Annotated in this window: 55 protein-coding genes and 2 pseudogenes (2 of these 57 running past the window's edge); 29 read left to right on the top strand and 28 right to left on the bottom strand. The window is 72.8% G+C overall.

Annotated elements, in window-relative coordinates:
* Together J0911_RS01190 and J0911_RS01185 are read left to right on the top strand one after the other, a co-directional pair.
* Positions 1-115, top strand: the final stretch of a protein-coding gene (locus J0911_RS01190; RefSeq protein ID WP_207273563.1) for a hypothetical protein. The gene continues 308 nt to the left of window position 1, outside the view; the window shows 115 of its 423 coding nt (coding positions 309-423); the start codon falls outside the window, past its left edge; it ends in the stop codon at positions 113-115.
* Positions 112-483 (top strand): helix-turn-helix domain-containing protein, encoded by a 372-nt coding sequence (locus tag J0911_RS01185; RefSeq protein WP_207273562.1) that lies wholly within the window; start codon positions 112-114, stop codon positions 481-483. The genes J0911_RS01190 and J0911_RS01185 overlap by 4 nt, the downstream gene beginning before the upstream one ends.
* Positions 484-713: 230 nt before the next feature.
* Here the strand turns inward: J0911_RS01185 and mutM are convergent, their stop codons facing one another.
* From mutM to J0911_RS01140, 9 genes and pseudogenes are all read right to left on the bottom strand, one after another.
* Entirely contained in the window at positions 714-1,652 is a 939-nt protein-coding gene (gene mutM / locus J0911_RS01180; protein WP_207273561.1) for a bifunctional DNA-formamidopyrimidine glycosylase/DNA-(apurinic or apyrimidinic site) lyase, read from the bottom strand.
* Positions 1,645-2,412 carry a ribonuclease III gene (gene rnc / locus J0911_RS01175; protein ID WP_207273560.1) on the bottom strand — a complete coding sequence of 256 codons (768 nt, stop codon included), beginning with the start codon at positions 2,410-2,412 and terminating at the stop codon, positions 1,645-1,647. The genes mutM and rnc overlap by 8 nt, the downstream gene beginning before the upstream one ends.
* A complete protein-coding gene (gene rpmF / locus J0911_RS01170) occupies positions 2,412-2,606 on the bottom strand; it encodes a 50S ribosomal protein L32 (protein WP_123813628.1) in 195 nt (64 codons plus the stop codon). Before rpmF ends, rnc begins: the two co-directional genes overlap by 1 nt.
* 2 nt (positions 2,607-2,608) lie before the next feature.
* Positions 2,609-3,163: a YceD family protein gene (locus J0911_RS01165; RefSeq protein ID WP_207273608.1), complete on the bottom strand. Its 555-nt coding sequence runs from the start codon at positions 3,161-3,163 to the stop codon at positions 2,609-2,611.
* 113 nt (positions 3,164-3,276) lie between these two features.
* A complete protein-coding gene (gene coaD, locus J0911_RS01160) occupies positions 3,277-3,813 on the bottom strand; it encodes a pantetheine-phosphate adenylyltransferase (RefSeq protein ID WP_207273559.1) in 537 nt (178 codons plus the stop codon).
* 10 nt (positions 3,814-3,823) lie between these two features.
* A pseudogene (rsmD, locus tag J0911_RS01155) lies at positions 3,824-4,414 on the bottom strand (16S rRNA (guanine(966)-N(2))-methyltransferase RsmD); the annotation flags it as partial.
* Positions 4,415-4,432: 18 nt separating this feature from the next.
* Positions 4,433-5,431: an endonuclease/exonuclease/phosphatase family protein gene (locus J0911_RS20950; protein WP_207273557.1), complete on the bottom strand. Its 999-nt coding sequence runs from the start codon at positions 5,429-5,431 to the stop codon at positions 4,433-4,435.
* 35 nt (positions 5,432-5,466) lie between these two features.
* Positions 5,467-7,758: an ATP-dependent DNA helicase RecG gene (locus tag J0911_RS01145; protein WP_207273556.1), complete on the bottom strand. Its 2,292-nt coding sequence runs from the start codon at positions 7,756-7,758 to the stop codon at positions 5,467-5,469.
* Positions 7,755-9,338, bottom strand: a complete 1,584-nt coding sequence (locus J0911_RS01140) for a DAK2 domain-containing protein (RefSeq protein ID WP_307864852.1) — start codon at positions 9,336-9,338, stop codon at positions 7,755-7,757. The genes J0911_RS01145 and J0911_RS01140 overlap by 4 nt, the downstream gene beginning before the upstream one ends.
* Positions 9,339-9,735: 397 nt before the next feature.
* On the opposite strand from J0911_RS01140, the gene rpmB reads away from it, so the two are divergent.
* Together rpmB and J0911_RS01130 are read left to right on the top strand one after the other, a co-directional pair.
* A complete protein-coding gene (gene rpmB / locus J0911_RS01135) occupies positions 9,736-9,933 on the top strand; it encodes a 50S ribosomal protein L28 (RefSeq protein WP_192864674.1) in 198 nt (65 codons plus the stop codon).
* 258 nt (positions 9,934-10,191) lie between these two features.
* Entirely contained in the window at positions 10,192-10,704 is a 513-nt protein-coding gene (locus tag J0911_RS01130) for a GNAT family N-acetyltransferase (RefSeq protein ID WP_207273554.1), read from the top strand.
* A gap of 11 nt (positions 10,705-10,715) precedes the next feature.
* Here J0911_RS01130 and J0911_RS01125 read toward each other — a convergent pair whose 3' ends face one another.
* Together J0911_RS01125 and J0911_RS01120 are read right to left on the bottom strand one after the other, a co-directional pair.
* Positions 10,716-11,486 carry a TetR/AcrR family transcriptional regulator gene (locus J0911_RS01125; protein WP_207273553.1) on the bottom strand — a complete coding sequence of 257 codons (771 nt, stop codon included), beginning with the start codon at positions 11,484-11,486 and terminating at the stop codon, positions 10,716-10,718.
* Positions 11,483-11,965 (bottom strand): DUF3515 domain-containing protein, encoded by a 483-nt coding sequence (locus J0911_RS01120; RefSeq protein WP_307864851.1) that lies wholly within the window; start codon positions 11,963-11,965, stop codon positions 11,483-11,485. Before J0911_RS01120 ends, J0911_RS01125 begins: the two co-directional genes overlap by 4 nt.
* Positions 11,966-12,108: 143 nt before the next feature.
* On the opposite strand from J0911_RS01120, the gene J0911_RS01115 reads away from it, so the two are divergent.
* A complete protein-coding gene (locus tag J0911_RS01115; RefSeq protein WP_307864850.1) occupies positions 12,109-13,149 on the top strand; it encodes a thiamine-phosphate kinase in 1,041 nt (346 codons plus the stop codon).
* A gap of 17 nt (positions 13,150-13,166) precedes the next feature.
* Here the strand turns inward: J0911_RS01115 and J0911_RS01110 are convergent, their stop codons facing one another.
* The 3 genes from J0911_RS01110 to J0911_RS01100 form a co-directional block, all read right to left on the bottom strand.
* Positions 13,167-13,706, bottom strand: coding sequence for a DUF6232 family protein (locus J0911_RS01110; protein WP_207273551.1), 540 nt, complete (start codon positions 13,704-13,706; stop codon positions 13,167-13,169).
* The gene (locus J0911_RS01105) at positions 13,676-14,497 is read right to left on the bottom strand and encodes an MBL fold metallo-hydrolase (RefSeq protein WP_207273550.1); all 822 of its coding nucleotides are present in this window, start codon (positions 14,495-14,497) and stop codon (positions 13,676-13,678) included. Before J0911_RS01105 ends, J0911_RS01110 begins: the two co-directional genes overlap by 31 nt.
* Before the next feature lie 100 nt (positions 14,498-14,597).
* Complete coding sequence (locus J0911_RS01100; RefSeq protein WP_207273549.1) at positions 14,598-15,770, bottom strand: D-alanine--D-alanine ligase family protein; 1,173 nt, start codon at positions 15,768-15,770, stop codon at positions 14,598-14,600.
* Positions 15,771-15,957: 187 nt separating this feature from the next.
* Between J0911_RS01100 and J0911_RS01095 the strand changes: the two genes are divergently transcribed.
* The 3 genes from J0911_RS01095 to J0911_RS01085 all read left to right on the top strand — a co-directional run bounded on the left by J0911_RS01095 (position 15,958) and on the right by J0911_RS01085 (position 19,651).
* On the top strand, positions 15,958-17,658 hold the full coding sequence (locus J0911_RS01095; RefSeq protein ID WP_207273548.1) for an aldehyde dehydrogenase family protein: 1,701 nt from the start codon (positions 15,958-15,960) through the stop codon (positions 17,656-17,658).
* Between the two features lie 89 nt (positions 17,659-17,747).
* Entirely contained in the window at positions 17,748-18,917 is a 1,170-nt protein-coding gene (locus J0911_RS01090; RefSeq protein ID WP_207273547.1) for a trans-sulfuration enzyme family protein, read from the top strand.
* Positions 18,914-19,651 carry an AMIN-like domain-containing (lipo)protein gene (locus tag J0911_RS01085; RefSeq protein WP_207273546.1) on the top strand — a complete coding sequence of 246 codons (738 nt, stop codon included), beginning with the start codon at positions 18,914-18,916 and terminating at the stop codon, positions 19,649-19,651. Before J0911_RS01090 ends, J0911_RS01085 begins: the two co-directional genes overlap by 4 nt.
* Positions 19,652-19,847: 196 nt before the next feature.
* Here the strand turns inward: J0911_RS01085 and J0911_RS01080 are convergent, their stop codons facing one another.
* The 3 genes from J0911_RS01080 to murA all read right to left on the bottom strand — a co-directional run bounded on the left by J0911_RS01080 (position 19,848) and on the right by murA (position 23,082).
* Positions 19,848-20,858: an NAD(P)H-dependent glycerol-3-phosphate dehydrogenase gene (locus tag J0911_RS01080; RefSeq protein WP_207273545.1), complete on the bottom strand. Its 1,011-nt coding sequence runs from the start codon at positions 20,856-20,858 to the stop codon at positions 19,848-19,850.
* The gene (locus tag J0911_RS01075; RefSeq protein WP_207273544.1) at positions 20,855-21,622 is read right to left on the bottom strand and encodes a lysophospholipid acyltransferase family protein; all 768 of its coding nucleotides are present in this window, start codon (positions 21,620-21,622) and stop codon (positions 20,855-20,857) included. The genes J0911_RS01080 and J0911_RS01075 overlap by 4 nt, the downstream gene beginning before the upstream one ends.
* Positions 21,623-21,765: 143 nt before the next feature.
* Complete coding sequence (gene murA / locus J0911_RS01070; protein WP_207273543.1) at positions 21,766-23,082, bottom strand: UDP-N-acetylglucosamine 1-carboxyvinyltransferase; 1,317 nt, start codon at positions 23,080-23,082, stop codon at positions 21,766-21,768.
* Positions 23,083-23,640: 558 nt separating this feature from the next.
* Between murA and J0911_RS01065 the strand changes: the two genes are divergently transcribed.
* Positions 23,641-25,080: an alanine/glycine:cation symporter family protein gene (locus tag J0911_RS01065; protein WP_207273542.1), complete on the top strand. Its 1,440-nt coding sequence runs from the start codon at positions 23,641-23,643 to the stop codon at positions 25,078-25,080.
* 96 nt (positions 25,081-25,176) lie between these two features.
* Here the strand turns inward: J0911_RS01065 and J0911_RS01060 are convergent, their stop codons facing one another.
* Positions 25,177-26,208 carry a LacI family DNA-binding transcriptional regulator gene (locus tag J0911_RS01060; RefSeq protein ID WP_207273541.1) on the bottom strand — a complete coding sequence of 344 codons (1,032 nt, stop codon included), beginning with the start codon at positions 26,206-26,208 and terminating at the stop codon, positions 25,177-25,179.
* Between the two features lie 211 nt (positions 26,209-26,419).
* On the opposite strand from J0911_RS01060, the gene J0911_RS01055 reads away from it, so the two are divergent.
* From J0911_RS01055 to J0911_RS01025, 7 genes are all read left to right on the top strand, one after another.
* Positions 26,420-27,940, top strand: coding sequence for an alpha-N-arabinofuranosidase (locus J0911_RS01055; protein ID WP_207273540.1), 1,521 nt, complete (start codon positions 26,420-26,422; stop codon positions 27,938-27,940).
* A 156-nt stretch (positions 27,941-28,096) separates the two neighbouring features.
* On the top strand, positions 28,097-29,416 hold the full coding sequence (locus J0911_RS01050) for an ABC transporter substrate-binding protein (RefSeq protein WP_207273539.1): 1,320 nt from the start codon (positions 28,097-28,099) through the stop codon (positions 29,414-29,416).
* 10 nt (positions 29,417-29,426) lie between these two features.
* The gene (locus tag J0911_RS01045; protein WP_207273538.1) at positions 29,427-30,464 is read left to right on the top strand and encodes a carbohydrate ABC transporter permease; all 1,038 of its coding nucleotides are present in this window, start codon (positions 29,427-29,429) and stop codon (positions 30,462-30,464) included.
* Positions 30,461-31,327, top strand: a complete 867-nt coding sequence (locus tag J0911_RS01040; RefSeq protein ID WP_207273537.1) for a carbohydrate ABC transporter permease — start codon at positions 30,461-30,463, stop codon at positions 31,325-31,327. The genes J0911_RS01045 and J0911_RS01040 overlap by 4 nt, the downstream gene beginning before the upstream one ends.
* 2 nt (positions 31,328-31,329) lie before the next feature.
* The gene (locus J0911_RS01035; protein WP_207273536.1) at positions 31,330-33,003 is read left to right on the top strand and encodes a GH39 family glycosyl hydrolase; all 1,674 of its coding nucleotides are present in this window, start codon (positions 31,330-31,332) and stop codon (positions 33,001-33,003) included.
* Between the two features lie 248 nt (positions 33,004-33,251).
* Complete coding sequence (locus tag J0911_RS01030) at positions 33,252-33,611, top strand: CU044_2847 family protein (RefSeq protein WP_207273535.1); 360 nt, start codon at positions 33,252-33,254, stop codon at positions 33,609-33,611.
* Entirely contained in the window at positions 33,593-35,296 is a 1,704-nt protein-coding gene (locus J0911_RS01025; protein WP_207273534.1) for an STING domain-containing protein, read from the top strand. The genes J0911_RS01030 and J0911_RS01025 overlap by 19 nt, the downstream gene beginning before the upstream one ends.
* A gap of 42 nt (positions 35,297-35,338) precedes the next feature.
* Here the strand turns inward: J0911_RS01025 and J0911_RS01020 are convergent, their stop codons facing one another.
* The 3 genes from J0911_RS01020 to J0911_RS01010 all read right to left on the bottom strand — a co-directional run bounded on the left by J0911_RS01020 (position 35,339) and on the right by J0911_RS01010 (position 37,675).
* The gene (locus J0911_RS01020; RefSeq protein ID WP_207273533.1) at positions 35,339-36,340 is read right to left on the bottom strand and encodes a diacylglycerol/lipid kinase family protein; all 1,002 of its coding nucleotides are present in this window, start codon (positions 36,338-36,340) and stop codon (positions 35,339-35,341) included.
* Between the two features lie 35 nt (positions 36,341-36,375).
* Positions 36,376-36,537, bottom strand: a complete 162-nt coding sequence (locus tag J0911_RS01015; protein WP_207273532.1) for a hypothetical protein — start codon at positions 36,535-36,537, stop codon at positions 36,376-36,378.
* Positions 36,538-36,643: 106 nt separating this feature from the next.
* A complete protein-coding gene (locus J0911_RS01010) occupies positions 36,644-37,675 on the bottom strand; it encodes an AraC family transcriptional regulator (RefSeq protein WP_207273531.1) in 1,032 nt (343 codons plus the stop codon).
* Between the two features lie 112 nt (positions 37,676-37,787).
* Here J0911_RS01010 and J0911_RS01005 point away from each other — a divergent pair, with 112 nt between their 5' ends.
* From J0911_RS01005 to J0911_RS00965, 9 genes are all read left to right on the top strand, one after another.
* Positions 37,788-38,618, top strand: a complete 831-nt coding sequence (locus J0911_RS01005) for a Rossmann-fold NAD(P)-binding domain-containing protein (protein WP_207273530.1) — start codon at positions 37,788-37,790, stop codon at positions 38,616-38,618.
* A complete protein-coding gene (locus tag J0911_RS01000; RefSeq protein ID WP_207273529.1) occupies positions 38,615-39,058 on the top strand; it encodes a DUF4345 family protein in 444 nt (147 codons plus the stop codon). The genes J0911_RS01005 and J0911_RS01000 overlap by 4 nt, the downstream gene beginning before the upstream one ends.
* 152 nt (positions 39,059-39,210) lie before the next feature.
* Positions 39,211-39,762, top strand: coding sequence for an alternate-type signal peptide domain-containing protein (locus J0911_RS00995; RefSeq protein ID WP_207273528.1), 552 nt, complete (start codon positions 39,211-39,213; stop codon positions 39,760-39,762).
* Positions 39,763-39,772: 10 nt separating this feature from the next.
* On the top strand, positions 39,773-40,948 hold the full coding sequence (locus J0911_RS00990) for a signal peptidase I (protein ID WP_207273527.1): 1,176 nt from the start codon (positions 39,773-39,775) through the stop codon (positions 40,946-40,948).
* Positions 40,941-41,543, top strand: a complete 603-nt coding sequence (locus J0911_RS00985; RefSeq protein WP_207273526.1) for a hypothetical protein — start codon at positions 40,941-40,943, stop codon at positions 41,541-41,543. The genes J0911_RS00990 and J0911_RS00985 overlap by 8 nt, the downstream gene beginning before the upstream one ends.
* Positions 41,540-41,959, top strand: coding sequence for a hypothetical protein (locus J0911_RS00980; protein ID WP_207273525.1), 420 nt, complete (start codon positions 41,540-41,542; stop codon positions 41,957-41,959). The genes J0911_RS00985 and J0911_RS00980 overlap by 4 nt, the downstream gene beginning before the upstream one ends.
* A gap of 112 nt (positions 41,960-42,071) precedes the next feature.
* Positions 42,072-43,187 (top strand): alcohol dehydrogenase catalytic domain-containing protein, encoded by a 1,116-nt coding sequence (locus tag J0911_RS00975; protein ID WP_207273524.1) that lies wholly within the window; start codon positions 42,072-42,074, stop codon positions 43,185-43,187.
* Positions 43,184-43,945: a 3-oxoacyl-ACP reductase FabG gene (gene fabG, locus J0911_RS00970; protein ID WP_207273523.1), complete on the top strand. Its 762-nt coding sequence runs from the start codon at positions 43,184-43,186 to the stop codon at positions 43,943-43,945. The genes J0911_RS00975 and fabG overlap by 4 nt, the downstream gene beginning before the upstream one ends.
* A complete protein-coding gene (locus J0911_RS00965; protein WP_207273522.1) occupies positions 43,942-44,397 on the top strand; it encodes a MaoC family dehydratase in 456 nt (151 codons plus the stop codon). Before fabG ends, J0911_RS00965 begins: the two co-directional genes overlap by 4 nt.
* 78 nt (positions 44,398-44,475) lie before the next feature.
* Here the strand turns inward: J0911_RS00965 and J0911_RS00960 are convergent, their stop codons facing one another.
* Positions 44,476-45,699: an acetyl-CoA C-acetyltransferase gene (locus J0911_RS00960; RefSeq protein ID WP_207273521.1), complete on the bottom strand. Its 1,224-nt coding sequence runs from the start codon at positions 45,697-45,699 to the stop codon at positions 44,476-44,478.
* Positions 45,700-45,753: 54 nt separating this feature from the next.
* Entirely contained in the window at positions 45,754-46,965 is a 1,212-nt protein-coding gene (locus J0911_RS00955) for an acyl-CoA dehydrogenase family protein (RefSeq protein WP_207273520.1), read from the bottom strand.
* A gap of 172 nt (positions 46,966-47,137) precedes the next feature.
* Here J0911_RS00955 and J0911_RS00950 point away from each other — a divergent pair, with 172 nt between their 5' ends.
* The 4 genes from J0911_RS00950 to J0911_RS00935 all read left to right on the top strand — a co-directional run bounded on the left by J0911_RS00950 (position 47,138) and on the right by J0911_RS00935 (position 51,746).
* Positions 47,138-47,572 carry an acyl-CoA thioesterase gene (locus J0911_RS00950; RefSeq protein ID WP_207273519.1) on the top strand — a complete coding sequence of 145 codons (435 nt, stop codon included), beginning with the start codon at positions 47,138-47,140 and terminating at the stop codon, positions 47,570-47,572.
* Between the two features lie 204 nt (positions 47,573-47,776).
* Positions 47,777-48,838, top strand: a complete 1,062-nt coding sequence (locus J0911_RS00945; protein ID WP_207273518.1) for a phosphotransferase family protein — start codon at positions 47,777-47,779, stop codon at positions 48,836-48,838.
* A gap of 2 nt (positions 48,839-48,840) precedes the next feature.
* The gene (locus tag J0911_RS00940) at positions 48,841-50,076 is read left to right on the top strand and encodes an acyl-CoA dehydrogenase family protein (protein ID WP_207273517.1); all 1,236 of its coding nucleotides are present in this window, start codon (positions 48,841-48,843) and stop codon (positions 50,074-50,076) included.
* Between the two features lie 83 nt (positions 50,077-50,159).
* On the top strand, positions 50,160-51,746 hold the full coding sequence (locus J0911_RS00935; protein ID WP_207273516.1) for a long-chain-fatty-acid--CoA ligase: 1,587 nt from the start codon (positions 50,160-50,162) through the stop codon (positions 51,744-51,746).
* 149 nt (positions 51,747-51,895) lie between these two features.
* Here the strand turns inward: J0911_RS00935 and J0911_RS00930 are convergent, their stop codons facing one another.
* The 5 genes and pseudogenes from J0911_RS00930 to J0911_RS00910 all read right to left on the bottom strand — a co-directional run.
* A complete protein-coding gene (locus tag J0911_RS00930; RefSeq protein ID WP_207273515.1) occupies positions 51,896-53,167 on the bottom strand; it encodes an ABC transporter substrate-binding protein in 1,272 nt (423 codons plus the stop codon).
* A gap of 5 nt (positions 53,168-53,172) precedes the next feature.
* Positions 53,173-54,216, bottom strand: a complete 1,044-nt coding sequence (locus J0911_RS00925) for a branched-chain amino acid ABC transporter permease (protein ID WP_207273514.1) — start codon at positions 54,214-54,216, stop codon at positions 53,173-53,175.
* Positions 54,213-55,091: a branched-chain amino acid ABC transporter permease gene (locus tag J0911_RS00920; protein ID WP_207273513.1), complete on the bottom strand. Its 879-nt coding sequence runs from the start codon at positions 55,089-55,091 to the stop codon at positions 54,213-54,215. The genes J0911_RS00925 and J0911_RS00920 overlap by 4 nt, the downstream gene beginning before the upstream one ends.
* Before the next feature lie 233 nt (positions 55,092-55,324).
* A pseudogene (locus J0911_RS00915) lies at positions 55,325-55,819 on the bottom strand (ABC transporter ATP-binding protein); the annotation flags it as partial.
* Positions 55,816-55,918, bottom strand: partial view of an ABC transporter ATP-binding protein gene (locus J0911_RS00910; protein ID WP_207273511.1) — the end only. 614 nt of this gene lie beyond the right edge of the window; only the last 103 of its 717 coding nucleotides appear in the window; its start codon lies beyond the right edge, outside the window; it ends in the stop codon at positions 55,816-55,818. The gene J0911_RS00910 and the pseudogene J0911_RS00915, both read right to left, overlap by 4 nt.

Raw genomic sequence — 55,918 nt, 5'->3', positions numbered from 1 at the left:
GGGCGACATCTTCTACGCGTCGGTCGGCTCGCGCGCCGACCAGGCCATCGAGAACTACCTACGCCGCATCCGCTCCGACCCACCCCAGGACGACCAGGAAGGAGACGCTTCATGAGCATCAAGGACGCCCCCGGTTTCACCCCCCGCAACGAGCGCATCAGCCGGCCCATGGACCCCGAGACCGAGGCCCTGGTCACCCAGGTGACCGCCGAGGCCGAGGCCGAGGAACGCGCCTACCGGATGAGCCTGGCTGCGGTACGCAGCGCGGCCGTGCTTACCCAGGAAGAGATCGCCCGCAGGCTCGGAGTCAAGCAGGCTGCGGTCTCTCGCATGGAGAGCCGCGACAACCTGCTGTACAAGACGCTCGTCGCCTATCTGCACGCCGCAGGTGCCGATGACGTCAAGCTCACCGCCACCCTCGCCGGCCGCCGAGTCGAGATCGACCTCGACACCGCCGCCGGCACCCCATCCGAAGCAGCCTGACCGAACACCCTTCCCCGGCACAGGGGGAGCCTCACATCCGTGATGGTGGTCATGCCCGTTCGTGATCGTACAAGGAGCCACCTACAGCACCGGGGATCGGACAGTCCCGTTCTTCCGTGATGCACTACTTTCCTACCAGCGATGAACGTTGACGTTCCATGGCCGTCCAACCGTGTCCACCCGCCAGCGCAGAACCGGGCGGGTCCCACCACGGGCTACAGCCCTCGAAATCAGCGAAAACGCTGGCAGCGGGGGCAAAAGTACGACGATCGGTTCATGAACTGCTCCCGCCGGATCGCCGTCCCGCAGCGGCGACAGGGCTCCCCCGCACGGCCGTAGACGTCAAGGTTTCTGGCGAAGTAGCCCGACTCGCCGTTGACGTTCACGTACAGCGCGTCGAACGAGGTGCCGCCCCGTACCAGGGCCTCGCCCATCACCTCCGCGGCGGCGTCCAGCACGCGCAGCACGTCACCCTGCCGCATCCGGTCGACGGGACGGCGGCCGTGGACCTCGGCACGCCACAGCGCCTCGTCCGCGTAGATGTTCCCGACGCCGGAGACGACCGTCTGGTCCAGCAGCGCGCGCTTGATCTGTGTCCGGCGGCGGCGCACCGCGCGTGCCACGGCCACCCGCTCCGCGTGCGGGTCGAGCAGGTCGCGCGCGATGTGCTCGACGGGCACCGGCAGGAGGGGCAGGTCGCTGCCGTGTCCTGCCGCAAGACCCGCCGCGTCGGGGACCAGGTCCTGCACGCTCAGATGACCGAAGGTTCGCTGGTCGACGAAGTCGAGGTAACGGGCGGGGGCGCCGTGGTCACCGGGTGCGCCCTCCAGGTGCAGACGGACACGCAGGTGTGGGTGCTGCCACTCGTCCGCGCTCGTGCCGCCGCGAACCAGGAGCTGGCCGGACATGCCCAGGTGGGCGAGCAGCGCCTCGTCCGGAGGAGCCGCCGGCCCGCCGCCCTCCTCCACGAGGGGCAACCAGAGGAACTTGCCGCGCCGGACCGCGGCGGCGAGGCGCCGGCCCGTGAGACGGCCCGCGAAGTCCGGCGCGCCGCCCTCGTGCCGCCGGACGCTGTAGTCCCGCAGCACCTCTACCCGCCGCACGACGGCGCCCACGACGAACCGGTCGAGACCGTCCCGGACGGTCTCGACCTCGGGCAGCTCAGGCACTCGGCACGTGCCGCGCGGTGTCGGCGGACCCCTCGTCGGCGCCGGCCGCGAGGGGGTACGCGGTGATCAGCGCCTTGTACGCCTCCTCGGCGGCCTCCTGCTCGGCGTGCTTCTTCGCGGAGCCGGAGCCCTGCCCGTAGGCGACGCCGTCGATCACGACCTCGGAATGGAAGATCCGGGCATGCTCGGGCCCCTCGAAGGTCGCCACGTAGTCCGGGGCTCCGAGGCCCCGCTCGGCGGCCGCCTCCTGCAACGACGTCTTCCAGTCCAGGCCCGCTCCCAGCCCCGCCGCGACGTCGAGCTGGGCGTCGACGAGGCGGTGCACCAGCTCCCGGGACACCTCCAGGCCGTGCGACACGTAGGTGGCGCCGATCAGGGCCTCGACCGTGTCCGACAGGATCGAGTCCTTGTCGAAGCCGCGGGTCCGGATCTCGCCCTTGCCGAGGAGCACGTACCGTCCCAGGCCGAGCGTCCGCGCGATCTTCGCCAGGGACCGCTGCGACACCGTCGCGGCCCGCATCCGCGCGAGGTCGCCCTCGCTGGTGTCCGGATGGCGCCGGTACAGCGCCTCGGTCACCACGAGCCCGAGGACCGTGTCGCCCAGGAACTCCAGGCGCTCGTTCGTCGGGATGCCACCCGCCTCATGGGCGAACGAGCGATGCGTCAGGGCGAGCACGAGAAGCTCGGGGTCGAGAACGACCCCGAGCTTCTCCAGCAGCTCGCCCGGCTCCGAGGGGGTCGGAGCGCCGCGGCGGGCCATCAACCCGCGTTGACGGTCTTCAGGGCGTCGCGGTAGGTACGGCCCTTGTACGCCCCGCACGTCGGGCACGCGGTGTGCTGCAGCTTGTCAGCCTGGCACGACGGGCAGGTGGTGAGGGTCGCCGCGGTGGTCTTCCACTGCGAACGACGCGCACGGGTGTTGCTGCGCGACATCTTGCGCTTCGGAACAGCCACGGTCAGCTCTCTTTCGTCTCGTCGGACACGCTCGTGGATTCGAGCATGCTCTGCAGCGCCGACCAGCGAGGGTCGACCTGATCATGATGGTGGCCGGGGTCGTCGGCCAGGCGTGCACCGCACTCGGAGCACAGGCCCGGGCAGTCCGGACGACACAGCGGTTGAAATGGTAGTGCAGTGACCACCGAATCTCGCAATGCGGGCTCGATGTCGGCGAGGTCGTTCTCCAGGACGGACTCCTCGTCCTCGACCTCGTCGTCGCCGGCGGCGGCCCCCGCCTCGGCGCGCTCGGGATAGGCGAAGAGCTCCTGCACCGGCGCGTCGACGTCGATCCGGACCTCGTCGAGGCAGCGGACGCACTCGCCGACCGCCTCGCCACGGACCGCGCCGGAGATCAGCACACCCTCCATGACGGCCTCGAGCCGCAGATCCAGCTCCAGGTCGGCGCCCTCGGGCACGGCCACCACGGGGGTACCCACGGCAGACGGCACCTGCACCGTGGCGCTGTGCGTGCGCATGGTGCCGGGACGCCGGGAGAGCTCGTGCGTGTCGAGCACGAACGGCGAGCGCGGGTCGAGAGTGATGACAGGCTCCGGAGACACGATGGGATGCGGGATGGAATGCGGGATCGGTTGCAGGATGGCGATCCATGCAGGACCAGCCTGCAATCTTACGGCATCGGCCCGGTTCCTGTCCGCCCGGCCCGGGTGTGATCCGACACGCCTCGGCCGACGGCCGCGCGGACGGCGTCGGCGACTCCGGGCGGCACGAGGTCGCCGATCTCGCCGCCGTTCCGCGCGATGTCCTTCACCAGCGACGACGCGATGTGCGCGTACGCCTGGTCGGCGACGACGAACACGGTCTCGACGCCCGACAGGTGCCGGTTCATCAACGCCATCGGCAGCTCCGCGTCGAAGTCCGCGCCTCCGCGCAGCCCCTTCACGACCGCGGTCGCCCCCACCTCCCGGCAGAAGTCGACGAGCAGGCCGTCGGCCACACCCACCTCGACGTCCGCGGTGACCGGGTCGGCGGCGACGGCCGTGCGGGCCAGGGCCGCGCGGGCGTCCAGGTCGAGGAGTCCCGACTTGCCGGGGTTCCTGGCCACGGCGACGATCACACGGTCGAACAGCGTCCGTGCCCTGCGCACCACGTCGAGGTGGCCGAGGGTGATCGGGTCGAAGGAGCCCGGGCACACAGCGATGGTCATGGCGCTCACCCTACGGCGTCGGGTCCGCGGGCTCCGCGTAGTGCACCACGGTCTCGCCGTAGGGCTTCCTGCCGAACGGCGCCAGGCCGTCCGGCCAGGCCGGTTCGGGGCTCCTGGCCGACCGTTCGACGACGACGACGGCGCCGGGGGCCAGCACCCCCGGCGCGGCGAGATCACGCAGCACCCGGGCGAGACCGTCGTCGGACAGGTCGTAGGGCGGGTCGAGGAACACCAGGTCGAGGCGGTCACCGGACGGGTGCGGGGCGTCCGCGAGCGCGCCAGTGTACCGCTCCGCGGGGCCGGCCACGACCCGCACACGCGGCGCGAGGCCGAGGTCGGCGACGTTCTTGCGTGCCGCGGCCACGGCTGCGCGCGCGGAGTCCACGAGGGTCACGTGCCGGGCACCGCGGCTGGCGGCCTCGAGGCCGAGCGCGCCGGACCCGGCGTAGAGGTCGAGCACGCGCGCGCCGTCGAGCACGTCGAGGTGGTCGAGGCGGGAGAAGATCGCCTCGCGCACGCGATCGCTGGTGGGTCTGGTGCCCTTCGGTGGCACGACGAGCGTGCGTCCGCCCAGGCTTCCCGCGACGATCCTCACGGGCGAGAGTTTACGGTGGCGGCGCTACGACCACGGCAGGTCCACGGACGCGGCCACGGGCAGGTGGTCGCTGCCGGTCCGGTCCAGGACGCGGACCTCGGTGACCCGGGCGCCGCGAGCGAGCACGTGGTCGATCGAGACCGCCGGGAGCCGTGCCGGGAAGGTGAACCCGAAGCCGTGCCGCGGTTCGGACACCAGGGCGGTGACCGGGGCGAGCGCCGGGTCGTCGGGGGTCGCGTTCAGGTCGCCGGCCACGACGACGGCGTCGGACCCGTCGGCGGCCAGGGCGTCCGCGAGCAGTCCGATGCTCTGGTCACGGGCCGCGACGTCGAGTCCGGCAGGGCTGAGTCTCATGGACGGCAGGTGCACCGCGTAGACGGTGACCCCGGGCGTGTCCCCGGCGGGGAGCACGGTGACGCGCATCCCCCGGTTCCAGCCCGGGCCGGCGCCGTCGGGCCGCAGATCCACGGCTTCCGCGTCCCGGAGGGGGTGGACGGACCAGACGCCGACCGTGCCGTGGACCTCCCGGTGGGGAAGGGCGTCGCCGAACGCTCGCGTGTACTGCTCGACGAGCGGGGGCGTGACCTCTTCCAGGACGACGACGTCAGGGCCGGCGCCGAGCAGGACGCCCACCGTTCCGGCGATGTCCCGGTTCTCGTCGCTGACGTTGTGCTGGACCACCGTGAGATCGTCGCTCGGGACGGGTTCGGCGGCCAGGCGGGGCCAGAGGACCCAGCCCCAGGCAGCGGCCGGCAGGAGGAAGGCGAGCGTCGCGGTGGCCGACCGGCGCGCGAGGCCCAGGACGAGCAGCAGTGCGGCGAACGCGCCGAGCCACGGCAGGACCGAGGCGACGAGGCTCGCCAGGCCGAGGGAGCCGGGGAGCTGGTCGTGGAACAGGAGTGCCACGGCCAGGAGGAGCTGCAGCACGGCGAGCACGATCCCGCGTGACCACGCAGTCCCGCGCGGACGCGGCTCGCGACGGTGCCGTCGCCGGCGGGGGCGGGCGTGCTGGTGGTCGCTCACGGGCGCGGACTCTACTCGGGTCGGATCGACCGGGGCTACGCCCGCTCCAGGAACTCCTCCTGCTCGGCGTCGAGGTGCTCGGCGATGGCGGCCGCGAGCTCGGGGGCGTAGTGCAGGTCCGGGTCGGCCGTGACGACGCCGACCGCCTCGGTGCGCGCCTGCTCGATGAGCTTCGCGTCCTTGACCACGCGCAGCAGGCGCAGGGAGCTCGACCGACCGGACTGGGCGGCGCCGAGGACGTCCCCCTCGTCGCGCAGTTCCAGATCGGTGTTCGCGAGCTCGAAGCCGTCGGTGGTGCGCACCATCGCCTCGAGGCGCGTCCCCGCGGTGGAGTCCGGCGGCGCGTCGGAGACGAGCAGGCACAGGCCCGGGGCGGCGCCTCGCCCGACACGGCCGCGCAGCTGGTGGAGCTGGGACAGGCCGAACCGGTCGGCGTCGAGGATCACCATGACGGTCGCCTCGGGGACGTCGACGCCGACCTCGACCACGGTGGTCGACACGAGCACCGGCGTCTCGCCCGACGCGAACCGCGCCATGGCGTCGTCCTTGTCGGCGGGCGGGAGCTGCCCGTGGAGGACGCCGATCTCGACGCCCGCGAGCTGTTCGCGGCCGCGCAGCTCCTCGACGACCTCCAGCACGGCTCGCAGCGGCGCGGCGGCGGGTGGCGCGCCGGGGTCGAGGAGGGGCCCGGGCCCGCTGTCGTCGTCCCCGCCCGGCCCGGAGGCGGGAGGCGGCACCGCCTCCATCCCGTCCTCGCCGCCGCCGTCGTCGTCCGGGTGGATCCTCGGGCACACGACGTAGGCGCGACCGCCCCGGTCGACCTCCTCGCGGACCCGTGCCCACGTGCGGTCCATCCACCGTGCGTTGCCCGCCGGGACGACGTGCGTGGTCACTCCCGCACGGCCGGCGGGCACCTCGGTGAGGGACGACGTGGCCAGGTCGCCGAACACGGTCATCGCGACGGTGCGCGGGATCGGGGTGGCGGTCATGACCAGCAGGTGCGGGGCCGCACTCGCCTTGTCCCGCAACCGGTCACGCTGCTCGACCCCGAACCGGTGCTGCTCGTCCACCACGACCAGTCCGAGGTCGGCGAACCGTACGTGCTCCGACAGCAGCGCGTGGGTGCCCACGACGATCCCCGCCTCGCCGCTCGCTGCGGCGAGCAGGGCCTCCTTCTTCGCCTTCGCCCCGAGGGAGCCGGTCAGGAGAGCGACACGGGTGGCGTTCGCCGCCCCGCCCAGCATCCCGCCCTCGGCCAGCGGCCCGAGCAGGGTGCGCAGCGTGCGGGCGTGCTGGGCGGCGAGCACCTCGGTGGGCGCGAGCAGGGCCGCCTGGCCCCCGGCGTCGACCACCTGCAGCATGGCGCGCAGCGCGACCACCGTCTTGCCGGAGCCGACCTCACCCTGCAGGAGGCGTTGCATCGGCCGAGCGGTGGCGAGCTCCGCGCTGATCTCGTCGCCCACCTCCCGCTGCCCGGCCGTGAGCTCGAAGGGCAGCCGGGCGTCGAGGTCGGCGAGCAGGCTCCCCCGGGTGGCGCCGGGACCGGCGGGCGGGCGCGGCGTCGCGGGCCGCCCCGTCGCGAGCGCGCGCCGCTTGGCGAGGGCTGCCTGCAGCACGAACGCCTCCTCGAACCGCAGCCGGTGCTGTCCCGCACGGACGTCGGCCATGGTGTCGGGCCGGTGCACCCTGCGCAGCGCGGCGAGGCGTTCGGGCAGCCCTGCCCGTGCGCGCACCTCGAGCGGCACGGGATCGGGGACGTCGGCATCCGTCAGGGTGTCCAGGACGGTGCGCACGGCCTTGGCGATCTTCCAGCTGGGCACGGTGGCGGTGGCCGGGTAGATCGGGATGGGGCGGGCCGCCTCGGCGAGCATGTCCTCGTCCGAGGCCAGGTCCTCCTCGCCCATCATGAGGAACGCCGGATGCGTGAGCTGCCGCTCGCCGCGGTACAGCCCGACGGTACCGGTGAACAGGCCGGTGCTGCCCGGCACGAGCCGCTGCTCGTGCGCGTAGAGGGAGCCTCGGTGCTTGCCGAAGAACGTCAGGGAGAGCCGGTGCCTGCCGTCGGTGATGACGGCCTCCAGCAGCGCGCCCCTGCGGTTCCGCATCGACCGGACGGTGGCCTGCACGACGCGCGCCATCACGGTGACGTGCTCGCCGGCGCGCAGCAGGCTGATGTCGGTCAGACGGCCCGGATCGTCGTAACGCCGCGGGTAGTGGCCGATCAGGTCGCCCACCGTCTCCAGCCCGAGCTTCGACAGCGGGTTCTTGCCGCGCGCCTGGCCGAGAGCACGCGACAGCGGCTCGTCCAGCCGGGCCCGGGACGTCACACGCCCTCCCGGGGCGCGGTCTCGACGCCCAGGTGCACCGTCCTGCCCGGACGGCCCGTGGGCAGGGCGACCAGTTCCGCGGCGGGAGCCACCCGGGTGACCGCCGCCGCCAGTTCGTCCGCCACCGGTGCGGCGTCGTCGTCCAGGAGCGCCGTGACCACCTCCGGCCGGCGGGCGGCGTCGGCCGGGCCCACCAGCCGGGCGAGCGCCTGCCCGGCCTCACCGGCGTCCACCGGGCGGGCGACACGCAGCCCGGCCAGTGCCGATTCGGCCGCCTCCCGCGGCGTGACGCCGCCCGGAGCCGTGCCGAGGGCCGCGAGCGCCACGACGACGTGCACGTCGGTCGGTGCGTCCAGGACGATGATCTCGTCCAGGTCGCCGCCGCCACGCCCGGGGCCGGGGTCGCCGTCGAGGGACGCTCCCGCGGTGTCGCCGAGCAGGAGGGCGCGCCGGGCGCCGGTGGAGGCCGCGGCGCGCTGCACGTCGTCCGGGGTGACGGTGTCGACCGTGGCGCCGAAGCCGCCCGTGAGCAGCACGACCGCGCCGGCATGGGCGAGGTCGGCGGCCAGCGCCGGGGCGCCGGTGAGGGCGACGACGCCCCACTCGTGCGGGTCGGCCGCCTCGAGGTGCCGCACGTGGACCTGCGCGAGCGTGCCGGTGCCCGCGATCCCGGCGGCGACGTCGAGGGCGTCCGGCAGCCGGTCGGTATGGACGTGCGCCTGCCAGACCGCCGTCTCGGCCCCCGTGTCGCCGCCCACCACGACGACGGAGTCGCCGATCTCCTCGAGCCGGGAGCGCAGGCGGGGCGCGACGTGTTCGGCGCCCGCGGCACCCCGGGTCAGGACGAACATCAGTTCGAGGCCGCCCGGTCCGGTGAGGGCGGAGGCGTCCGGGGACACGGGTTCGGGCGGGACGTAGGCCGCGCCGCGGCCCGGCCGGACGATCAGGTCGAGACTCACGCGTTCCATCGTGCCCGGGCTGTCTGACACCGCCGCCGCGACGAACGCGCCGAGCACGAGGACGAGTCCGCAGGCGCCGGCATCGAGGACCCCGGCCGCGGCCAGGACCGGGTGCTCCGTCATGCTGGTGCGGGCGGCCTCGCGCGCGGCGCCGACGGCGGCACGTGCGACCGCGCCCGGGCCTCCCCCGGCGTCCTCGGCGGCCCGGCCGGCGGTCGCGGCGGCGTCGGCGGCGGTGAGGATCGTCCCGTCGGCGGGGCTGGCGACGGCCGCGCGCGCCGACCGCGCCGCCTCCTCGAGGATCGTGGCGGCGGTGGCGCCCCGGCGGGCCTCCAGCGCCGTGCCCCGCAGCCACTCGGAGAGGATGACGCCCGAGTTGCCGCGCGCTCCGAGCAGCGCGGCACGCGCCGCGGCGGCGAGCAGCTCGACACCGGTCGCGTCGTCGGGCGCCGCGCGGACGGCGTGCTCACCCTCACGCAGCGTGAGGTACAGGTTGGTGCCCGTATCGGCATCGGCCACGGGGAACACGTTGACCCGGTCGAGGGCGGCCCGTTCCCGGCGCAGCGCGTCCGTCGCACCACGGACCCATCTGCGCACGAGACCCGCGTCGATCTCCGTCACCCCTGCCCTCCGTCGGTTCGGTCCGCTGCGCCCATCCGGCATCTCCTCACGTCCCGCTCCGGCCCGCGCTCCGCTCCCCGGCCACGCCGCGTGGCCGGTCCGCGGTGGCGCGGCGTGCCCGGTCCGCGGGCGCGCCGGCATCCACCGTACCGGCGCGGGTGGTCGCGGCGCGGAGCGACCCACGGCCGGAGCACGCGGTCCGGTGTGACGCATTCCCGCTCGCGGGACACCGGTACGGTTTGAGCGCCGAAGTACGGATCGGGTACGCTCTTGTGATTGTCCGACGGCGTCCGCGGGTCCGGAGTACCGGATCGGTGGCCGGAGGGCAGATCCCTTCAACGACCACTCACCACGTCCTGCTCGTGTGCACGGACGTGCACGACACTCAGGAGACTCCGTGGCTGCCAACTGCGACGTCTGCGGCAAGGGCCCGGGCTTCGGGCACAACGTCTCGCACTCCCACGTGCGGACCAAGCGCCGCTGGAACCCGAACATCCAGCGCGTCCGTGCCGTGGTGAACGGCACCCCGAAGCGCGTCAACGTCTGCACCTCGTGCCTCAAGGCCGGCAAGGTGCAGCGCCGCGTCTCGGCCTGACGCCCAGCATCCGTATCTCGACGCCCGCCCGCGGCTCCGGCCACGGGCGGGCGTCGCGCTGTCAGCGGCTTCGGCCCGGCGGGCGCGATGACCGGACTCGTCGGGCCGCCCCCGCGCGGCACCGCACGGCCTGCCGCGCCGCCACGTCTCCGTCTCCGCGCCCCCAGATCTGCGCATAGGCTGTGGCTGGACGCCGTCCCCGGCTTGTCGCACGGCGCTTGTTGCACGCACGATCCCGACGGTGAAAAGGTGAGGTCCATGGCGGCTCAGCTCGACGAGGTGTCCATCCGCCCCGCGAGGGCCGAGGACGCCGACGACATCGCCCGCGTCGACATCGCGTCGTGGCGGGGAGCGTACTCCGAGATCCTTCCCGGCTCGTACCTGTCCTCGCTCGACGCGGAGGAACGCGCCGCCCTGTGGCGGGACGCCGTCGCCGCCGAGGGCACCCGCATCCTCGTCGCGGAGACCGGCGGGGGCACGGTCGGGTTCACGAGCGTCGGACCGTCGCGCGACGAGGACGCCGAGGACGGCGATCTCGAGATCTACGCCATCTACCTGCATCCGCGCGCGTGGGGCAGCGGCGTCGCCCGCGACCTGATGCGCGAGGTGCTCAACCACGTGCCCGACGGTGCGTCGGTGACGCTCTGGATCCTGCAGGAGAACGAGCGCGCCCAGCACTTCTACCGCCGCCACGGGTTCACGCCCGACGGCACCGAGCGCATCGACGAGATCGGCGGCAAGCCGCTGACGCAGCTGCGCTACCGGCGCTGACCGCGTCCCTCTCAGGCCGCCTCGGTCACCGGGACGACGCGGTCGCTCCGCTCCAGGCCGAACAGACCCAGCACCTGGACCATCATGTCGTCGAACAGTTCCTGGAAGTCGCCGTAGGCGAACGACAGGTGCCCGAACGCGGCCATGCACAGCACGCCGAAGAAGCTGCGCCAGGCGACGATCCACAGATAGCCCAGCCCCAGCGGCACCTCGATGTCCGGCGCGATCGTGCGGGAGTGCTCCACGACCTGGGCGCGCAGGTCTGCGGGGACGTCGACGTCGCGCGGCAGCCACGAGGCCGGGTCGGACTGTCGCAGGTGTGTGACGAAGGCCGGCACGTAGGCGCCGCCGATGATCCCGGCGATGTCGCGGTCCGTCTGCTCGGCGCCCTCCCTGACCTCGTGGAAGTCGGGCCCCATCAGCAGCGAGAACTCACCGGGATGAGCGATCGACCAGGAGAACACCGTGTGGGTGAGGGCGTAAAGCTGTGCGCTGACGTCGTCGGCCGGCTGCCTGTCGCGCGCCACGACCATCCGCGCGGCGAGGTTCTCGGTGACGCTGTGGTGCACGGCACGCAGCAGGTCGACGCGCCCGCCCGGGAAGTACCGGTACAGGGCCGGCGACGTGAACTTGAGCGCCTTCGCCACCGCCGCGATCGTCACGCTGCGGGTGCCGCCGGAGTGCACCATGATCTCGCGGGCGGCCTTGACCGCCTGGCGCCGGGCCTCGGCATGGCGCCCGCTCAGGACCGAGTTGTCCGCGGTCGTGTTCGTGGTGGTCACTGGCATGTCCTCTCTGCTTCGACGAGCGACACGGCACCGGCGAGGTCGATGACGAACGACGACGTGTGGTCCTCCATGACCGCGGGCGGCACCACGACCTCGACCGCGGGATCGCGGCCGTAGGTCGTGAACGACCAGGTCCCTTCGTCGTCCGTGGCCACGATCCAGTCGACCGTCGTCCCGTTCGCGCTCTCCACGCTCTGGCACTGCGCCGACGGACCGGGAGGCTCCACGCCGCACCGTAGCGTCACGGCGGCGCCGGGCGCGCCCCAAGCCGCGGTGGCCTGCGAGTTCGTGTCGACCCGCGGCAGATCCTCGGCCAGGTCGTCGGGCAGGGCCAGGACCACCGACGCGCACTCCGGGTCGGCCGCGCCCGGTGCGGCGGCCACACCGATCGTGGGTGCACAGGCGGAGGTGGCGACCAGAGCGGCCGCTGCCGGCAGCGCCGCGGTCAGTGGTGCCCTTCGGCGGAAGATCACGCCGCCACCGTACCCTGTCCGCGCCGGTCGTGGCCGGGACGTGGGTTATGCCGGCCGCGGTCCGCCCCGGTGTGCGAGCCCGGCGAGCGAGCCGGCGACATCCCTGGTCAGCGCTTCGCGCCACGGTGTATAGGGTTGTCCCCGTGACCGAGCGGGTGCGTGACGTGAACGAGGACGAGCTGCTGCGGCGCATCTTCCCTCTCCTGCCCGTCGGTGGATCGACGCAGGTCGGGCCGGGTGACGACGCCGCGATCGTGGCCGCGTCCGACGGGCGGTTCCTGGTCTCCTCCGACGTGCTCGTCGAGGACCGGCACTTCCGCATGCGCTGGTCGTCCGGGGCGGACGTCGGACACCGGGCGGCGGTCCAGAACTTCGCGGACATCGCCGCCATGGGCGGGCGCCCGACGGCGCTCGTGATCTCCCTCGTCATGCCGGGCGACACCCCCGTGGACTGGGTCGAGGACCTCGCCCGCGGACTCGCCGAGGCGTGCAAGCCGCTGCGCGCGGGCGTCGTGGGCGGGGACCTCGCGAGCGGTGAGTCGATCGTGGTGAACGTGACCGTGCACGGCACCCTGGACTGGCGCGAGCCCGTACTGCGGGCCGGCGCGCGGCCGGGCGACGTCGTCGCCCATGCGGGCGCGCGGGGCTGGTCCGCCGCCGGTCTGGCCCTGCTCGACTCCGACCTGATCCGCCCGACGCATCAGCATCCGCTCGTCAAGGCCTACCTGCGCCCGGACCCGCCTCTCGAGGCGGGCCGCCGGGCCGCGCGCGCGGGCGCGACCGCGATGCTCGACGTGTCGGACGGCTTGCTGCGCGACGCCGGGCGGATCGCCGTGGCGTCCGACGTACGGCTCGACCTGGACGAGGCCGCGTTCGACGACGACCGGCGCGCCCTGTCGGACGCCGCCCTCGTCGTCGCGCAGGCGGCTCTCCGTGCGGGTGGCGCCGGCGACCTGGTCGGCGACATCGGCCAGGCGGAGGCGGCGAACCGTCTCATGAACCAGTGGATCTGGTCGGGCGGCGAGGACCACGGGCTCCTGGCGACCTTCCCCGAGGACACGACCGTTCCGGAGGGATGGACACCGATCGGCCGGGTTCACCCGCCCGGCAAGGCCGCACCGCGCGTCACGATCGGCGGGCGGCGTCCGGTGGTGTCCGCGGGCTGGGACCACTTCGAGTCGTAGCCTGCCGCAGCCCCGCCTCACCGCACGACGTCGACCTTGTCCGGCGTACCGCCCAGGTCGCAGAACTCGTGGGCGTTCTTGAGCAGCTTCATCTCCTCGGAGAACTCGTGGCTCCGGTCGTGGTGCCCGCGCCCGACCGCCTCACGCAGCCGTTCCAGCTCGCCGTTCGTGTTGTGGGAGAAGACCCGCACGACGTATCCCGTGCTGGACTCGATCTCCAGGCACGCGAACGGCGGGCAGGGGGCGCCGCGCATGCCGTAGGCGAGCAGAGCGCCCGCCGCGACGACGAGCAGCGCGGGACCGAGCCAGAACAGCGGTTCCAGCACGCCGAACAGCAGGAAGCATGCCCAGGCGAGCGCGAACAGCACGACGACCCCCGCCGCCTGCCCCGGCCAGCCGCCGGGCATGCGGCGGCGAGGCTTGCCGATCCGGTGGATCCTCGCCCGCTCCAGGTTCCCCAGGGGGAACATGATCCCGCTGACGGTGAGGATGCCGCCGCTGACCCGTGGTGTCCACGTCGTCTCCGTCAGCCCTTCGAGCTTCCAGAACGCTGCCACGATCCCGCCCTTCTCGTTCCGTGGCGCAGGCTCGCGCCCCCGCCGTCCGCTCTCCATCTCGCGATGCGCGTCGCCTCTCCCATCGACCCCCGCCAGACCGGGCCGTGTCCCGGGAGCACGACACCGGCGTCCAGCCCCGCGAGCACGTCGAGCGACGCGTCGGCGGCAGCCGGGTCGTGGGCGAAGAACGCCGGGGACAGCTGCGGCCCGGTCAGCCGGGCCAGGGGATGTGCGGTGATGAGCGCGTCACCGGTGGCCAGCAGGCCGCCGGGCAGCATGTAGGAGGTCGACCCGGAGGTGTGGCCGGGCGTCGCCACCGGCACAGGGGCACCGGGCAGGTCCAGGGGTTCCCAGGAGTCGCCGTCGGGCAGCGGCACGGCGCCGGGCAGGGACCGGCGCCGGAGCGCCCCGGCCCGTGCCACGTCGAGCCCCCACCGCAGGGCGCGGCGCCCGCCGAGCCGCCGGACGACGTCGAGGGGCCGTGGCTGCTCGAGCTCACCGTTCGCGGCGTGCTCGGCGTCGGCCGCCGCCATGTGCACGGGCGTGCCGTACTCCCGGCGGAAGTGCCGCGCGCCGCCGAGATGGTCCGCGTGCGCGTGCGTGATCACGATCGCCCGCACGTCCCGCGGGTCGCAGCCGACCGCCACCACCGACGCGACGACGGCGGCCGTGTCGCCGCTCCAGCCCGCGTCGATCAGGGTCAGATGCCGGCCCTCGCGCAGCAGGTACCAGTTGACGTGCGTGCCGGAGCACCGGAAGACATCCGGCGCGACCCGGCTGACCACGACCATTCCAGCACCCCCTTGACCTGCAATGACATCTCAGTAAGGGTGCCATCCAGGCAATCAGGAGTAAAGGATGAATCCGGAGATCGCCGCCCGGATCCGCGGATCAGCGCAAACCGACCGGGCGCTCGAGCGCGAGCTGGATCAGTTCGTCGATGAGCTCCGGGTACGGGACACCGGACGCGTCCCACATCCGCGGGTACATGGAGAACGGGGTGAAGCCCGGCATCGTGTTGATCTCGTTGACCACGACCCGCTCGTCCGGACCAACGAACACGTCCACCCGGGACAGCCCTTCCGCACCCACCGCCTCGAAGGCCCGGATCGCGACCTCCTGGATCTCCTTGATCACGTGGTCGGGCAGGTCCGCCGGGCAGGACAGCTCGACGTCGGCCTCCGCCAGGTACTTGGCCTCGAAGTCGTAGAAGTCGTGGTCGCCGGCCGTCACCTCGATCTCGCCCGGCAGCGACGCCCGCGGGCGCGCCCCGTTCCGGCCGCCCAGCACGGCGCACTCGATCTCGCGCCCGGCGAGTCCGGCCTCGACGATCACCTTCGGGTCGTGCTCGGCCGCGGCGCGCACGGCCGCGTCCAGGTCGTCGAGCGAGTCCACGCGCGAGACGCCGAGGGACGAGCCCGCCCGGGCGGGCTTCACGAACAACGGCAGGCCGAGACCGGCCACCTCGGACAGCACCTCGTCCCTGCGGGTGTCCCACTCCCCCGGCCGGATCACCGTGTACGGGCCGATCGGCAGGCCGTGGCCGGCGAAGACCATCTTCATGAAGTGCTTGTCCATCCCGACCGCCGAGGCCAGCACGCCGGAACCGACGTACTTCACGTCGGCGAGCTCCAGAAGCCCCTGGACCGTGCCGTCCTCCCCGTACGGGCCGTGCAGCAACGGGAACACGACGTCGACCTCGCCCAGCGCGGCGGGAACCCGTCCCGCCTCGATCACCCGCACGTCGCGGGATCCGGCGCGCAGCGGCAGCACCACCTCGCCCGGAGCGGCGGGCACCTCGGGAACCTTGCCGTCGGTGATGGCCCAGCGCGCGGCCTGGCCGTCGGCCACGACCCACTGGCCGTCACGGGTGATGCCCACGGGCACCACCTCGTACTTGTCCCGGTCGATGGCCCCCAGGACACCACCCGCGGTGGCGACGGAGATGCCGTGCTCGCCCGAGCGCCCGCCGAACAGGAGCACCACGCGCGGCCGGCGGCCGGGGTCGGGCGCGGCCGCCGCGGGTTCGGGCGTGGAGGACTGGGCATCGCTGCGGTTCGACATCGGCCCTGACACTACCGGACCCGGGGCATACCGGAGGCCGCGCGGGGCGGCGGCGACCGTCCTGGCCGGCGACCCTCGGCACCGCGACGACGACGCCCTGGCGCCCGTGTCCCGGAACAGGGCAGAATCACCCGAGGCGAGCAACTGACTCCCGCTACAACGAGAGCCTGTCGAAGGAGACGTGGCGATGAGTGCGACGGATGTGTCCACGGCCCGGCCCGAGCTCGACCGGGCGCTGCGCGAACTGCGCGACGGCGCCGAGCACTGGGCCGGCCTCCCCGTCCCGGGCCGTGCCCGGGTGTTCCGTGAGGTGTTCGACGCCGTCGCGGGCACCGCGCGTGAGTGGGCCGAGACCGCGGCACGCGCGAAGGGCATCCCGGACGGTTCGGCCGCGGCCGGCGAGGAGTGGATGAGCGGCCCGTACGCCGCGCTGGAGTCCTCGGCCGCCTACGCCCGTGCGTACGAGGCGATCGCACAGGGCCGGTCCCCCGCCGACGGGCTCCCCGTGCGCGCCGCGCCCGGCGGCCGCACCGCCGTACGGGTGCTGCCGCGTACGGCCCAGGAGCGGGTCCTGTTCCACGGCTTCCGGGCCGAGGTGTGGATGCCGCCAGGCGTCTCCGCCGAGCAGGTGCGGCGTGAGGCCGGGCTGGGCGCCGGCACGGTGGGCACGAGCGGCGGCGTCGGTCTCGTGCTCGGCGCCGGGAACGTCTCGTCGATCGCGCCGCTCGACGCCTTCTACGAGCTCGTGGCGGCGGGCCGCACGTCGCTCGTGAAGCTCAACCCGACCTTCGCCGGCCTGCTCGGCGTCTACGAGAAGGCCCTCGCGCCGCTGATCCGCATCGGCGCGGTCCGCGTCGTGAACGGCGACAGCGCCGTCGGCGCCTACCTGGCCCGGCACGACGGGGTCGACAAGGTGCACGTCACCGGCTCCCGCACCACCCACGACGCCATCGTGTGGGGGCGCGGCGACGAGGCGGACCGCCGCCGGACGCAGGGCGAGCCGCGGCTGGCGGTCCCGATCACCAGTGAGCTCGGCGGCGTCTCACCGGTCATCGTGGTCCCCGGCAGATGGTCCGACGCCGATCTCCGCTTCCAGGCCGAGCACGTCGCGACGATGCGTCTGCACAACGCCGGGCACAACTGCATCGCCGGGCAGATGGTCGTGCTCAGCGACGACTGGCCGCAGCGGGACGCCTTTCTGACCCAGCTGCGCCGCGCGTTCGAACGGCTGCCCGCACGCGATCCCTGGTACCCCGGCTCGGCCCGCCGCGTCGCCGAGGCCGTCGCCGCACACGCGGGCGCGGAGACGATCAACGGCCGCGTCCTGCTGGAGTCCACGGGCGACGACCCCGCGTGCGGGACGGAGTACTTCGCGCCCGTGCTCGCCTGGACACGGCTTCCGGGAACCGGAGCGGGGTTCCTGCGCGCCGCGGTGGACTTCGCCAACGAGCGGCTCGAAGGCACGCTCGGCGCGAACGTCGTCGTCGACCCGGCGACCCGGAAAAGCATGGGTGCCACGTTCGACGACGCCCTCGCCGGGCTGCGCTACGGCACGATCGCCGTGAACGCCTGGACCGCCGTCGGATTCCTGCTGGCGGGCGCCACCTGGGGAGCCTTTCCCGGTCACACGACCGAGGACGTCGGCAGCGGGATCGGGGTCGTGCACAACGGCCACCTGCTGGCCGGACCGGAGCGCACCGTGGTGACCGGGCCGTTCCGTGACTTCCCGCGCTCCGTGGCGCGCGGTGAGCTCTCGCTCTTCCCGAAGCCACCCTGGTTCGCCGGTGCCCGCACCGCCGCGGCCACGGGTGAGCGGCTGACCCGCTACGCGGCGGCACCCTCGTGGGGGCGTCTCCTCCCCGTGCTGGTCTCGGCCTTCCGCGGCTGACCGACGCCCGCGCGGGCTCCGCCGCGGCGGGCCACGGGTGGGCCGGGGCGACGGCGGCCGACGCCACGGTCCCGTCGTACGCTCACGGCATGACCGATCAGCACCATCCCTCGCCGTCCCCCGCGACCGTCGCCGTGCACGCCGGACGGCCCGGCCGGCGGCGGGGCGGAGCGGTGAACCCACCAATTCCGCTGAACAGCACGTATGTCTCCCAGGGCGAGGTGCCGCCCGGTGAGCTCGCCTACGCGCGGGCCGACACCGACGCGTGGCACGCCTTCGAGGACGCCCTGGCCGCGCTCGAGGACGCGGCCGAGCGCGGGATCGTGTTCTCCTCCGGGATGGCCGCGATCGCCGCGGTGCTGTCGCTCGTGCCCGACGGCGGGGTCCTGGTGCTTCCGCGCCACGCCTACCAGACGACCAGCGGTTACGCGGACGACCTCGCGGCGCGCCACGGCGTCGCCGTGCGGCGGGTCGACATCGCGGACACCGACGCCGTGGTGGCCGCACTCGACGGGGCCGACCTGCTGCTGGTCGAGTCGCCGACGAACCCGATGCTGGAGGTCGCCGACCTGCCCGCGCTCCTCTCAGCGGCCCGGGAGCGCGGTGTGCGCACGGCGGTGGACAACACCTTCGCCACGCCGCTCGGGCAGCGGCCTCTCGGGAGCGGAGCCGACCTGGTGCTGCACTCCGTGTCGAAGTTCCTCGCCGGGCACTCGGACGTGATCCTGGGGGCCGTGGTCACGAACGATCCCGGTCTCGCGGCACGGATCCGCGGCCACCGCACGCTGCACGGCGCGATCGCCGGACCGTTCGAGGTGTGGCTGGCGCTGCGCGGCCTCCGCACCTTCCCGCTGCGGTTCGAACGGGCCTGCGCGAACGCGGCCGAGCTGGCCCGGCGGCTCGCCGGCCATCCGGGCGTCGCCGAGGTACGCCACCCGTCCCTGCCCGGCGACCCGGGACATGTCCGGGCGTCGGCCCACATGGACGCGTACGGGGCGATCGTCGGTGTGCGGCCGGTGTCCGACGGCGGAGCCGGTTCCGCGGCCGCGGCGGACGCCGTCGTCGGCCGCTGCAGGCTGTGGGTTCCGGCCACCTCACTGGGCGGGGTCGAGTCGCTGATCGAGCGCCGGCGACGGTGGGGCACGGAGTCGGTGACGGTGCCGGAGGACCTGCTGCGACTGAGCGTGGGCGTCGAGGACGTCGAGGACCTGTGGGCCGACCTGGACAGGGCCCTGCGTCCCGATACGCTCGGAGGATGACTCTGCGACGGAGCCTCTCGGCCGCCCTCGTCCTGCCCGCGGTCCTGGCCCTGCTGGCCGCCGGCTGCACCGGCGACGGGGAGCCGGCGGGTGCCCCGTCGGAGACCGGCACGGTCGGTGGCGGGTCGGGCGCCTCGCCGTCCGGCTCTCCGGCGAGCGACGCCCCGGGTACCGGCGCGCCGGACGACGACGGCGCGTCCGGCGACGGCGGCACCGGTGGCGGCGAGGCCGACGGCGACGGCGACGGCGGGTCCGACGAGGACACGCCCACGTCGGCGCCGCCGTTCACCGCCGACACGAGCCCCGACCGGGCCGAACCGACGGGTGTCGGAGAGACCTTCCTGACCGTCACCGACATCCGGACGGGAGTCCACGACGGATTCGACCGGGTCGTGTTCGACCTGGAGGGCACCGGGTCCGGCACGCCGGGCTGGGACGTGCGGTACGTGCCCGAGGCGCGCGACGACGGCAGTGGCCACCGTGTGGACGTGGCGGGCGACGCGATCCTCCAGGTGAGGATCTCGGGCACCGCAGCCCCGACCGACTCGGGCGTCCCCGATGCCGACCGCACCCCGATCCGGCCGGCGAGCACGGAGGCCGTCGAGGAGGTCGTGTACCGCACCTGGTTCGAGGGCTACAGCACGGCCTTCGTCGGCGTCGACGAGGCCGAGCGCCCGTTCCGCGTCTTCCTCCTGACCGACCCGGTCCGAGTGGTCCTCGACGTCCAGCACTGACGCCCCAGGGCGTCGCTGATACCGCCCCAGATGTCGTCGGTCCTTCGTCGAGCGGACGGTCCTTCGTCGAGCGGTCGGTCCTTCGTCGAGCGGTCGGTCCCCCAAGGAGCCGACCGCATTGACAAGCGACCGACCGCTCGACATCGGACCGACCGCACCCGGCGAGCGAGGGCAGTCTGCGCCGCGGGGGCACCGCTCAGACGCTCTCCGACTTGAGGGGCCGGGAGAGAAGGGCGACACCCAGCTCGTCGATCGGGAGCCTGCCCGAGATCACGCCGACGACGCCCTCCGTGATCGGCATGTCCACACCGTGCGTCCGGGCCAGGTCGAGGACCGACGCCGAGGACTTGACCCCCTCGGCCGTACCACCGGTGGCCACGATCGCCTCGTCCAGGGACATCCCCTGGCCGAGGTGCTTGCCCAGGGTGTGGTTGCGGCTCAGCGGAGACGCGCACGTGGCCACCAGATCCCCCATGCCGGCCAGCCCGGAGAAGGTCTCGGGCCGGGCCCCGAGCGCCATGCCCAGGCGGGTGATCTCCACGAGACCACGGGTGATGAGCGTGGCCGTGGTGTTCCAGCCGAAACCGCGGCCCTGGGCCATGCCCACCGCGAGCGCGATGATGTTCTTCACGGCGCCGCAGAGCTCCACGCCCACCACGTCGTCGTTGGTGTAGGGCCGGAAGTACGGGGCGGAGCACGCGTCGGCGACGAAGCGGGCCGTCGCCTCGTCGGGTGCGGCCACGACGCTGGCGGCGACCTGGCGCTGAGCGATCTCGGGCGCCAGGTTCGGACCGGAGACGACGGCGACGCGGGTGGCCGGGATGTCCAGAGCCTCGGCGACGACCTCGCTCATCCGCTTGTCGGTGGCGAGTTCGACGCCCTTCATCAGGGACACGACCACGGCGTCGGGCTCGACGAGGTCCGTCATCGGCGCCAGCGTGGTGCGCGCCACCTGGGAGGGGATCGCCGCCACGACGATGGCGGCGCCCGCGAGCGCCTCGGCGGCGTCGGTGGTGCCGCGCATCGGCGGCAGCGTGACGCCGGGCAGCCGCTTGGGGTTCGCGTGGTCCTCGGTGACGGAGCGCGCCACCTCGGGGTCGCGGCCCCACAGGACGACGTCGCAGCCGGCGTCGGCCAGCACCATCGCGAAGGCGGTGCCCCAGGCTCCGGAGCCGAGGACGGCGACCCGGGTCGGCTCGCCGCTCACGGGCGCTCCACCGGCGGGTAGTCGGTCCGCTTGGCGTTGTACTCGGGGTGCTTGCGCAGGTCGAAACGGTGCTTCGGCGGCTCCTCGCCACGGATCTCGGCGAGCTGGCCGGTGATGGCGTCCATGACCCGTTCCGTCGCCTCCGCCAGGACGGCGCTGTCGAGCGGCTTGTCGTACAGGTCGGAGAGGTCGACGGGTTCACCGACCGAGATGACGACCTTCTTCCGGGGGAACGGGCTGGGGACGCGGCCGTACCGGGGCAGTGTCCGGTGGGCGCCCCACTGGGCGATCGGGACGACGGGCAGTCTCGAGGCGAGCGCCATGCGCGCCATGCCGGTCTTGGCGACCATGGGCCACAGGTCGGGGTCCCGGGTGAGGGTGCCCTCGGGCAGGATGACGACGGCGGCGCCGTCACCCAGGAGCTTGCCGGCGTCGGCGAGGGACTGCGCGGAGGCCTTGGTGCCGCGGTCCACCGGGATCATGTTCGTCCACTTCAGCGCGAACCCGACCGGTGAGTCGAACAGGGCCCTCTTGGCGAGGATGCGGGGCTCGTACCCGCTGTCGTAGACGAAGTGCGCCAGAGGCAGGGGGTCGATCTCGGTGACGTGGTTGGCCGCCGCGATGAACCCGCCCTTCTTCGGGAAGTTCTCCTGTCCTCGCCAGTCGTACTTCCACAGGCTGAAGCCGAGGTGTCGCACGCAGAAGGCGACGAACCGGTACGCGCGGGTCTGCGGCGGACGGGATGGAGGGCTGGCGTTGGGCACGGCGAAACAATACCTGCCAGGGCTCGTGCGCAGGACCGTGCCCCTGGTCCCGGCACCCGCCCGGTCCCGGCACCCGCCGGGCCCACTGCCTCGAGGGGGCAGGGACCCGGCGGGACGGGTGCCGGTGCGGGTTTCGGCGTCGCTCAGTCGCGGGACACGTCCGCGCCGAGGGCGACGAGCTTGTCCTGGAAGTTCTCGTAGCCCCGGTCGATGAGCCGGATGCCGCGGACGGTCGACTGCCCCTTCGCGGCCAGCGCCGCGATGAGGTGGCTGAACCCGCCGCGCAGGTCCGGCACCTCGATGTCGGCCGCGGCGAGCGGGGTCGGGCCGGAGATCACCGCGGAGTGGTGGAAGTTCCGCGCGCCGAACCGGCACGCGCCGCCACCCAGGCACTCCTTGTAGACCTGGATGGTGGCGCCCATCTTGCGCACCGCCTCGGTGAAGCCGAAACGGTTCTCGTAGACCGTCTCGTGCACGATCGACAGGCCCTTGGCCTGCGTGAGGGCGACGACGAGGGGCTGCTGCCAGTCGGTCATGAAGCCGGGGTGCACGTCGGTCTCGAGCACGATCGACTTCAGGTCTCCGCCCGGGTGCCAGAACCGGATGCCGTCGTCCTGGACGTCGAACCGGCCGCCGACCTTCCGGAACGTGTTGAGGAACGTCATCATCTCCGGCTGGGTCGCGCCCTTGACGGTGATGTCGCCGCCGGTGGCGAGCGCGGCCGAGGCCCACGAGGCCGCCTCGATCCGGTCGGCCAGCGCCGTGTGGGTGTAGCCCTCGAGGCGGTCGACGCCCTCGATGCGGATCACGCGGTCGGTGTCGACCGAGATGATGGCACCCATCTTCTGCAGCACGGCGATGAGGTCCATGATCTCGGGCTCGATCGCGGCGCCGGACAGCTCGGTGACGCCCTCGGCGCGGACCGCCGTGAGCAGCAGCTGCTCCGTGGCGCCGACGCTGGGGTACGGGAGCGAGATCTTGGTGCCCTGCAGGCGGCGGGGCGCGCGCAGGTGGATCCCGTTGGGTCGCTTGTCGACGACGGCGCCGAACTGGCGCAGGATGTCGAGGTGGTAGTCGATCGGCCGGTCGCCGATCCGGCAACCGCCCAGGTCCGGGATGAACGCCTCACCGAGCCGGTGCAGGAGCGGTCCGCAGAACAGGATCGGGATCCGGCTGGCGCCGGCGTGCGCGTCGATGTCGGCGACATGGGCGGACTCGACGTTCGAGGGGTCGAGATCGAGGATTCCCGCGTCGGGGTCGTACTTCACGGCCACGCCGTGCAGCTCCAGGAGCCCGGAGACCACCTTGACGTCCCGGATCTGCGGCACGTTGCGCAGCACGCTCGGGGTCTCGCCCAGCAGTGAGGCGACCATGGACTTCGAGACGAAGTTCTTGGCGCCGCGCACCGTGATGGAACCGTTCAGCGGGTTCCCGCCGTTCACGTAGAGAAGGTCGTTCATGTCCTCGTCGTCGCCTTGTCGTCGATGGGCAGTCGATGGCCGTCCGTCCGGCGGACCCGGCCGGTGCCACGGGACATGATCGTCGCCGGGCCGCGCGCCCCGATGATCCTGCCCCGACGGGCACGAGCGTGCCAACACGCCCCGAGCCGAGAGTATTCACGTTCACTACACCTTCACCCGCCACGCACGGTGGCGCGCGCGGACACGCCGCGCCCGTGGCGTGCGACACGCCGAGCGGTGGCGCGGCAGGGCGCCACCGCAGCGACACGCGGGCCTTCGTGCGAACAACGTTTTTCACCTTTCGCCGCGAGGTGTCCGGAGTGTGATCTATACCACATCACCGACGGTCCCGTCGCCGTCCCGCCCCCGCCGGTGAGCGGATCCGGGTGCGACCGCTGTCGCGGTCCGACCGGTGCGGCGCTCCGCGTGGTTTGAGTTCCGCTGCATGGGCCCCTTAGGTTCTCTTGCCCAGTGCGTCAGGAAGCGTCAGAACGGCGCAGCGCACCGGCCACTCCTCGACGACCCTCACGAGGTGCGGGCCACGTCAGAGGGAGCTTCATGGACAACGTCAATCTCGTGCTCGACACGTTCGCCGAGTACGTCTTCTTCGCCGTTCCGGTGGCGGGTACCGACCTCCGGCTGGTGGTGGTCTGGCTGATCGTCGCCGCCGTGTTCTTCACCGTGTGGCTCGGGTTCCCGAACCTGTGGGGCTTCAAGCACGCCATCGACCTGGTGCGCGGCAAGTTCGACGACAAGCGCGACCCCGGCGAGGTGTCGCACTTCCAGGCGCTGGCCACGGCGCTGTCGGGCACCGTGGGCCTCGGCAACATCGCCGGCGTCGCCATCGCCATCACCATCGGCGGCCCCGGCGCGACGTTCTGGATGATCGTCGCGGGCCTCCTGGGCATGTCGCTCAAGATGGCCGAGTGCACGCTCTCCACCAAGTACCGCCACGTGCACGCCGACGGCACCGTCTCGGGCGGCCCGATGTACGTGATGCGTGACGGCCTGGCGTCGATCCGCCTCGGCGGTCTCGGCAAGGTGCTCGCGGCCCTCTTCGCGGTCTTCGCGATCCTCGGCTCCCTGGGCGGCGGCAACATGTTCCAGTCGAACCAGGCGGCCGCGCAGATCGCCAACGTCGCGGGCAGCGACATCGAGACCCTCGGCCTGTGGGTCGGACTCGGCTTCGCGGTCCTCGTGGGCCTCGTGATCATCGGGGGCATCCGGTCGATCGCCAACGTCACGAGCAAGGTCGTCCCGGCCATGGCCGTCGTGTACCTGGCCGCCTGCCTCGTGGTCATCCTCGGCAACCTCACCGCCGTCCCGGCCGCGTTCGGCCAGATCATCGGGGGCGCGTTCGACCCGGACGGCATCACGGGCGGCATCATCGGCGTGCTCATCATGGGCTTCCAGCGCGCCGCGTTCTCGAACGAGGCCGGCATCGGCTCGGCCGCCATCGCGCACTCCGCGGTGAAGACCGACGAGCCTGCCAGCGAGGGTTTCGTGGCCCTGCTCGAGCCGTTCATCGACACCGTCGTGATCTGCACGATGACCGCGCTCACCATCGTCATCACGGGCGTCTGGACCACCGGCGGGGACGACGGCGTCGCGCTCACGTCGGCGGCCTTCAAGTCGGTCCTGCCCTGGTTCCCGTACGTGCTCGCGATCTGCGTGGTCCTCTTCGCGTTCTCGACGATGCTCTCGTGGTCCTACTACGGCGCGAAGGCCACCGGCTACCTCTTCGGTGACAACCGCCACGCGGAGAACGTCTACAAGGTGCTGTTCTGCGTCTTCACCGTGGTGGGCGCGCTCGGTGCGAGCGACTCCGTGCTCGGCTTCTCCGACGCGGCCATCTTCGCCATGGCCGTGCCGAACATCCTGTGCCTGTACCTGCTCTCCGGCGACCTGCGCCGCGAGATCAAGGGCTACTGGTCGCGCGTCGTCAAGGGCGAGGGCGCCCCGGACGACGACGCCGAGCACCAGGTGGCGCGCGTCTGAGCACGCCGCCCCCGGGGCCGGGGCCGACCGCGCCCGGGGCGGCCCCGGGCAGCTCGGGCGGCTCCGGGCAGCCCGGGCCGCCCCGACCGGGCGTGGTCAGCCGGGCGCCGGCGAGGAGGTATCGCGGGCACGGGTCGTGCCACGGACGATCAGGCTCACGTCCCCGACCACGTGCTCCGGCCCTGCCTCCCGGTCCTCCAGCTGGCGCCGCAGCAGGCGCAGGGCCTCGGCCACCATCACGGGGTGGCCGGGGTCGATCGTCGTCAGGCCCGGCACGAGGTGCTCGGAGATGCCAAGGTTGTCGAACCCGGCGAGCTGGACGTCGTCCGGCACCCGCAGCCCGGCGTCGTGCAGGCCCGCGAGGGCACCGATCGCGACCTCGTCGGTCACGGCGAACATGCCGTCGACCTCCAGTCCGCCGTCGATCGCCGTGGCGACCGCCGCGCGCGCCTCGGCGATCGAGTACGTGGTCAGCGGGATGACGAGCCCCGGGTCGTGAGGGAGGCCGGCCTGCTCCAGCGCCTGGGACCAGCCTTGCGCACGACAGGTCGCCATCTCGGGGTGCGGCGCGGACAGCTTCCCGCCCAGCACCGCGATCCGGTGGGCTCCGCAGCGGATCAGGTGCTCGGTGGCGAGCCGTGAGCCGACGACGTTCCCCATCCGGACGCGGTGATAGCGATCGGGTACGGCCTGCTCGCCCAGGAGGACGATCGGCACGTCGGGATGGATGCGCTCGAGATCGGCCATGTCGAGCCCGACGGCGCTCAGCAGCACGCCGTCGTACTGCTGGAGCCTGGCGAGCGAGAGCGCCGACAGCTCCCGTTCCCGGCTGGCACCCGACTGCTCGACGACCAGATGCATGCCCTCCGGCGCCAGGGCCTCCGAGATCCGTGACGCGAGCTCGCCGTAGTAGTGCAGGTCGAACTGGGGCACGATGAGGCCGATCGTGCCCGTCCGGCCGGACCTCAGCCGGCGTGCGGTCAGGTTGATCTCGTACCCGAGCTCCTCGACGACCTCGAGTACCCGCAGCCGCGTGTCGGCACCCACGTTGGACCGCCCGTTGAGCACGTTCGACACGGTCATCACCGACACCCCGGCCGCGCGCGCCACCTCGCTCATCGTGACCATTCGTCTTCTCCCCACGACGGGTCACTCTGCCAGCCCGGCAACCGCATCGCGCACCCGCCCCACCTCAGGTCACGAAACGGTGACGATCTAAGGCCCGCTGCTTGACGCGGCGCACCGGTGGTGGTCGACTCCTGCCGAAGATTTAACGATAAATCTTGCGTACACCGTAGTTCGCGATGACGGCAGCGACGCCGTCGTACCGGAAGGCGACATGACCACCACAGCCATCATCGACCTGGACCTGCCGGGCCCGGTCGTCTCACGTCACGTGTACGGACACTTCGCCGAGCACCTGGGCCGCTGCGTCTACGGCGGGTTCTGGGTGGGCGAGGACGCGGACGTGCCGCACGTCCGGGGCATCCGGCGCGACGTCGTGGAGGCGCTGCGCGCCCTGCGGATCCCCAACCTGCGCTGGCCCGGCGGCTGCTTCGGCGACACGTACCACTGGCGAGACGGCGTCGGGCCGCGGGACCAGCGCCCGCGGATCGTCAACAGCCACTGGGGCGACGTCGTGGAGGACAACTCGTTCGGCACGCACGAGTTCCTCGACCTGTGCGAGCTGCTCGGCGCGGAACCCTACGTGTCGGGCAACGTCGGGTCCGGCTCCGTGCGGGAGATGTCGGAGTGGGTCGAGTACCTCACCCGGGCCGACGACTCCCCCATGGCGGCGCTGCGCCGGGCGAACGGCCGGGACGAGCCGTGGCGCGTGCCGTTCTGGGGCATCGGCAACGAGACCTGGGGCTGCGGCGGCAACATGCGGGCCGAGCAGTACGCCTCCCTGGCCCGCCACTACTCGACGTTCGTGCGCGACCAGGGCGACAACTCCGTCTACCGCATCGCCGTAGGCCCTCACGACGACCAGTACGACTGGACCGAGACCATGATGCGGTCGTTCGACGACCTGGCCGCCGACCCCGCGGCTCCGGCGGGCCCGTTCCAGGCGTTGTCGCTGCACTACTACACGATGACCGGCTCCTGGGCGGACAAGGGCGACGCGACCCGCTTCACCGAGGACGAGTGGTACGTCGCGCTGTCCCGCGCCTCGCGGATGGAGGAGTTCCTCACCCGGCACGCCACGGTCATGGACCGCTACGACCCGTACCGCAAGGTCGGCCTCGTGGTGGACGAGTGGGGCACCTGGTGGAACGTCGAGCCGGGAACCAACCCGGGGTTCCTGTACCAGCAGAACACCCTGCGCGACGCCCTCGTCGCGAGCACCCACCTCGACGCGTTCCACCGGCACGCCGACCGCGTCGTCATGGCGAACATCGCGCAGACGGTCAACGTGCTCCAGGCGATGCTCCTCACCGACCCGGACTCCGGCGCGCTCGTCCGCACGCCCACTTACCACGTGTTCGAGATGAACACCGGCCACCACGACGCCGCGTCGCTGGACGTCCACCTGCGCGACGTCCCGACGCGGGAGGCGGACGGTCGCACCCTGCCCCTGCTCTCCGTCACGGCGTCCACCAGGGACGACGACGCGCTCGTCTCGCTGAGCAACCTGGACGCGAGCGAGCCCCGCGAGGTGGTGCTGGACCTGCGGGGCCGCACCGCGCGCCCCGGGCGCGCACGGATCCTCACCGCGCCCGCGCTCCAGTCGCACAACACGCCCGACGCCCCGTCCGCCGTCGCGCCCAGCACGTTCGACGGCGTCCACGAGCACCCCCGCGGCCTGCGTGTGCAGCTACCGCCGCACTCCTACGCCACCGTCGAGTTCCGGCTCACCTAACGCACCGCAGGCAGGCATCCCGAGGCCGCCGGCGCACGGAACCGGTGCCTCCACCCGCCTCGCCTCCCCCCCCCCCCGAGACCGACGGGCGCGCCCCGTCCCGCCGCAGTCCGGCACCGACGCCGGAACGCGGCCGACCGAAGGAGAACGTCAACGATGACCGGAAGAAACCGCCGCGGGGCGTACGCCGCCTCCGCCTGCGCCCTGGCGGGAGCCCTTACGCTGTCCGCCTGCTCCGGGGGCACGTCCCCCGACGGCACGACGGTCGAGGAGGGTGAGCCGTACACCCTGACCGTCTGGACCAACTACACGACCGGCCCGGGCCAGGACTGGTTCGAGGAGGTCGCCGCCCAGTTCGAGGCGGAGCACGAGAACATCACCGTCGAGGCTCAGCACGTGCAGAACGAGGAGCTCGACGGAAAGCTCCAGACCGCGCTGAACTCGGGCGACGCGCCCGACGTCTTCCTGCAGCGCGGCGGCGGGAAGATGAAGGACATGGCCGCCGCGGGCCAGCTCCTCGACCTCACGGGCACCGCCGTGGACGCCCCCGAGATGCGCGAGAAGCTCGGCGAGGCGTCGTTCGAGGCACTCAGCATCGACGGCCGGCTGCTGGCCGCTCCGCAGCTGATCCAGCCCGGCGGCATCTGGTACAGCAAGGACCTGTTCGCCGAGGCGGGGATCACCGAGCTGCCCGAGACGGTCGAGGACCTGGAGGACGCGATCGGCAGGCTCCAGGACGCCGGGATCACCCCGATCGCCCTGGGCGGCAAGGACGCGTGGCCCGCCGCGCACTGGTACTACTTCTTCGCCCTGCGTGAGTGCTCCGCGCAGACGCTGGAGGCGACGAACGAGTCCCTCGACTTCTCCCACGAGTGCTACGAGCGGGCGGCCCAGGACGTCACCGACCTGGCGGCGCTGGAGCCGTTCAACGAGGGCTTCCTGACCACCTCCGCCCAGCAGGGCGCCAGCAGCTCGGCCGGCCTGCTCGCCAACCACGAGGCGGCCATGGAACTGATGGGAGCGTGGCAGCCGGGCGTGGTCATGAACCTCACGCCCGACCAGGAGCCGCTGGAGGACCTGGGCTGGTTCCCGTTCCCGCAGGTGCCGTCCGGCGAGGGCGACGCCGAGGCGGTCATGGGCGGGCAGGGCGGGTTCTCCTGCTCCGCGTCCGCGCCCAAGGAGCTGTGCGGCGAGTTCCTCGCGCTCATGAACTCCGAGAAGCACCAGGAGGGCTTCTACGAGGCCTTCGGCACCATCCCGCTGCACGACGACGCGAAGGACGTGGTGACCAACGAGTACGACGAGCAGATGCTCGACGCCCTCGCCGAGGCCAGCTACGTGTCGGACTTCCTGGACACGAACTACGGCCAGCAGGTCGGCACGGCCCTCAACCAGGCCGTGGTGGAGCTGCTCACGGGAGGCACGGACCCCGCCGGGTTCGTCTCCGCCGTCTCCGACGCCGCCGCCCGGAGCTGAGGCGGCCTCCATGAGCACGCCCGAGCACGTGAGATCCGACGTGCCGGCGGGTCCGCCCGCGGCCGGGGACGGCACCGGTCCGGTACCGTCCCCGGCCCGCGGGCCGGTTCGCGCGGCGGCCGCACGGACGGCCCGCCGTCGTCCGGTCCCGTGGCGGCGGTGGCTGGAGATCCTCCTGCTCGCCGGCCCCGGGACCGCCGTCTTCGTCACGTTCGTGATCCTGCCCGTCCTCATGGCCGGGTACTACGGCTTCTTCCGCTGGAGCGGCTACGGCCCCCCGACGGAGTTCGTCGGCCTGCGCAACTACCAGCTCATCCTCACCGACACCGCGTTCCTGGAAGCCCTGTGGCACAACGCGTTCATCCTCGTGATGTCCCTGGTGATGCAGGGGCCCGTGGCCATCGGTATCGCCCTGCTCCTGAACCGGAGGATGCGCGGACGCTCGCTCATCCGCGTGCTGATCTTCGTGCCGTACGTGCTGTCGGAGGTCATCGTCGCCATCGGCTTCAGCCTCATGCTGCACACCGCGGGCGCCGTCAACGACGTCCTGGACCAGGCCGGGCTCGGCGCGCTGCGCCAGGACTGGCTCGCCGACCCCGACGTCGCGATCTGGTCGCTCATGCTCATCCTGGTCTGGAAGTACATCGGTTTCGCGGTCATCCTCATGCTCGCGGGCCTGCAGGGGGTGCCCGACGAGCTGCGGGAGGCGGCGGCGATCGACGGCGCGTCGTACTGGAAGACGCAGTGGTACATCACGCTGCCGCTGCTCGGCCCGACCATCCGGATCTGGGCCTTCCTGTCGATCATCGGCTCGCTGCAGGTGTTCGACCTCGTGTACGTCATCTGGGGCCAGTACGTGGCCGACACCGCCGGGACCTCGACGATGGCGACCTACATGGTCGCCAACGGCCGCATCTCCGGCGCCTACGGCTACGGCAGCGCCGTCGCCGTGGTCATCTTCCTCATCTCGCTCGCGGTCGCGCTGGTGTACCAGCGCTACCTGCTGCGCCGCGACACCGAAGGCGCCCTGACAGGAGGTGCGGCATGACGTCCGCCGCCATGACAACCCGGCGCCGTCCCCGCCACGACTCCGTCGACGGCGGGGGAAGCCTGGCCGCCTACCTGGTGGCGTTCGCACTGGTCGGTGTGTGCCTCGCGCCCGCCGTCTACGTCGTCCTGGGCGGGTTCCGCACGAACTCGCAGATCATCCAGTCACCGGCCGGCCTGCCCGACCCGTGGGAGGTCGGGAACTACCTCTCCGTGCTGACCGGCGGCCTGTTCTGGCAGCAGCTCGCCAACTCGCTCGTCGCCGCCGTGGGGACCACGCTCGGCGTCGTCGTGCTCGGCCTCATGACCAGCTACGTGATCGCGCGCTACCCGTTCCGGGCCAAGCACGCGATGTACTCGCTGTTCGCCGCGGGGCTCATGTTCCCCATCACGGTGGCGATCACGCCGCTGTACATCCTGGTCCGTGACCTGGGGCTGACGAACACGCTCGCGGGCATCATCGTGCCGCAGATCGCGTTCGCGCTGCCGACCACCGTGATCATCCTGGTGCCGTTCCTCCGGGCCATCCCGCGGGAGCTGGAGGAGGCGGCGTTCATCGACGGCGCCTCGCGGCTCGGGTTCTTCACCCGGATGGTCGTGCCGCTCTCGCTCCCCGGGGTCATCACCGTGGGGATCCTGGCCTTCGTCGCGAGCTGGAACAGCTACCTGCTGCCGCTCTTCCTGCTCAACGACCCGGCCCTGTACACGCTTCCGCTGGGCGTCCAGGCGTTCGCGTCCCAGTACTCGGTCGACACCGCCCGGGTGCTCGCGTTCGTCTCGTTGTCGATGGTCCCGGCGCTGATCTTCTTCTCCGCGTTCGAACGCCGCATCGTCGGCGGCCTGACCGGAGCAGTGAAGGGATGACCATGAGCACGAGGTCCGGCCGCAGGCCCGGCGACGGCGCGTCGTCGTCCACCACCCTGCTGATCGACGGCGCGGAGCCCGCCGAGCGCCCGCTGCGGCACATCTGGAACGAGTGCGTCGGGGCGGGCCGCGCGTACGAGGCGCTCCGGGCGGACTGGCAGGAGCACTTCCGCGAGGCGGTCGACGTCCTCGGCGCCCGCTACGTCCGTTTCCACGGCGTGTTCCACGACGACATGTTCGTCTACCGGACGACGAACGGAGGCGGCTTCGGCCCCGGCGAGCCGCTCCCGGAGCCCGTCCACACGTTCTCCTACGTCGACAAGGTGTTCGACGCCGTCCTGGACGCCGGGGCGCGGCCGTTCGTCGAACTGGGCTTCATGCCACGCGAGCTCGCCCGGGACACCGAGACGGTCTTCTGGTGGAAGGCGCACGGCAGCCCGCCCGCCGACCTCGACCGGTGGGTGGAACTCGTGACCGCCACGGTGCGGCACTGGATCGACCGGTACGGCGCCGAGGAGGTGCGCCGCTGGCCGTTCGAGGTGTGGAACGAGCCGAACCTGGTGCCCCACTTCTGGACGGGCACCCGCACCGAGTACTTCGAGCTGTACGGGGCGACGGCGCGGGCGATCAAGGCGATCGATCCCCTGCTCCAGGTCGGCGGGCCGTCCACCAGTGTGTTCGTGCCCGACGACCGGTACCGGGGCGAGACCGAGGACCGTACGCAGGAGTACGCGACGGCCGCGGCGCAGGACGTCGACGCGCTGGTCTGGCGTCCGGTGTGGATCGAGGAGTTCCTCGCCTGGTGCGCGGCCCGTGACGTCCCCGTCGACTTCGTGACGACCCACCTGTACCCGACCGACTACGCCTTCGGCGCCGACGGCGAGGGGCACGCCATCAGCCGGCACGCCGACGCCACGCCCGACGACCTCGTCACCCTCCACGAGGTCGTCGCCCGCAGCGCGTTCCCGAGGGCGGCGATCCACATCACCGAGTGGTCGACCTCCCCGTCGAGCCGCGACGCGATCCATGACACCGTGTACGCCGCGGCCTACGTCGCGCGCACCTACCTGCGGTGCGCCGAGCTCGCCGACTCGATCTCCTACTGGACGTTCACGGACGTGTTCGAGGAGGGCGGTGCCGGCATCGGGCCGTTCCACGGAGGGTTCGGCCTCGTCAACGAGCAGGGCATCCACAAGCCGACCTTCCACGCGATGGCGATGCTCGCCCGTCTCGGGGACCGGCTCCTGCTATCGACCCCGCACGGCGTGCTCACCCGTTCCGGGGCCACCGGACGGCTGGCGGGGCTCTTCGTCAACTATCCCGAGGGGATGGGCCGCGCGTCCGTCGGCTCACGGGACACCTATGCCGCGACCCGGCCGCTGGCCGACGTCGGACCCGCCCGCCGGATCCGCCACCGCGTCGAGGGGCTGGCGCCGGGCAGCCGCTTCCAGGTCGAGATCCTCGACCTGGAGCACGGGAACGTGGCGGAGACGTGGCACCGGCTCGGCGAGCCGCTCAACCTGTCCCGGGAGGAGACCGCCCGGCTCCGGGTCGAGGCCGATGCCCTGCGGCGCGAGGTCGTGACGGCGTCGTCCTCCGGGATGCTCGAGCTCGACGTCGAGCTCCCCGCCTGGGCGCTGATGTCCGTCGTGGAGGGCAGCCCCGCGCCCGCCTGACGGCGCCCGGGCCCCGCCGACGACGGCCCGGGAAGCGCCGGCCCGGGAAGCGCCGGCCACGCCGTCCTGCGTGGTGCCGACAACGCCATTTCGGCGAGCACGTCGTTCTGGGGCGGTGGGAGCGTGACCACACCACCGATATGGCGTGGTCGGCCGTCGGCTCGGGATCGTGCTCGGCCGACCCTGTCGGAGGCCGCCCGCATTCCCTAGACTACCTGCGACGATGGTCGGCGATCGAGCGGAGTGCCATGGAGGCCGTACCGGTGGCGGTGGGCAGCGCGACCCTGTACCTGGAGCCGTCGGACGTGGCGGTCGAGCGGGTCGTCCCCGGCCTGCTCGGCGACGACTACGACGGCACGGTCGAGAGCGGGAACCTGCCCGAGCAGGTGGCCGACGGCTACGAGCAGCTCAAGGTCGTGCTCACGGAAATCATGCGCGACATCTCGGGCACGCTGGCGCAGCAGGTCAAGGAGCAGGGAACGGGCGCGCCCCGGTCGCTCGAACTGGAGATGTCGCTGAAGTTCTCGGCGTCCGCGAACGTGTGGGTCGTCGCCGCGAGCGGCGAGAGCGGTATCGCGGCCCGGTTGACGTGGGATTTCACGGACTGAGCGTGGACGTCCGGGAGAAGCTGGAGCAGGCGACGTGCGAGGTGCTCGACGTCGACGGCGTCCTCGGCGAGCCGGGACGGTCACTCGGCACGGCGTGGCTCGTCTCGCACCAGGGACACCTGATCACCGCCGGCCACGTGGTGGTGGACCTGTACGAGGCGGCCGTCGTGAAGGCCGCGGTCGACGAGACCGCGGAACCGGTGGCGCACGTGAGGTTCCCCGCCAGGCCCGGTGAGAAGCCGGCGGCCGAACCGGCCGTGTTCGTGATGCCGCCGATCCGGGACCGGTCCGCCGACATCGACGTCGCCGTCCTGCGGCTGAGCGCCGGAACGGACCGCAACGCACTGCCGACCGTCATGGTCGACGACGCCGAGGGAACCGTCCGGGTCACCGGGTACGGCTCGAACACGCCGGGCCGTCAACAGTCCGGACGTGGCGTGCTGACGGGGCACAGCGTCAAGGGCGCGCGGTCCGACCAGTGGCTGTTCCAGTACGAGACCACGTCCCTGACCCACACCGGGTTCAGCGGTTCCGCGGTCTGGAGCACCACACACAACGCGGTGATCGGCTTCCAGATCAGCTACGTCGCGGGACGCGACCGCCGCGAGCCCGCGTCGGCGCTGGCGATGCCGCTGATCCGGGTCGTGGACTACTGGGCCGACCTGCGCGGCTTCACCGTCGCCGCGCAGCGGCGGACCTGTGTCCTGATCGAGCCCCGCGAGCGCACCCCCGGGCTGCGGGACGACGTCGTACGGCCGGTCGTCGACGCCCTCGGCATGGACCTGTACACCTCTCGTGACGGCGCGACGAACGCCGAGGACTACCGCCGTCTCGAACTGGCGGACGCGGTCGTCGCCGACGTCACCGGCGACGACTCGAACGTCGTCTACGAACTGGCCGTGGCGCAGGCGCTCGGCGTACCGGACGTGGTGGTGGCCGACGCCGCCCTGCCGGACCCCGATCGCGGCATGTTCCAGGTCCAGCTGCTCGACCTGGCCGACACCGAGACCGCCCGCACCCAGCTGCTCGGCCGCCTGGAGGCGGTCCGGTCGACGTTCGGCGGTATCGGTGACGGCGACACGCGCAATCCGCTGAGAAGCTTCTTCCACACCCCGCTGACGCAGATCTCCGCCGCCGACGCGCTGTCCCGCGGCTACCTGAGGAACTTCGTGCGGCCCGTGTCCGAGATCCTGCGCCGCGTCCGCCAGCGCCCGGGCGAGGCCGAGGTGGTCGTGGACGGCAAGCGCCTGCGGCGCTCCCAGCTGGCGGGGATCACGCTGACCGTCGTGCTGCCCGACCGGCTGTCCTGGGCGCGCGACGAGTTCATCACCCGCGACATCGCGGCACAGGTGGTCGACGTCTCCATCAACGACGGCCTCTCCCGCCCCCGGACGATGAAGGCCCGGCGGCCGCGCAGGAACCAGCCGGTGGTCCTCTACGACGTGTTCCCCACGACGATGAACGTCATGAGCGACTCGATCGCCGAGCGCGTCGGGCACCTCGCAGGCAGTCCCGAGGACCAGCGGACCGCGGGCGAGGAGCTCGAGCGGAAGGAGATCGACCGTTTCCACCTCCGGCTGCTCGACCTCGTCCGCAACGACATGGACCGGCACGCGGGCGAGCTGATGCGCACGGTGGTGCACGTGGCCCGTGCGAGCGCGGTGTTCCCGGACCTGTACGGCTGAGCCCCGCCCACGGTGCCGTGATACCGCACGCGCCATGCTCCGTCACACCCGGACCAGCAAGGCGCGCGGGCGCAGCCCGATCCTGGCGGCCGTGATCGCGCCGAAGCTGTCACCGTCGAGCTCGATGTTCTGCGGCGAGTCGAACCGTGCGGCGAGACGCTCACCTTGCACGTACTCCATGGCGCGGAGTCGCGGCGCCGCCCGCAGCACCACCCGGCCTCGGCGTGAGCGCTTGAGGATACCGCCGACGGTAAGTCTCGACCCGACCCGTAACCACTGCCAGAACCCCTTGGGGCGCAGGAGGACGACATCGAGCAGACCGTCGTCGACCTCCGCGTCAGGGAGAAGCAGCATTCCGGCGGTGAGCGTCCCGCAGTTGCCGACGATCACGGTGTGCGCCTGGATCGAACGCTCCGGGCTACCGTCCACGCGGTAGTGCATGGAGAACCGCTTGTTGCCCAGGACCGACCTGCCGATGGGGTCGGCATAGGCGAGCCAGCCGATCCTGCGCTTCAGCATGCTGTTCGTACCGGTCGCCATGCTCGCGTCCAGCCCGATGCCCGTCATCACGAGAAACAGGTGCGTGGCCACCGATCCATCCTCACGTTCGAGTTCGGCGACACCGACGTCGATGGTGCGGTCCGACCCGGCGAACGCCGTACGCACCGACGCCTCGAGCCCGGTCAGGAGCCCGAGATCACGGGCCAGAAGGTTCCCGGTCCCCGCGGGGACGATCGCCAGCGGTGTCCCGCTCGACTGGACCGCCTCGGCGACCGCGCGGATCGTGCCGTCACCGCCGGCGACGATCACGACCGCCGGCTGGTTCCGCAGTGCGCTCCGCGCCGCCTCCTGTCCCGCGTCGTCGAGAGTTGTCTCGAACCACAGGTGCGGTCGCCAGCCGCGCTTCCGTTCCTCCTGGGCAACGGCCGTACGCAGGCGCGCGGTGTCGATCCGTACCGGATTCACGACGACGGCGGCTCGCGCACTCGACGCGGGGAGAGCGGCGCGCGAGCGCGATCGCCCCCGCCGGTGAGCCGGGCTCATCCGCGTTCTCGTACGCGCTGGGGTCGACGGAAGCTTCAGGCGCCCCGCCGGACCCGTTGACGAAGAATGCCCACGATCAGCGTACCGAGAAACAGGATGATCCCGATCACGGCCAGCCAGAGCAGTCCCTCGAAAACGAGGCCGACAACGGCCAGAACCGCCCACGCGATGAGAAGAATTACTATTGCGGTCCACATACTCTTCACGGTACGCGCATCACCTGGATAAGGCGATGATTCTTGAGCGCCAGATTCCCCTTTCCTGGACGGTTCCCGGTGTCGTGGTCGACGGCGTCGGATCTCCTCACCCGACAGCGTCGGCGGTCGCGCGGAGGGATCCCGGGGACCGGGCCGCGCCGGATCGCCGCACCGCGCCGGGTGACGTGCCGTGATGCCGTTTGAAGGCCCGGCCGAACGCCGCCTCGGAGCTGTAGCCGACCCGGCGGGAGATCGTGGCGACCGGGTCGCCGGTGGTGGTCAGCGCGGTGTATGCCTGCTCCAGGCGCCAGCGGGCGAGGTAGCGCATCGGCGGCTCGCCCAGGAGACCCGTGAACCGCTCCGCGAACGCCGACCGCGACATGCCGGCCAGCCCGGCCAGCTCGACCAGGCTCCAGTCACGCTCCGGTTGCGCGTGCAGGCGGCCGAGCGCCCGGCCGACGTGCGGATCGCGCAGCGCGGCGAGCCAGCCGGTGGCGGCCTCCTCGGAGGTGCGCAGCCATCGCCGCAGCACCTGGATGACGAGCACGTCCGCGAGCCGCGTCATCACCGCCTCGCCTCCGGGCTCCAGGCTCTGGGCCTCGTGCGCGAGCAGACGCAGGACCGTCCCGAAGGCACCGGACTCGCCGGCGTCCCAGGCGTCCACGCGGATCACGTCGGGCAGTTCGGCGACCAGGCGCGCGGTGAGCGGCTCGTCCACGGTCATCGCCGCATACGCGATCTGCGCGCGCTCTCCCCCGCCGCCGAAGCGCATGCGCTCGTACGTCTCGCCGACGCGCTCGACGGGGATGTCGAAGAGGCCGGTGCTCGCGACTCCCGGTGAGCTCAGCAGCCGGTGCGGTGTGCCGTGGGTGATCAGCGCGGCGCTGCCCGCCTCCAGGAGATGCCGCGCACCGCCGATCTCCAGGACGCAACGCCCGGTGAGGACGACGGGCAGCATCACGCACGGCTCGATCCGGGGGAAGTCCACGCCCCAGGGGGCGGTGAGGTCGGCCTGGCAGTACAACGCGCCGGTGAACCGGAGCAGGTGGAGGCCATCGCCCAACGGGCCGGTCAGATCACTCTGGCCGGTCGGTGGACCGGGGTGCGCGGCGGGACGTACCGGGTGGGTGTTGACCATGCGTCCAGCGTGGCATGCCGATCTGCCGACCGTCCGTGATTCCGGACGATCGGCATACGATGCCGGACCGGCGGGGATATCCCGTCCGGCGCTCCCGCCCCAGGCTGGACGCATGGAAACCACGAACGAGCACCTGACCTTCGGCGTGATCGGCGCCACCGGCAAGACCGGCCGTCGCGTCGCCGACCTTCTCGACGCCGGGGGGCACACCGTCCGCCGGCTCGCCCGCGGCACCGTCCCGCGGTTCGACTGGGAGCAGCCCGACGGCTGGGCCCAGGCCCTGCGGGGCGTCGACCGTCTCTACATCACCTATGTGCCCGACCTCGCGGCGCCGGGTGCGGGCACCGCGATCACGCGGCTCATGGAGGTCGCCCGGGACACCGGGGTACGGCGCGCCGTCCTGCTGTCCGGCCGCGGGGAGGAGGGCGCCCGCCGCTGCGAGGAGATCGTGCTCGGCTCCGGCATCCCCGCCACGATCGTGAGCGCCGGCTGGTTCATCCAGAACTTCACCGAGGGCGCGTTGAGCGGAGCCCTGGAGAGCGGCGTCCTCGCCATCGCCGCGGCCCAGGTGCGCGAGCCGTTCGTCGACGTGGACGACATCGCGGCCGTGGTCACCACGGTCCTGACGGACGACGGTCACGAGGGTCGCCGCTACGAGCTCACGGGGCCGGAGTCGCTGACCTTCGGCGAGGTCGCCACCCTGCTGACCGAGCTCACCGGGCGCGACATCCGGTACGTGCCGATGGGTTTCGAGGAGTTCCACGCCGCCGTCGCGGAGGAAGCCGGGCCGGAGACCGCGACCCTCCTGACCGAGCTCTGCCGCGAGGTGTTCGACGGCCGCAACGAGACGCCCGCCGACGGCGTCCAGCAGGTTCTCGGACGTGAGCCTCGCGGCGTGCGGGACGTCCTGGCGGGCGCACTCACGGCGGGCCGGCTCGCATGACCCGGCACGTGTCCCGGTGGCTGCTCGCCGCCACCGGCCTCACCCTGGTCGTCGTGGGCGCGGGCGTGGCGTTCGTGCCGCAGGCCTTCTACGCGGGCTACGGCATCGCGCCTGCCGACTCCTCCCCGCTGCTGGGCGAACTACGCGCCTCGGGCCTCGCCGTCCTGGCGTGGGGGTCGCTCGTCGGGGCGGGGGCGGTCATGCCTCGCCTCGCGGCCATGTCGGCACTCGCCGGCGCCGTGACCATGCTCGCCCATGCGGCCGGGCGAGCGCTCTCCTGGGGGGTCGACGGCGAGCCGGCCGCCGGGCTGGTCGCCGCGGGCGCCGCCGAGCTCCTGCTGGGCGCCGCCTGCGTGTGGGTCCTGACCCGGCTGCCGGCCGGCGCCGGCACCGAGCGGCCTCTCGGTCCCGCACATCCCGAGCGGTTCCCGGCGTCCTGACCGAAGGCGGTGCGCGTGGCCCGCGGCGAGAGCCGCGGGCCACGCGCACACGGACCCCGGACGCCCGGCCGCACCGAGATGCACGGCACCCGGTTCGTTCGTAGCGTGAACCGTGCGGGAGGCGGATTCCCGCGCAAAAAAGGGGGCGCACCATGGAACGACTGACCAAGGCAGCACTGGCCACGGGAGGAGCCGCACTCCTCCTGCTCGGCGGAGCCGGAACACTCGCCTACTGGACCGCCGAGGGCACGGCCGAGGGGCCGGACATCGTCTCCGGCAGCTTCTCGCTGTCGAGCTCGTCGTGCGAGGACACCTGGACCCTGGACGACGGGACGCCGCTGACCGGTGGCAGTGCGCTGGTCCCCGGCGACACCGTCACCCTGGAGTGCGTCTACACGATCGCGGGCGAAGGGCAGCACCTGGCGCTCGGCGACGTGACGGTGAGCGCGCCGACCTGGGAGACCGAGAACGCCTTCACGGCGGAACTGACGCTCACCGACCCGTCCTTCACCGTGAACGGCACGGAGCCGGCCCTGCCCGCACCGATCGCCACCGGCGACACGGTCGAGGTCCTGCTCGGCGTCAACTTCGACGGGCCTGGCGCGACGAACGCCTCTCAGTCGACCACGGGAGCGGAACTGATCGCCGCGCTCGACACCGTCACGGTGACCATGACCCAGGCGCACGCGGAGGCCGCCGGCTGACATGCGTGCCGTGCTCCGCTTCCTGGGGCGCGTCGTCGCAGTGCTCGTGATCGTGACCGGCGCCACGGCGCTGGCCGCGGGTGTCCTCGTACCCCGGCTCACGGGAGCCACCCCGTACGTGGTGACGAGCGGCTCGATGGCGCCGGCCCTGCCCGCCGGGACGCTCATCGTCACGCGGCCGGCGAATCCGTCGGACCTGCGCATCGGCGACGTCGTCACCTACCAGCTCCGGTCCGGTGAGCCGACGGTCGCGACGCACCGCGTGGTGGGCGTGGGGTCGACCGCGACGGGTGAGCGGACGTTCGTGACCCAGGGTGACGCGAACAACGCCGCCGACGTGCGGCCCGTACGCGCCGTCCAGGTACAGGGTCGCCTCTGGTACTTCGTGCCCTACCTCGGTCATGCCGCCGCTCTGGTGACGGGGGACCAGCGACAGGCCGTCACCACCGGGATCGTCGTGCTGTTGCTCGGGTACGCCGGCTGGCAGGTCGTCGCCATGCTCCGGGAGCGCGGCGGGCGACGTGCCCCGCCGCCCGCCTCCGGAGCCCCGGCCCGCTCCGGCGCGACGGCGGTGGGGCTCGTGCTCGCCTCCGGGCTGGCCGCCACGGCACTCGCACCGGCCGTCACGGCTCGGGCGGCCCAGGGCTCACCCGCCGCGACCTCCCCGGCCGTGGGGCTGAGCCTCGACGGCGAGACGTGGACCGGCGGCGGCATCTCGCCGCGATTCACCCGCGACCTGCACTGGGTCCCCGGAGACGTCGACACTCTGACGTTCTACGCGCGCAACGAGTCCGGGTCCACGGTGCAGGGGCGGGCGGAGGTACTGCTGCCGGACGACGGGAACCGGCTCGCCCAGGCCCTGTCGTTCCGCACTCGTCTCGACGACGCGGCATGGCACGGGAGCGCCCGCTCGGCGCCGGTGACCCTGGCCCCCGGCGAAGCGGTGCCGGTGAGCGTCGAGGTCGCCTTCGCACCAGGGTCGGCGAACGCGAGCCAGCGTGGACGGGTGCCGTTCGACGTCCGCGTGACGATGACCGAGCTGTCAGCCGGTGCGCGGGTACCGGAGGCCCCGCCGCGGTCCGGGGCCGGGACGCTGGCGCCCACCGGTACGGCGGTTCCCGTCCTGCTGCTCGTGGCCGCCGTCGCGGTGGCGACGGGTATCGCCCTGCGGAGGCGCCATGACTGAGTTCTCCGTCCGGGCAGGGTTCGTCGGCCTTCTCGTCGCCTGCCTGTGCGCGGGCGGCGGCGTGGCCTGGGCGTGGTGGTCGACCTCCGCGACCGCGGAGTCCCCGCCCGTGGCCTCCGGCCGGCTGGACCTGACCGCCGGGCCGTCGGCGGAGCAGCAGTTCCTGATGGGCCCGGGGGGCACCTGGACGTACTCGGCTCTCGCACTGCCCTCGGCGTTCCCCGGGGAAAGTGTCGCGCGGACCCTGGTGCTGCGCGCCGGCGGAGACGCGGACCTGGCGGTGAGCGGCTCGGCGGTGGCGTCGTCCTCGGCACTCGGACAGCATCTGCGGCTGCACGCGACCCGGGACGGGGTGGCCGGCAACACGGTCGTGAACGGCATGCGCGGGGGCACCTGCTCGGGCACCACCTTGGTGGCGGACCGTGCGGTGACGGCCACGGCGGCGCCGTTCTTCACGGATCTGACCGTGGGAGCCGGAGGCACCCTGACGCTGTGCCTGGTGCTGTCCCTGGACGGCACCGCACCGAGCGGCCTGCAAGGCCAGAGCGCCACCGTGTCGTTCACCCTGACGGCCCGCCAGGAGGTCGCCCCATGAGTGGTGCACGGCGCCGGACCGCGGCGGCAGCCCTCACGGGGCTGCTGCTGGGTGCGGTGATCGGCGCCGGGACGGCACCCGCCTGGGCATGGTGGACGGACCAGGCCACCGTCCGGTCCGGTGCCGTCGCGGCGGCGACCGTGCCGGCACCGGCTGCCGCCTGCGGTCCGGTCGGGGTCGCGTCCGTGCGGTTCAACTGGACCGCGGTGCCCGGTGCCACCAGCTACGTCGTGCACTTCGGTGCGAACGGGTCGATGACCCGGACCGTGACCGGCACGACGTTCACCACCACCCAGCTGGTGTCGTCCGGTACGTTCTGGGTCGTGGCGCAGCGGGAGTTCCCCGGCACCACCTGGGTGTCGGCGAACTCCAACCGGCTCGACTACGTCGTCGCCGTCGTCTCCCTGTGCGGCTGACCCCGTCCGGACAGACGGCGCACCCGCCGCTCCTCACCCGATTCCCAACATACCGTACAGTCGGTATGCTGCGTTGGTCGCCCGCGCAGCCCACGACGAGGAGGTCGTACCCATGGAGATCACCGGTGCCGTCCTGGAACGGTGCGGCGCGCCGCCCCCGTACGCGGAGTCCCGCCCGCTGACGGTCGGCCCGCTCCGGCTCGACCCTCCGGGACCGGGCGAGCTGCTGGTCCGTATCGAGGCCGCCGGCCTGTGCCACTCGGATCTCAGCGTGGTGGACGGCAACCGCGTCCGGCCCACCCCGATGCTGCTGGGGCACGAGGCCGCCGGGATCGTCGAGGAGGCGGGGTCCGGGACGGACCTCACCCCCGGCCGGCGCGTCGTGATGACCTTCCTCCCCCGCTGCGGCGACTGCGCGGAGTGCGCCACCGACGGCCGCCTCCCGTGCGCGGCGGGCAGCGCCGCCAACGCGGCCGGGACACTGCTCGGCGGCGAGCGCCGGCTGCGCCGTGACGATGCCGCCGTCCACCACCACCTGGGCGTGAGCGCGTTCGCGACGCACGCCGTCGTCCACCGTGCGTCGGTGGTGCCGGTGGACGACGACGTGCCCGCCGAGGTCGCCGCCATGCTCGGCTGCGCCGTCCTCACCGGCGGTGGCGCCGTCGTGAACGCGGGCCGTCCGGCACCCGGGGAACGGGTTGTCGTGGTCGGGCTGGGCGGGGTGGGAATGGCCGCGCTGCTCGTCGCCGTGGCGCTGGGTCACGAGGTGGTCGGCGTGGACACCGTGCCCGCCAAGCTCGACCTGGCCCGCGAACTGGGTGCGGCCCGGGCCTGCACGCCCGGCGACGCCCTCGACCACGACGTCACGGCTCCGGTGGTCGTCGAGGCGGCCGGGTCCGCCCGCGCGTTCGAGACGGCTTTCGCGCTCACCGCACCCGGCGGCACCACCGTGACCGTCGGCCTGCCCGGGCCCGAGGCCCGGGCCGCCGTCTCGCCGCTCACGCTGACCGCGCAGGCCCGCACCGTCGTCGGCTCCTACCTCGGATCCGCCGTGCCCGAGCGGGACATCCCCCGCTACGTGGACCTGTGGCGGGCCGGGCGCCTCCCGCTCGAACGGCTCGTCTCCGCCAGGATCGGGCTGGAGGGCCTGCCCGCCGCACTCGACCGCCTCGCCGCCGGCGAGGAACTCCGCCAGATCGTCCTCCTCGACGAAGGGATCACCGCATGACCACCACCACACCTCGCGTCGCCGTCGTCACCGGCGGCGCACGCGGCATCGGGGCCGCGACCGCCCGCCGGCTCGCCGACGACGGCCACGCCGTCGCCGTCCTCGACCTCCTGGAGGAGCAGGCCGCGGAGATTGCCGAGGCCATCGCGTCCGACGGCGGCCGGGCGCTCGCCGTGGGCGCCGACGTGGCGGACGTCGACTCGGTCGCGGCGGCGGTCGCCCGCGTCGTGGACGAGCTCGGCGCGCCGACGGTTCTCGTCAACAACGCCGGCATCCTGCGCGACAACCTGCTGTTCAAGATGTCCCCGGACGACTGGGACGCCGTGCTGGGGGTGCACCTGCGGGGTGCGTTCCTCATGACCCGCGCCGTCCAGGCGCACATGGTCGAGGCGGGCTGGGGCCGGGTGGTGAACCTGTCCTCGACGTCGGCGCTCGGTAACCGGGGGCAGGCGAACTACGCGGCGGCCAAGGCCGGGATGCAGGGGTTCACCAAGACGCTCGCGATCGAGCTCGGCCGGTTCGGGATCACGGCCAACGCCGTCGCCCCGGGGTTCATCGAGACCGAGATGACCCGGGCCACCGCGGAGCGTGTGGGCGTGCCCTTCGAGGACTTCGTGGCGCATGCGGCCAAGGAGACGCCGGTGGGCCGCACGGGCAAGCCGGAGGACATCGCGGCCGCCGTGTCGTACTTCTGCTCGCAGGACGCCGGGTTCGTGTCGGGTCAGGTGCTCTACGTGGCGGGAGGTCCGCGCGGATGACGATCGAGGTCAGCAGCCCCGCCGCCCTGCCCGACGCCGTGGGGGCGACCGCCACGGGCGAGTGGTTCACCGTGGACCAGGCCCGCATCGACGCGTTCGCGGACGCCACCGAGGACCACCAGTGGATCCACGTCGACCCCGAGCGGGCGGCTGACGGGCCGTTCGGCGCGACGGTCGCCCACGGCTTCCTCACCCTCTCCCTCCTGCCGCACCTGGCATCGAGCCTGGTGCGGGTGGAGGGCGTGAGCATGGCCGTGAACCGCGGGATGGACCGCGTCCGCTTCCTCACCCCGGTCACGGTTGGCTCACGGGTGCGCGCCACCACCGAGATCACCGGTGCCGAGCCGACCGAGCGCGGGGTGCGGGTCTCCTCCACGGTCACGATCGAGATCGAGGGCGCCGACAAGCCCGCGCTGATCGCCGAGGCGCTGTCGCTGTACGTTCCCGCCTGAGCCGCACCTCGCCGGACCGACCGCGGGCCCTTCCGGATCTCCCGGAAGGGCCCGCCGTCGTCCCGCGCACGCGCCGCGTCAGACGCGCTCGAGCACCATCGCCATCCCCTGCCCGCCGCCGACGCACATGGTCTCCAGGCCGTACCGGCCGCCGGTGGCGGCAAGCCCGTTGATCAGAGTGGACGTGATGCGCGCACCGGTCATCCCGAAGGGGTGCCCGACGGCGATCGCCCCGCCGTGCACGTTCAGCCGGTCCGCGTCGACGCCGAGCTCGCGCGCGGACGGGATCACCTGCGCGGCGAACGCCTCGTTGATCTCCACCAGGTCCATGTCGCCGACGCCGAGACCGGCGCGCGCCAGCGCCTGCCTGCTCGCCTCGACCGGACCGAGGCCCATGATCTCCGGCGAGATCCCGCTCACGCCGGTGGACACGATGCGCGCCAGGGGCTGCAGGCCCAGCTCGTCGACCACCCGCCCGGAGACCACGACGACGGCCGCGGCGCCGTCGTTCAGCGGGCAGGCGTTGCCCGCCGTGACGGTGCCGTCGGGGCGGAACCGCGGTTCCAGGCCGGCCAGGGTCTCGACGGTGGTCCCCGGGCGCGGGCCGTCGTCGGCGGCGACGACCGTGCCGTCGGCGAGCGTGACGGGCGTGATGTCCCGTTCCCAGAACCCGTCGGCGACGGCCTGCTCCGCGCGCTGCTGGCTCCGGGCCGCGAAGGCGTCCTGCTCCTCGCGCGTGATGCCGTGCAGCGCGGCCACGTTCTCCGCGGTCTGGCCCATCGCGATGTACGGGTCGGGCAGCAGGCCCTGCTCCCGCGGGTCGGTCCAGGTCTCCACCCCGCCGCCGGCCCGCTGCTCGGTCCGGGCGATCGCGTCGGCGAACACCGGGTTGTTCAGGTCGGCGCCGGGGATGAGGTCGCTGGATCCGACGTCCATGCCGCTGACGGACTCCACGCCCGCCGACACGAACACGTCACCCTCCCCCGCCTTGACCGCGTGGAACGCCATGCGGGTGGTCTGCAGGCTGGAGGAGCAGTACCGGGTCACGGTGGCGCCCGGAACCGTGTCCCAGCCCAGCAGGACGGCGACGACACGGGCCATGTTCATGCCCTGTCGCCCGCCCGGCAGTCCGCAGCCCAGCAGCAGGTCCTCCACGCGCGCCGGGTCCAGGCCCGGCACCCGGCCGACGGCGGCCTCCACCATCCGCGCGGCGAGGTCGTCCGCCCGGACGTCCCGGAGTGATCCCTTGTGCGCGCGCCCGATCGGTGAGCGGGCGGTCGCGACGATGTATGCCTCGGTCATGGTGTCTCGGTCCTTCCTCGGACGACGTCTGGGGTCGGGGTCTCGGGCCGGTGCTCAGACGAACGCCGCATGGCCCGTGATCGAACGGCCGACGATGAGCTGGTTCATGTCCTTCGTGCCCTCGAACGTGTACACGGCCTCCGCGTCGGCGAAGTACCGCGCGACCCCGTGGTCGAGCTGGATGCCGTTGCCCCCGCACGACTCGCGGGCCAGGGCCACCGTCTCGCGCATGCGGGTGGTGACGAACGCCTTGGCCATCGCGGCGTGGGCGTCGGTCTGCCGGCCCTCGTCCTGGAGCTGTGCGACGCGGACGCAGACGCCGAGGCTCGCCGTGACGTTGCCGAGCATGGTGGCCAGCTTGTCCTGGATGAGCTGGTAGCTCGCGATCGGGTTGCCGAACTGCTCGCGCTGGGCGGTGTACCGGACGGCGGCCTCGTAGGCGCCGACCATCGTGCCCAGTGCCTGCCAGGACACGCCGTCGCGCGTGACCCGCAGCACCTTGGCCAGGTCGCGGAAGCCGTCGATGCGCTGCAGCCGGTCCGCCTCGGCAACCTCGACGTCCTCCAGCGTGATGTCGGCGTTCTGCACGATGCGCAGCGACTGCTTGCGCTCGATCTTGGTGGCCGTGAACCCGGGCGTGCCCTGCCGCACGAGGAACCCCTTGACCTGACCGTCGGCGGTGTCCTTGGCCCAGATGACGACGACGTCGGCGAACGTGGCGTTGCCGATCCACCGCTTGGCGCCGTTCAGCACCCAGGTGTCGCCGTGGCGCGTCGCCGTCGTGCGCAGGCCCTTGGCCGTGTCGGAGCCTGCCAGTGGCTCGGTGAGGCCGAACGCGCCGATCACGTCGCCGGACGCCATGTCCGGGAGCCACTGCGCGCGCTGCTCGGACGAGCCGCCCATGCCGATCGAGCTCATCGCCAGCCCGGACGAGACCCCGATGAACGTGCAGAACGAGGAGTCGACCCGGGCGAGCTCCATGCCGACCCAGCCGCGGAACACCGCGGAACCGGAGAACGTCGTCGTCTCCTCCCAGGCGGAGCCGAGCGTGCCGAGCTCGGCGAACGGCTTGAACAGGTGCACGGGACACTCGGCACGGTCCCAGTAGTCGTCGGCGATGGGGCGCACCTCCCGCTCCATGAACTCGCGGACGGCCAGCACGGTCTCCTGCTCGCGGGGCGTGAGCAGGGACTGGAAGGCGTAGAAGTCGGCATCCAGGAGCGGTGAGCCGTGGTCGGCCTCCTGGGTGACGGGTGAGAGCGCCATCGATCCTCCGATCGTCGTCGATCACCGACCAGCAATCCGACCGGTCGGTCTGTACTATTGTGCCGCATGCCGGGAGCGCTGCGCCACACTGCCGGGGAGGCGCGTCAGGGCGCCCCGGAGACCGGCCGCGGCAGCGCCCGGGGCCACCGCCCGCGACCCGAAGGACACCCGCATGAGCCAGCACCCGTCGCACGATGCGCCCGCCACGTCCGCGCGCCTGCCGTTCCCGCTGCGCTGGAACGACAACGACCAGTACGGCCATCTGAACAACACCGTCTACTACGAGGCGATGGACACCGCCGCCAACCGCTGGATGATCCGGCACGCCGGGCTCGACCCCCAGGGCGACGTCATCGCCCTGTGCGTCGCGTCGTCCTGCCAGTTCCTGCGGTCGGCGTCGTTCCCCGAGGAACTCGAGGTCGAGGTGGGCGTGGAGAAGGTCGGGCGCACGAGCCTCACCTGGGCGCCGCGCATCCTGCGGACGGGCGAGGCCGAGCCGCTCGCCACGGGCTCGTTCACCCACGTGTTCGTGGACGCGGCCACCCGCCGCCCGGTCCCCGTGCCCGACGCCGTCCGCGCGGCGATCCACCGCCACCTGTCCGCCTGACGACGGGCGCACGGACTCCGGCCACCCTCACCGACGCCCGGAGCCCGACGTCCGACACCGACGCCCGACGTTCCCGACGTCCAGCACCCTCGACGTCCGACGCCCGGCGTCCGACACGAGGTTCGCCCGACATACCGACTACGCGGTATGCTCCGTCGACCGGCTCGCGCCCGCGCTGCCGGGTCGACGACGAGGGGGTCGAGGATGACTCAGGTGCCCGGACTGGACCAGGCCGGTCTCACACGATGGCTCGAACGCGAGCACCCGGAACTGGCCGCCGGACCACTGACCGCGACGCTGATGCCCGGCGGCCGCAGCAACCTGACGTACCGGGTGGACGGCGCCCGCATCCCGCTCGTGGTGCGCCGTCCCCCGCTGGGCCACGTGCTGTCCAGCGCACACGACATGGCCCGCGAGCACCGGGTGATCTCGGCCCTGCGAGCCAGCCAGGTGCCGGTCCCCCGCGTTGTGGACCTCGTGGACGACACCGAGGCCGGCGCGGTCACCGGCACCGTCTTCTTCGTCATGGAGCACGTCTCCGGCGCCGTGCTGGCGCGGCCGGAGCTCAACGCGGGATGGACGCCGGAGGCGCTGCGTGGCCTCAGCCTCCACCTGGCGGAGGTCCTGGCGGACCTGCACACCCTCGACCCGGCGGCCGTGGGCCTGGGCGGCTTCGGCCGGCCCGACGGCTATCTGGCTCGCCAGCTGCGGACGTGGCGCCGCCAGTACGACGCGTCCCGGTCCCGCGAGCTGCCCGCCCTCGACCGCCTCCAGGACCGCCTCGGCGACCTGCTGCCCGAGCAGAACCCGCGAGCCGCCGTCGTGCACGGCGACTACCGGCTCGACAACGTCATCGTCACCGCGCCGTCCGCACCGTCCGTGGCACCCCGCGTGGCCGCCGTCATCGACTGGGAGATGGCGACGCTCGGTGACCCGCTCGTCGACCTCGGGATGCTCGCCATGTACTGGGAGATCGCCGAGCTCACCGCCGACCACGGGCGGGCCGTCAGCGCCGTCGTCCCGGGTGCCGGCTACCCCGGGCTCGACGAGCTCGTGGACGCCTACGCCGCCAGGGCCCGTGTCGCCGCGCCGGAGCTGTCCTGGTACCGCGCCTTCGCCACCTACAAGCTCGCCGTGATCCTCGAAGGCATCCACTACCGCTTCCGGGCGGGCGAGACGGTCGGGGACGGGTTCGACACCATCGGCGACCTCGTCCTGCCGCTCGCCGAGGACGGTCTCGCCCGTATCGCCACCAGGAGGAGCTGAGCATGGACTTCGCACCCGACGCCACCACCACCGCGCTGACCGGACGCGTGCGGGCGTTCCTGCACGAACGTGTCCTGCCCGCCGAGCCGGTGCTGGAGGAGCAGCTCGCGGCCACCCCCGGCGAGTGGGGCTCGCGCCCCGTGGTCCGGGAGCTCCAGGCCCAGGCGCGCGCCGAGGGCCTGTGGAACCTCTTCCTGCCCGACGGCGCGGCCCCCGGCACGACGACACGCACCCGCCGGGGCGCGGGCCTGACGAACCTGCAGTACGCCTCGGTGGCGGAGCTGACCGGCTGGAGCCCGCGCCTGGCGCCGGTGGCGTTCAACTGCGCCGCCCCGGACACCGGCAACATGGAACTCCTGGCCCACTTCGGGACACCGGAGCAGCAGGAGCACTGGCTCGACCCCCTGCTCGACGCCCGCATCCGCAGCGCGTTCTGCATGACCGAGCCGGACGTGGCGTCGTCGGACGCGTCCCAGATCACCACCCGCATCCGCCGCGACGGCGACGACTACGTGATCTCGGGCCGCAAGTGGTTCGCGACCGGCGCGATGAACCCGGACGCCCGGCTGCTCGTCGTGATGGGCAAGACCGATCCGGACGGGCCGCGGCACCGGCAGCAGTCGATGGTGCTGGTCGGCCGGGACGCGCCGGGCGTCACGGTGGTGCGCCCGCTGAGCGTGTTCGGCTACGACGACCGCGACCACGGCGGCCATGCCGAGATCGTGTTCGACGACGTCCGCGTGCCGGCGTCGAACCTGCTGGGCGCCGAGGGCGACGGGTTCGCGATCGCCCAGGCGCGGCTCGGGCCCGGCCGCATCCACCACTGCATGCGCGCCCTGGGAACGGCGGAGCGGGCGCTGGCGCTGGTCCGCGAGCGCGCGCGCACGCGCAGCGCGTTCGGCGGCCCGCTCGCCGACAAGGGCGTGGTGCGGGAGTGGGTCGCGGAGTCCCGGATCGAGCTGGAGGCGCTGCGCCTGCTGGTGCTGAAGACGGCGTGGCTGATGGACACCGTCGGCAACCGCGAGGCGATGACGGAGATCCAGGCGATCAAGATCGCCGTGCCGCGCGCCGTCCAGCGGATCCTCGACCGGGCCATGCAGGTCTTCGGCGCGGCCGGCATCTCCGCGGACCAGCCGCTCGCCGAGATGTTCGCGGGCGCCCGCGCCCTGCGGCTCGCGGACGGGCCCGACGAGGTGCATCTCGCCTCGCTGGGCCGCGCCGAGCTACGGCGCCCCTGACCCGGACGCCCCCGACCCCGGCGCCCTGCCCCCCACCGCGGTCCCTGACACACCGCTCAACGACGACGGGAAAAGAGGAACCCATGACCCGCCACCCCGACGACGCCATCGACGGCGACGGCTTCGGCACCCTGTCCGTGGCGAGCATCCTCGCCGAGTCCGCCCGGCGGCGGCCGGACCATGCGGCCCTGCACTTCGCGGGCGCCACCATCACCTACCGGGACCTGTGGGAGCAGACCCGCGGGTATGCCGGCGCGCTCCGTGCCCGCGGGATCGGGCGCGGCGACCGCGTGGCGATGATCGTGCCCAACGTGCCGGACTTCGCGCGCGTGTACTACGCGACGCTCGCCCTGGGCGCCGTCGTCGTCCCCGTGCACCTGCTGTTCAAGGCCGACGAGATCGAGTACGTGCTGCGCGACAGCGGCGCCGACGTGCTCGTGGTGGCGGCGCCCCTGCTGGCCGAGGCCGTCCCGGCCGCGACTCGCGCGGGAGTGCCGATCCTGACGGTCCTGTCCCCCGCCGTCGAGGCCGGGGGCCCGGACCTGCCGCGCCTGGAGGACGAGGCGGCCGCGGCCGTGCCGATCGCCCGCCACGAGTCCGTCCGGCCCACCGCGGCCGCCACGATCCTGTACACCAGCGGGACGACGGGTTCCCCGAAGGGCGCCGTCGGCTCCCATCTGGCGCTGGTGGAGCAGGTGCACTGCTCCCTGGTGGACGCGTTCGACCTGCGCGCCGACGACGTCGTGTTCGGCGGCCTGCCGCTGTTCCACGCGTTCGGGCAGGTGTGCGTGCTGAACACGGCCTTCCGGGTGGGCGCGTCGGTGGTGCTGCTGCCCCGGTTCGAGCCCGACGACGCCCTGGCCCTCATGGTGCGCCACGGCGTGACCGTCTTCACGGCCGTACCCACCATGTACGTGGGGCTGGTGGAGGCGGCCCGGCGCGGCGGCACCCGGCCCGCGCTGCGGTACGCCGTCTCGGGCGGCGCCTCTCTCCCGGCGGCGGTGCTGGAGGCGTTCTCCGAGACGTTCGGCGCCCAGGTGCACGAGGGGTACGGGCTGACCGAGACCGCGCCGATCGTCTCCACCAACCCGCAGTCCGAGCCGATCCGGCCGGGCACGGTCGGCAAGCCGATCTGGGGGGTCGACGTCGCGATCGCCGACCCGGACGTGGAGGGTCGCGTCGTGCTGCTGGAGGAACCCGGCACGCTCGGGGAGATCGTGGTCCGGGGGCACAACCTCATGAAGGGGTACCTCGGGCGGCCGGACACGTCCGCCGAGGTGGTGGTGGACGGCTGGTTCCGCACCGGCGACCTCGGCACGGTCGACGACGACGGCGTGGTCACGATCGTGGACCGCAAGAAGGACATGATCATCCGCAACGGCTACAACGTGTACCCCTCGGAGGTGGAAGCCGTGCTGGCGCGCCACCCGGAGGTCGCGATGGCCGCCGTGTTCGGTCTGCCGCACGAGACGCACGGCCAGGAGGTGCACGCCGCCGTCGTGGCGCGCGACGGCGGCACGGTCGACGCCGCGGAGCTCGTCACGTACATGAAGGAGCACGTGGCGGCCTACAAGTACCCGCGCGTGGTGCATGTCGCCGACGAGCTGCCGCTGGGACCGAGCGGCAAGATCCTCAAGCGGGAACTGGTGGAGCGGTACCGGAACACGTAAGGCGTCCGGGATACCGCGGCCGGCAGGAGGCTGCCGGGAATCGGCGGGTGGATGACGGTGCGAGCAGGCGACGAAGGGCGGGACGGCCACAGCCGCCCCGCCCTTCTCGTGCTCGGACACGTGACGCCGCGTCGTCGCGCTCCGTCACGTCACTCGCCGGTGGGGATACCCTCGTTCTCCACGGGCTTCGGCTCGAGTTCGATCTCGCTGAGCGTGTCGCCCTCGCGGGCCCAGGCGTCGCCGGTGTACGACTGCTCGCCGCCGGTCACCACGGTGATGCCCGCCGCGTGGTACGGGCTGTGGTCGTCGGCCGAGAGGGAGTTCGGCACGACGCCGTTGCCCACGAGCTCGCCCGACTCCATCACCTCCAGGAGCGATGCGCGGGTGGGGTTCTCGCCCGCGAGCGCCAGCGCCTCGGCGAAGTGGTAGCCGACGCTGTAGCCGTAGATGGCGGTGCCGGTGAGCGGGGCGCCGTCGTTGTACTCGTCGTTGATCTGCGAGAACAGTTCGTACCACTCGTTGTCCTGCCCGGTGGGGAGGTAGCCGGTGGCGAGCATGCCCTCGAGCAGCGGTGCGCCTTCCTCGCCGAGGTACCCGGCCAGGGACTCCACGTCGGCGCCGGCGTTGGAGACCAGGTACTGCGGGAACCACTCCAGCTGTGCGGCCGTGCCCATGGCGATGGCCGTGAACCCGGGGATGGTCGCCAGCACGGCGTGCGTGCAGCCGGATTCCTTCATGGCGCCGATCTGCGCGGTGAGGTCCGGGTTGGAGGTGTTGTAGGTCTCGGAGGCGACGACGCCGTCGGCCCCGACGACGGCCTCCACGCCGGCGAGCACGTCGCCGCCGTAGTCGTCGTCCTGGCCGAGCACGCAGAACGTGGCCTCGGGGTCCTGCTCGGTGGCGTGGGTGGCCAGCACCATGCCGTCGGTGACGTAGTCGACGTTCATGCCGAACGTGTTCGGGTACTCCTCGGGCTGGTTCCACTGCGCCGAGCCCGAGGCGACGAACAGGTCCGGGACGTCGTTCTGGTCCAGGTAGTCCAGCACGGTGGTGTGGGTGGGGGTGCCCAGGCCGTTCACCATCGCGAAGATGCCGTCCTCGGAGACCAGTTCCCGGGTCACGGTCTGGGTGTTGGCGGGGTTGTAGCCGTCGTCCTTGACGATGTAGTCGATGGAGCGGCCGTGGATGCCGCCGTTCGCGTTGACGTACTCGAAGTACGCCGACGTCGCGGCGCTGATCTGCGCGTACGCCTCCGCTGCCGCCCCGGTCAGGGGCGTGTGCGTTCCGATCGTCACGGTGTCCTGCGTGACACCGGGCACCTGTTCGGTCCCGTCGGCGCCGGGGGTGGAGCAGCCGGTGAGGGCGAGGGCGGCGACGGCGGCGAGCGCCGTCGTGGCCGTCAGGGTCGTGGGTCGGGTCATTCCGATCACCTCTCTGTGTCGTGTGACGCTGTGGGTCGTGCGGTGGTCCGTGGGGTGAGGAGCTGGGCCACGCCGCCGGGCCGGGCGGCGATCACGGTGATGACGATCGCTCCGGTGAGGATGACCGCGAGGTTCCCGTCGAGCCGTTGCGCGAGGACGGGCGGCAGGCCGGCCGGCAGCTGGTCGAGGACGGTCTCCACGGCCCAGGGCAGCAGCACCACGAGGGCGGCGCCCACGGCGGCCCCGCCGATGCTGCCGAGCCCGCCGATGACGGCGCCGACCACCAGGAGCATGGAGAACGTGAGCCCGAACGCCCCGGGGCTGACGGACTGGGTGGCCATGACGATCACGGCGCCGCCGAGCCCGGCGGCCAGTGAGCTGGCGGTGAAGGCGCCGGCCTTGACCAGCCCGGGGTTCACCCCGGAGAGGCGGGCGGCCGTCTCGTGGCCGAGCACGGCACGCATCCGCAGTCCTTGCCGCCCGGCCCGCAGCAGCATCAGGGGTGTCACGGCGGCCGCCGCCACGACGATCGCCACGACGGCGTGGAAGTGCTCCACGTACATGAGGGCGGCGAGCGCGTCCGGCACGGGAACGAACGGGGCGCCGAGCCCCTGGTCGCCGCCGAGCCCGGGGACGGCGACGGCGGCTGACGGCAGGGCGATCACCAGGGCCAGGGTGAGCCCGGCGAGATAGGGCCCGTGCAGCCGTGCCGCGGCGGCGCCGAGCAGCGCGCCGAGGGCTCCGGCGGCCACGAGACCGCCGAGGAGGCCGGCGAGCAGGCCGGCGTACGGCGCGGCCGGGCTGTCACCGAGCGCGCCGGTCACGGAGCCCGCCGCGAAGGCGTAGCCGTAACCGCCGGCGGCCATGAGCACGGAGTGGCCCAGGGAGAGCTGGCCGGTGAGTCCCACCAGCACCGTGAGCCCGGCGACGGCGGCGAAGCACGCGGCGAACCGTGCGACCTGGAAGTTCCAGTAGGGGTCCAGGAGGAACGTCGCGGCGAGGGCGACGAGCGTGACCAGTGCGGCACGCAGGACGATACGGCGGGTCATGCGGCACGCTCCTTGGCTGCGGAGAAGAGGCCGCCGGGCCGGACGAGCAGCACGAGCGTGAGCAGTGCCAGCACGGCCAGCGGGGCGGCGGCGGCCACGAGGTACCCGCTGACGAGGGAGACGAGCACTCCCACGAGCAGGCCGGCCAGCAGGGCACCGGCCGGCGAGTCGAGCCCGCCGATCACGGCGACGGCGAAGGCCTGCACGAACAGCCCGTCGAGGGCGTGCGGGTGCAGCCCGAGCTCGGTGGGGACCAGGAGCAGGCCCGCGAGCGCCGCGGTGGCCAGCGAGAGCATCCAGCCGAGGGTGATCATGCGGGACACGCGCACGCCGAGCAGCCGGGCGGTCTCGGGGGCGAACGCGGCGGCGCGCAGCTGGAGCCCGAGGCTGGTACGGGTGAAGCCGAGGGCGAGCGCGGCCATCACGAGCCCGGCCACGACGAGGACGAGCAGGTCGTACGGGGAGAGCACGGGGATGCCCGCGAGCACGAACGGCCGTTCGGACAGGGGCGCCGGGACGGGCTGGTACTCGGGGCCGAAGGCGATGGCGAGCCCGGCCTGCAGGATCATGACGAGGCCGATGGCGACGATGATCCCGGGCAGTGGTGTGTGGGTGGGGACGAGCCGCATCGGCCCGCGTTCGGCGGCGGCGCCGAGCAGGCCCCCGGCCACGACGCCGGCGAACGCCCCGAGCCACCACGAGCCGCTGACGGCCGTGACGGCGAGCGCGGCGTAGACGGCGACGACGGCGAGCGCGGCCTGCGCGAAGTTGATCACGCGGTTCGCGCGCCACACGATGACGAGCGACTGGGCGAACAGTGCGAGCACGGCGCCGTGCGCGAGCCCGGCCGCGACGAGGAAGACGAGTCTGTCCATCGGTTCCTCCTTCAGAATCCGAGGTAGGCGTGCCGGAGCGCCGGGTCTGCGGCGAGGTCGCGGGCGGGGCGGTCGGTGACCACGTCGCCGAGGCTGAGCACGACGCCGCGGTCGGCGACGGACAGCGCGCTGGTGACGTTCTGCTCGGCGACCAGGACGGTGAGCCCGGTGCGTTCGGCGGTGCGGCGCAGGACGCCGAGCAGGTCGGCGACGACCAGCGGGGCGAGGCCGAGGGACGGCTCGTCCAGGAGCAGCACCCGCGGTTCCGCGACGAGCGCGCGGGCCAGGGCGAGCATCTGCCGTTCCCCGCCGGAGAGGGTGTGGCCGAGCGCGTCCCGCCGTCGGGCGAGCGGTTCGAACAGCTCGTACTGGGCGTCGACGGCGGCGGTGCGGGCACTGCCACGGTGGCGCCAGAGGGCACCGAGGCGCAGGTTCTCGGCGACGGTCAGCTCGGCGACGACGCCGCGCCCCTCGGGTACGAGGCCCAGGCCGCGCCGCACCCGGTCCTCGGCGCGCAGTCCGCCCAGGTCGGCCCCGTCGAGCAGCACCCGCCCGCCGCGTGCGGGGACGAGTCCGGCCACGGCGCGCAGCAGAGTGGTCTTGCCCGCGCCGTTCGCCCCGAGCAGGGCGACGACGGCGCCGTCGGGCACCTCGAGGTCGAGACCGTCCAGGACGGGTGCTCCGTCGCCGTACCCGACGGTCAGGCCGTCGACGGTGAGCGTGCTCATGCGGCTCCCACCCCCAGGTAGGCGGCTTCGACGGCGGGGTCGCCGCGCACCTCGTCGGGGGTGCCGGCGGCGATCACGCGCCCGAAGTCGAGGACGACG

It is taken from the genome of Myceligenerans salitolerans, assembly GCF_017349295.1.
Taxonomy (GTDB): Bacteria; Actinomycetota; Actinomycetes; order Actinomycetales; family Cellulomonadaceae; genus Myceligenerans; species Myceligenerans salitolerans.
This window is presented reverse-complemented; position numbering and strand designations above follow the sequence as displayed.

Bases quoted from the DNA above. Each gene is read 5' to 3' on its own strand.
- J0911_RS01030 (WP_207273535.1), top strand. From the start codon at position 33,252: ATGGAGGCCGTACCGGTGGCGGTGGGCAGCGCGACCCTGTACCTGGAG.
- J0911_RS00925 (WP_207273514.1), bottom strand. From the start codon at position 54,216: ATGACCCGCCGTATCGTCCTGCGTGCCGCACTGGTCACGCTCGTCGCC.
- J0911_RS00975 (WP_207273524.1), top strand. From the start codon at position 42,072: ATGGAGATCACCGGTGCCGTCCTGGAACGGTGCGGCGCGCCGCCCCCG.
- coaD (WP_207273559.1), bottom strand. From the start codon at position 3,813: ATGACCATCGCTGTGTGCCCGGGCTCCTTCGACCCGATCACCCTCGGC.
- J0911_RS01040 (WP_207273537.1), top strand. From the start codon at position 30,461: ATGACGTCCGCCGCCATGACAACCCGGCGCCGTCCCCGCCACGACTCC.
- J0911_RS01020 (WP_207273533.1), bottom strand. From the start codon at position 36,340: ATGAGCCCGGCTCACCGGCGGGGGCGATCGCGCTCGCGCGCCGCTCTC.
- J0911_RS01100 (WP_207273549.1), bottom strand. From the start codon at position 15,770: ATGTCGAACCGCAGCGATGCCCAGTCCTCCACGCCCGAACCCGCGGCG.
- J0911_RS01035 (WP_207273536.1), top strand. From the start codon at position 31,330: ATGAGCACGAGGTCCGGCCGCAGGCCCGGCGACGGCGCGTCGTCGTCC.
- J0911_RS01000 (WP_207273529.1), top strand. From the start codon at position 38,615: ATGACCCGGCACGTGTCCCGGTGGCTGCTCGCCGCCACCGGCCTCACC.
- J0911_RS01045 (WP_207273538.1), top strand. From the start codon at position 29,427: ATGAGCACGCCCGAGCACGTGAGATCCGACGTGCCGGCGGGTCCGCCC.
- J0911_RS01095 (WP_207273548.1), top strand. From the start codon at position 15,958: ATGAGTGCGACGGATGTGTCCACGGCCCGGCCCGAGCTCGACCGGGCG.
- J0911_RS00940 (WP_207273517.1), top strand. From the start codon at position 48,841: ATGGACTTCGCACCCGACGCCACCACCACCGCGCTGACCGGACGCGTG.
- J0911_RS00950 (WP_207273519.1), top strand. From the start codon at position 47,138: ATGAGCCAGCACCCGTCGCACGATGCGCCCGCCACGTCCGCGCGCCTG.
- J0911_RS01050 (WP_207273539.1), top strand. From the start codon at position 28,097: ATGACCGGAAGAAACCGCCGCGGGGCGTACGCCGCCTCCGCCTGCGCC.
- J0911_RS01005 (WP_207273530.1), top strand. From the start codon at position 37,788: ATGGAAACCACGAACGAGCACCTGACCTTCGGCGTGATCGGCGCCACC.
- rnc (WP_207273560.1), bottom strand. From the start codon at position 2,412: ATGGCCCGCCGCGGCGCTCCGACCCCCTCGGAGCCGGGCGAGCTGCTG.
- J0911_RS01065 (WP_207273542.1), top strand. From the start codon at position 23,641: ATGGACAACGTCAATCTCGTGCTCGACACGTTCGCCGAGTACGTCTTC.
- J0911_RS00985 (WP_207273526.1), top strand. From the start codon at position 40,941: ATGACTGAGTTCTCCGTCCGGGCAGGGTTCGTCGGCCTTCTCGTCGCC.
- J0911_RS01090 (WP_207273547.1), top strand. From the start codon at position 17,748: ATGACCGATCAGCACCATCCCTCGCCGTCCCCCGCGACCGTCGCCGTG.
- J0911_RS00995 (WP_207273528.1), top strand. From the start codon at position 39,211: ATGGAACGACTGACCAAGGCAGCACTGGCCACGGGAGGAGCCGCACTC.
- J0911_RS01015 (WP_207273532.1), bottom strand. From the start codon at position 36,537: ATGTGGACCGCAATAGTAATTCTTCTCATCGCGTGGGCGGTTCTGGCC.
- J0911_RS01130 (WP_207273554.1), top strand. From the start codon at position 10,192: ATGGCGGCTCAGCTCGACGAGGTGTCCATCCGCCCCGCGAGGGCCGAG.
- J0911_RS00945 (WP_207273518.1), top strand. From the start codon at position 47,777: ATGACTCAGGTGCCCGGACTGGACCAGGCCGGTCTCACACGATGGCTC.
- J0911_RS00965 (WP_207273522.1), top strand. From the start codon at position 43,942: ATGACGATCGAGGTCAGCAGCCCCGCCGCCCTGCCCGACGCCGTGGGG.
- murA (WP_207273543.1), bottom strand. From the start codon at position 23,082: ATGAACGACCTTCTCTACGTGAACGGCGGGAACCCGCTGAACGGTTCC.
- J0911_RS01010 (WP_207273531.1), bottom strand. From the start codon at position 37,675: ATGGTCAACACCCACCCGGTACGTCCCGCCGCGCACCCCGGTCCACCG.
- J0911_RS00935 (WP_207273516.1), top strand. From the start codon at position 50,160: ATGACCCGCCACCCCGACGACGCCATCGACGGCGACGGCTTCGGCACC.
- J0911_RS00920 (WP_207273513.1), bottom strand. From the start codon at position 55,091: ATGGACAGACTCGTCTTCCTCGTCGCGGCCGGGCTCGCGCACGGCGCC.
- J0911_RS00980 (WP_207273525.1), top strand. From the start codon at position 41,540: ATGAGTGGTGCACGGCGCCGGACCGCGGCGGCAGCCCTCACGGGGCTG.
- fabG (WP_207273523.1), top strand. From the start codon at position 43,184: ATGACCACCACCACACCTCGCGTCGCCGTCGTCACCGGCGGCGCACGC.
- J0911_RS00960 (WP_207273521.1), bottom strand. From the start codon at position 45,699: ATGACCGAGGCATACATCGTCGCGACCGCCCGCTCACCGATCGGGCGC.
- J0911_RS01055 (WP_207273540.1), top strand. From the start codon at position 26,420: ATGACCACCACAGCCATCATCGACCTGGACCTGCCGGGCCCGGTCGTC.
- J0911_RS00930 (WP_207273515.1), bottom strand. From the start codon at position 53,167: ATGACCCGACCCACGACCCTGACGGCCACGACGGCGCTCGCCGCCGTC.
- J0911_RS01085 (WP_207273546.1), top strand. From the start codon at position 18,914: ATGACTCTGCGACGGAGCCTCTCGGCCGCCCTCGTCCTGCCCGCGGTC.
- J0911_RS01105 (WP_207273550.1), bottom strand. From the start codon at position 14,497: ATGGTCGTGGTCAGCCGGGTCGCGCCGGATGTCTTCCGGTGCTCCGGC.
- J0911_RS00955 (WP_207273520.1), bottom strand. From the start codon at position 46,965: ATGGCGCTCTCACCCGTCACCCAGGAGGCCGACCACGGCTCACCGCTC.
- J0911_RS01185 (WP_207273562.1), top strand. From the start codon at position 112: ATGAGCATCAAGGACGCCCCCGGTTTCACCCCCCGCAACGAGCGCATC.
- J0911_RS01060 (WP_207273541.1), bottom strand. From the start codon at position 26,208: ATGGTCACGATGAGCGAGGTGGCGCGCGCGGCCGGGGTGTCGGTGATG.